The sequence below is a fragment of the Paenibacillus sp. GQ49 genome, assembly GCF_059759055.1.
The window spans coordinates 115,343-173,013 of the sequence record NZ_JCAXEL010000011.1 but is presented as its reverse complement, the minus strand read 5'-3'; the positions used below and the strand labels follow the sequence as shown (position 1 = coordinate 173,013).

The window sequence follows — 57,671 nt, the reverse complement described above, 5'->3', positions numbered from 1 at the left end:
TCTGCACAGAATCAACAAGAAACAAAGCAATACAAGGTATTTCCGATTTTGTTCGCGATGCTGCTGAGCGGCTTTATTGGTCTGTTTGGAGAAACGGCATTAAACGTGGCATTGACGCCACTTATGGCTCTACTGGAAGTAGGTCCTACAACGATTCAATGGTTAACTACAGGTTACTTGCTTGTGTTGGGAATCCTGGTACCGGTATCCGGTATGCTGTTGCAGTGGTTTACCACAAGACAGCTGTTTACAACATCTTTGATTTTCTCGATTGCAGGAACATTTGTTGCTGCACTTGCACCTAGTTTCGAAATTCTATTGGTGGCACGGGTACTACAGGCAATAGGTACAGCGCTATTGTTGCCACTGATGTTTAACACCATATTGGTTATTTTCCCGATTGAAAAACGTGGAGCGGCCATGGGATTGATCGGTTTGGTTATCATGTTTGCGCCAGCAAGTGGTCCGAGTATCTCCGGTCTGATCCTGGCTAATCTGAGCTGGCATTGGATCTTCTGGATCTCCTTGCCGTTCTTCCTGATCTCACTGGTATGCGGCTTGTTGTTCTTGCCGAATATTTCGAAATTGACCAAGCCCAAAATTGACATACTGTCCATTATCCTTTCTACCCTTGGTTTTGGTGGTATCGTATACGGCTTCAGTAGTGCAGGGGGACACGGGGAAACTGGCGGAGGCTGGACGAGTCCGGTCGTTGTTGCCACTCTCGTTATTGGTGTGTTGTCCTTACTGTTATTCAGTATCCGTCAGTTGAGAATGAAACAGCCAATGATGGATCTGCGAGCGTTCAAATATCCGATGTTTACGATTGGCTTGATCCTGATATTCATCTGTATGATGATGATGCTGTCATCCATGCTGATCCTGCCAATGTATCTGCAACAAGGTATGGCCGTTACAGCGTTAACTGCCGGACTGGTTCTATTGCCGGGCAGTTTGCTGAATGGTTTACTGTCTCCGGTCATGGGCCGACTGTTTGACAAGTTCGGTCCGAAGTGGCTTGTGATTATTGGTCTGGCTATCGTAACGGTTGTACTCTTCATGTACACTGGAATTACACCAACAACGACACTGGCCAAAATTATTACGCTGCATGTGTTCATGATGGTTGGAATCTCGATGATTATGATGCCTGCACAGACGAATGGTCTGAACCAATTGCCACGTGAGTATTATCCTCACGGTACTGCCATCATGAATACGTTGCAACAGGTATCCGGAGCGATCGGTACGGCTGTTGCGGTAAGTATACTGAGCGCAGGACAATCCCGCTTTTTGAGCGGAGTGGCGAACCCGGAAAGTCCTGAGAATCAACTGGCAGGTTTCACGTCAGGTGTACAGAATGCGTTTGTATTCGCATTAGTGCTGTCGATTATCGGTCTGATTGCTTCACTCTTTGTGAAACGGGTCAAAGTTGGAGCTCAAGCTGGAAAACAAGGTCCTATGCATTAATCCATTAACTAACATGAATAATTGATATTGTATAAGAGCGATGTGACCCTTAACTCTAAGGACGCATCGCTTTTTTGCGTAAAATTTATTCTATCTTTTTTGGTGTTGACGTGAAACGGGTTACAGCCATTAGAGTAACAATGTAGACGGAATACGGCGATTTAAAGAATGAATTTCAGAGCAAATACTTCATGTTCCGGCAAAATTGTATATGTTCATACTAATATAAAAGGGTAATATAGAATGTATTAGTACAATTTTTAATCAATTCGAAAACGGTTTATATTTTATTTTTAATCAAGGAGACATCATTATGATCATCATTAATCCCATTGGCGATAACATTGAAAAGATGCTGTTGCACTACGAAAAAAACGGCCATCTCACTCTACAGGCTTCGCTTATCAGTAATCGCTCGGTTGTATATAGATTGCAAGACTATTGTCTCAAGGTATATGCTTCACGTGCAAGATTGGATGGGGAGATGGAAAGTGAGGCACTTAGGGCATTGCAGAGTAATCCTTATGCACCCAAATTGTATGCGTATTCACCAGGTGAGTACACCCTGACAGAGTGGATTGAAGCATTCAAACTGAAAGAGTACCGTGTGACATATGGACACATTCCTCCCAACTTGATATACGATATGTTTACGACGGAACTTCAGCAGATTCATGCTGGATATTGGGACTGGGATGTCATCCGATATGAGAATTTGCTCTGGACCAAGACAGGTGAAGTGAAGAGAACGAACTTTTGGTTGTGTGAGCCTGTGAACTCCAGACGTGAGAGCTTATATAACCAGATCATTCGAAGAATTGATAACATCTACAATGGCGATCGAACCGAAATGGAGGCGATGGAACAGTACTTTTATCGTCACCAGTTGACTTCATTAGAGATCAAACAAGCTTTCAGCGATTTCAGGTCCCAACGGCCAAGACTGGCGATAGCGCAATAAATCTCATGCTTAAAACCCCAAAGATATTAGAGAATCTTTGGGGTTTCTTTCATGATATAACATAGCCTTACTTTAGCAGGGTGTACGTTACTTCTTCACCAGGGCCAATATCTCATCCGCAACGAGGTCAGGGCGATATTGATGGATGTAGTGATCGGTATCTTTAATGGTTACCTGTTTAGATTCATCTGACCAAGATTTGAATTCTAATTGGGATTTATCCCATTCGGGTTCACTTGCACCAAGGTAATCAGCCGTCAGTATGGTGAGTGGAAATGGTAAGGTTTGCTTGTGATCTACAACCACTTTGGCATTGGCAGCTATTTCACGTAATTCATCCAACGTGTTCACATTACCATAGTTGTGCAACAGCGCTGTTGTATCCAATTTTTTCAGATCATCGGGTACAAGTTTCAGTTCATTACGATTGGCATTGGAGGTTTCGACAACCAAGTCAGATTGCATCGAGAGGCGGAATAGTCCGGTTTGGATACGTAATTTATTCGCAAAACCACCAATTGTGTCTGCCAAAGTGTCATCGTCATTCGAATAATATTCGGGGCTTCCGCCATCAATCATGACGATACCCTTGACGAGATCCGGGTATTTTTGTGCGAAACGGATGGTTTCCAGCGAGCCGAGTGAATGTCCAACTAATACATAAGGTGGCTTCTGTCCAGATACCTGCAACAACTCGTGTAATTCTTCAGCTACGGTCTCGACATCACGTTTCTTATCGGTCTGATCGCTGTATCCATACCCAAATCGGTCATACACAGCGAATTTTGTGTTGGGAGCAAGCTTTTCATATAATGGATAATAATCTACATAGGGATTAGCGGTCCCCCAGCCGGAGGCGAGCACTACCGTTACATCGCCTTCTCCTCCAGTATATAGATGCATATTGTCACCATGTACGTTGTACAGTTTTCCAGGGGGTACGAGTATTTTGGCATCCTGCCTTAAACCCACTTGTTGGTAAATCACACCAGTACCTAGAAGCAACAGAATTACCGCCAGGTCGAATATCAAAAATTTAACTAATCTTTTGCGCCATTTCTTCATGTTCTCTCACATACTCTCCATGTATTTTCTCTATCATATATGCCCAATCTTATACGAGAGAAAACAGAGACTTAATTCTATCTTAATTAACCGAAAATTGTATATCAACGGCCAATGAATTAAGATATAGCTACGATATGAATAGTTCTTATCCAAATATTGAACCTAGATTGATTATATAGAACAGAAGGTATGTATAATGACAAAATACGAAAATCAGCTCCCGACATCGGCAGGCATGAACTTCAAGTCCCTGATCAGTATATTGAGAGATTCCATGCGTGGCAATGTCGAGCGGAGGCCATCTGGCACGATGCCTATGGAGAAATGTGAACCTGCTGAAGCCTTCAGTGCATCCGATAATCCACAGGTTACATGGTTCGGACATTCGGCTTTTTTACTCGAAATTGAAGGGCATAGGTTACTCTTTGATCCGATGCTGGGCAATCGTCCATCTCCCGTATCCTGGGTGGGTACCAAACGTTATAGCACGAATCTACCGATTCAACCGGAAGATTTCCCAACGCTGGATGCAATCATTATATCGCATGACCATTATGATCATCTGGATTATGATTCCATTCGCAGATTGAAGGATAAAACAAAGCGATTTATCGTACCGCTTGGCGTCCGTCGTCGACTGATTCAACTGGGTGTGCCATCAGAACAGATTACCGAGCACAACTGGTGGGATGAGTTATCGTTCAAAGGTCTAACATTGGCTTGCACGCCAGCTCGCCATTTCTCGGGCAGAGGATTATTCGACCGTAATTCTACCTTATGGTGTTCGTGGGTCATCGCTGGACAACATACAAAGGTGTTCTTTAGTGGGGACAGCGGATATGGTCCTCATTTCAAGGAAATTGGCAGTAAATACGGTCCATTTGACCTCACCTTGATGGAATGTGGGCAATATGACGAGCGGTGGTCCAACATTCACATGATGCCGGAAGAAACGGTGCAAGCGCATTTGGATGTAGGGGGTAAGTTGCTCATCCCGATTCATTGGGCCGCATTCACGCTCGCCTATCATGCTTGGAATGAACCGGTTGAACGGATTACGAAGGCTGCACATGCTTTGAACGTAAAGATTGCAACTCCCAAAATCGGCGAGAAGGTTGTTCTTCATACGGAGGATTATCCTACACATCCATGGTGGAGACCGGAACTAGGATAAAAATAAAAGCGTTCAGCTCATCGAATGAGTGGACGCTTTTTCTATTGCATTTTACATCAGGATTGATAGTGCACTGTAAATTAACAACATACCCATGACGATATTAACAGGACGCTCGTATCTTAATAGAAAGCTCTGGAATAACATGCCACCAAACGCCCAGGTCATATTGGCACTAATACCGATGAAGGTGAGCAGCAAGGAAAATACAATTAAATGAACATGGGACTGCCCAAGAGGCAGAACAAACACGGATATGGCAGTAAGCCCATACAGAATGACTTTGGGATTGATGAATTGCAGGGTGAACCCAAATAGAAATGAATAATGATTGACCTTGTTTTCTTGCCCATCTGCAGGTTTACTTCGCATGATTTTGAGCGCCAGATAGAGCATATACACACATCCTAACACGTTTAAGACGGGTGTGATCCTGGGAATATATTGATGAAGAATAAGGTTGAAATAACTGGACAGAAACATAATTAGCAGGCAGCCGGCTGCAACTCCACTAATAAACGGAAGGGTCTTGCGGAAACCCTGATTTCTGGCATGCGTCATGGAAATGATGTTGTTGGGTCCAGGTGTAAATGAAGCGATGATTGCATAGGTCACTAAAGGTATAATGTTCATGGTTCCTCCACGTTTTCTTAGTTGTATGATATAATGACCTGAAATGTACGTTATAGCGTACGGTCTCTATTATTGTACAACATGTGCGTTATGTAGCACAACATAATTATAAAATGAGGAGGATGGACTTTGAAAAACATTAATAGTATTCTTGCTCAGAACCTGAAACAGCTTAGGGAACAAAGAAAACTCAGTCTGGACAAGGTCGCCGAAATGTCTGGTATTAGCAAGACCATGCTTGGTCAGATTGAACGTGGTGAATCCAATCCATCCATTGCAACCGTATGGAAGATTGCTAATGGCCTGAAAACTTCCTTCACTGCTTTGATTCACGAGCCGAAGTCAGATACGACCGTTGTAACGGGGGATGAAATCCAAGTATTGATGGAGGATGAGGGAAAGGTTCGGATTTATCCGCATTTTCCTTTTGAAGAAGGACGCCGCTTTGAAATGTACATGATGGAGATGGATGTGGATTCTTCTTTAAGTGCTGAACCGCATATCGAAGGTACGGAAGAATTTATTACAGTCTTTGAAGGGGAAGTTACGATTCGGGTAGGGACGGAAGAATATATGGTGAACCAAGGGGAGTCGATACGTTTCCGAGCAGACAGGCCCCATGCCTATATTAATCCCGGTGCTAAGACGAACAGATTAAACATGGTTATTCATTATTCGAAGTGAAATGCAAAGATCCAACTGTGAATGTAACGAACGATGAACGAATGGATGCATTCATTATTCGAAGTGACAATAAAGCAGCCTGATGTAATGAACTGCAACTCCCTTGTTAGTCATGTCTCACAAAGGGTTCAGTTCAATACATTGGCTGCTTTATTGATGTGTGCACTATGGAGTCCAACGCCTATGATAGGACTCTAACTTATGGCTTTTCTTTGGCCTGACGCTGGATTTCCTTGGCTGTTAAAGCTTTATCATATACTTTTACATTATCCAAGCTGCCTTTGTAGAACGGATCAGACGTATAACGACTCTTGCCCACATAAGCTTCCGTTACCTGCAGATCTTTCGGGTTAAAGGTGATCTCAGAGCTGCTTGCAACAGATGCGCCATTCACATATAGAGTGCCCACATCACCCTGAAGGGTTACAGCCACATGAACCCACTCTTTGGAAGGAAGTGGATTTGCAGCAATCAGGCTCTGATCCCGTCCCTCATTATGAATAGTGAATTGTAGCGCTCCATTATGCTGGGAGGGAGTAAGGAACATATGCCTCGTCAAACCATTTCCAAAGTCGAAAATACGCTGCCAGGACCCGCCACCGTCCCAATTGACCCAGGCGCTATACGTGAAATCCGTTGTATCTGTAATGAGTCCAGGTAACTGAATGTAACTGTCGGTTCCGTTAAATGTGGAAGCCTGATTTTTGCCACCAGTAGTAGAGCTGACCACGTTAAAGGCTTGACCATGATATCCGTTTTTACTGGAATCCTGTGCGACTTTGCCAAGTTTCTTGTGATCAAAACTATACTCCCCAAGCAATGGGCTTACCGCTTGCTGTGGAATGATAACGTTAAACGTTTTGGAGCTTACCGCAGTCCCTTTACGAATCGTTGCGGTTAATTTCACTTTGGCATCGCCCTTACCAGCGCGTGGTCGCTGCACTACACCTGTAGCGGATAGAGCCGACGTGTTGGAGCTTTTCCACGTAATCTCTGCATCACTTGTTCCCTTTGTAGGCAGAGATAGGTTAAAGAACACGTGATCCGTATTACCAATGCTCAGATCCTTTTTCACCGCATCCACAATGTCCTGATCACTCCGCTCAACACCTTGACTTCCCCAGATGGCAATCCCGGAGGATGAGAGCGCGCTAAAGGTCAGAACCGTACTTTGAGATTCCGAGTTCCATTCATGTGTGAAAACGCCTTTGTACACAACGTTATTCGAAGTGATCTGAACCTTGTTGTCTGCACCAAGACTCCATGTTCCTGTCACGGCACCATGAATCTGCCCATCTGCCGTGAACTGAACGGTCTGGGAGGACTTGATGTCCGCCGTGATGTCCTTACCATGATTCACCCATTGGTACTGACCAGCGATATCCTGAGTTGTCAGTGGCGTGGTATCTTCTCCCAAAGCCGCATAGCGATACGGAGAAACAACGGGCCAACCATCTGCATTCATATGCATCTCATGTACGCGAACTTCATGTTCTTCGCCACGCCCCGGAAAGCGAGTATGGAAGATGAGAAATTGTTTGCCAGTCTCCGGATCAACATAAGCAGAGTTATGTCCTGGCGATACATAGCCGCTACCTAGGCCTGTGCCCGGATCACCGATCTGTCTCTCGAACAGGAAGTTCCCCATCAATTTGACTCCAAAAGGCTCAATAGAACGATCATCAAACAACGGCTTATCCTTGTCCGCTTTAACGTTGATCATATCGTTTCCTTCCGCATCGAGGAAAGGCCCATCCGGTGATTGGGAGCGAGCAACACGAATGTTGTATCCACCATCAGCACCTAGTCCACCGTAAGACAGGTACAGATAATAATAATCGGTTTCTGGACTGTAGAGCATATAAGGGGCTTCAATACGACTATGATTGCCTCCGGTCAGCTTTTTGCCATAACCTTGATTTGGCAGTGGTTTGCCTGTCGTTGCGTCCATCTCCAGAATGAAAATACCTCCGGAATACGAGCCATACACCATCCATAACTTGCCGTTTTTATCATAGAAGACATCAGGATCAACCACATTGGGATGAATCGTTGCATCGTAAATGGTACCATCCTCACTGATCTGATCCCACATGCCGGATTTCAACAGAATGCCTTGATCCTTATAAGGGCCTTCGATATTGTCTGCGACAGCAATGCCGAGCGCTGATCGCGGGGAGTCCCCTTTACAAGCATTGTAGTACATATAAAATTTGCCGTCCGCGAGCTGAATGACATCTGCCGCCCATAACGTATCCGTCTGCGCCCACTCCAACGCTTCAGCGAATTCCTGGGTTACATTGGGGACAACAGGGTTGTTATCCGTAACGCCGGAGGCGACCAGATCCCAGTTCAAAAAGTCTTTGGACTTAGCTACTTGCAGGTGTGAACCAAAAATATAAAACGTATCATCCACCTTAATGACGGAAGGGTCATGCACAGAAACATTTTTGAATGATGGAGCAGGAGTTGCGATAGGTGTGGTGGAAGTCTGCGAGTTACCCACGGTTGCCCCTGAACCATTTGCGAACACGGAGACCGGCGCCAAAGTTGTTGCAGTAAGTAAAGTGGTGCTTAATACAGAAATGTTAAGTACGCGAACCCAATAACGTTTCATACGTTTCCCCTTTCCTATTCCCCGGAATGAAAAATCAACTGATACTTGGCAGCACACGATAAAAGGTTCGGCAGACCTCCTTTGAGTATTTCATTATATCAAGCGCTTTCATTTGTTATATTATCAATTGATTTATATGTTTGTAAACCATAAATGTAATGTTTAGAAGACTAAAATGAATAAATAAAGAGAGACGGGAAGAGCCGATAAAGCTCATTACACTCAAATAAATCAGTTGTCTTTCTCAAATTAGGATTGAAATGGGGATCGATGATGCGATATTATTACGTTTAAGAAATGTGTTTAACTATCTATCAATCATTTTATATTAATACGAATTAAAAGCGCAAACCGACAATCCCCAACTACATAGGAGGTAAGAACATGGGCACATATCAAAATCAATTAATCGCACAATATACGTTCGAGGATACCGTTCAGATCGGGAAGGACAGCTCCGGTAAGGGACATGATGGTATAGCCAAAGGTGAGATTCTACCTGTGATATCCGAGTTAAAAGGCAGAACGGCGGTGAGTTTCAACGGTGGAGCGAATGGAACTTCTTATCTGCAATTACCCTCGAATCTGCTTCGTGATGTAAGCGATAACACGGGAATTACGATTGCCACTTGGGTGTTTCTGGGCAAGGGGTCTAATGTGTGGGAACGCATTTTTGACTTTGGCAAAGGGGAGAAGGGGCCGTATTTATTTCTGACACGTCAGCTTCTGGGTACGTTATATGCTGGTGATAATCTGGTTGTCCACCCAAGCCGGGGAGTTGTAAGTGGAGAATGGATGCACATTGCACTCTCCGTGGCAGGCAGCCAAGGGGGGACTTTGAGCAGTGCGGGACCAATTGTGTATGTAAATGGGGAGAAGGCCGCAGACGGTTCGATCAGTCAGACGTCGAGCGGCAATTATGCCAAATTGCGCGAATGGTTTGATTCTTTCACCGATCCTGAGAATTATAGCCAGAATTATATTGGACGTTCCCAGTATGCAGCGGATGTGGATTTTGCAGGTTCGTTATCCGACTTCCGAATCTATGGGGCAGCGCTCACCATGGATGAAGTCATTGAAGTGATGTGTGAGTCACTGACCGATGAAGCGATTGTGAAGCTTGCGGCGGACAAGTACTTGTCCTTCCCCAACCGAATCATCACCAAGGATGTATCATTACCTGCAGACTTGCTGGGTGGTAAAGTGTCTGTTGAATGGAGCTCCAGTGCTCCAGAAGTTCTGTCTGAGAACGGAGAGGTTCAGGCAATCACATCGGCACAGGAGGTTACGCTCCGTGCGCTTTTGAACAGAGGTGATCGTAAGATAAGCCAAAGCTTTAACGTGTCTGTTGTGCCAGCGCATCTCCCGCCTTATACGGTGACCATCCATGGAGATCAGAAGGTGGCTGACATCAGTGAAGTCATGTATGGGCTTTTTTACGAGGATATTAACAACGCGGCAGATGGCGGAATCTATGCAGAGCTTGTTCAGAATCGATCATTTGAATCTTTTGCATTTGATACGTACTCGCATGACTCTGGAGAATGTGGTTGTTCGACAGGTCGAAATCGTGAATCTTTGTTTGCCTGGTCAGGTCATACCGAGAAAATGCTCGTACAGCATACGGAGGGATTGAATACACATTTTAACGTGGAAGATCCTGAAGTAAATGCTTATTATGTCACGGTTCAGGATGGGGCAACGATTCGAAATCGTGGATTCTCAGACTCCAACCAGCATTGTGCCATGTCCATCAATCAGGGTGAATCCTATGACTTTACCGTATGGGCAAAAGCAGAATCGGCAGGAACGATCACTGTTCAATTGCAGGATGGAAGTGACACATCCATCAGTGATTCGGTAACGCTGCATGTTGAAGGTGGGAACACATGGAAGAAATACGGTGTGTCTCTGACCGGAACGGAGACTGTACTTGGTCAACTGGCACTTATGTTTGCAGGTGACATCTCTATCGATATGGTGTCCTTGGTCCCTCAGAATGTATGGGGAGCTGACCCGACAGAAGAAGGCATATCGGCTACAGCACATGCCAACTACACAGGTAATCCGAACTATCGATTGAGAAAAGATCTAATCCAGGCACTCGCAGATCTGCATCCGAAGTTCTTGCGTTTTCCGGGAGGATGTATCTCGGAGGGGTCTTTTATCTGGGATAACGTATATGACTGGAAGGATTCTGTGGGTCCGGTTGAGCTCCGCAAAGAGAATTATAATGTCTGGGGTTACATGATGACGATGGGGCTTGGTTATATGGAGTACTTCCAACTGGCGGAAGATCTGAATGCCGCTCCAGTTCCAGTCATGGCTTGCGGTGTGTTGTGTCAGGCACGCTCGGATTATGCTCACCCTGCGGGTGGCGCTTTAAGGGATTATTATATCCGCAACTTTACAGATCTGATTGACTTTGCGCTCAGTACAGACTTTGAACACAACGAATGGGCGGCTGTACGAAGCCAGATGGGACATCCTGAACCGTTTGATCTTCGTTATCTGGGCGTAGGCAATGAGAACTGGGGCACTGAATTTTTTGCCAACTTCGAAGTATTCAAACGTTCAATAGATGAGTACATGAAACAGAACTATCCTGATCATGAGCTGCACATTATCTCGACGGTTGGAGCTCAGGCGGATGATGATGCGTACCAGGAAGGATGGAAATTCCTCAGCGGGAATCTGACCGGGTCAGCTCAGGTTGCTTTTGCAGATGGCACTGAGGTGATTGAGGAGACCGTAACTTGGTATGAGAATCAGGACAATTACATGGACACCATTGCAGATGAGCACTACTACCGCTCCAATGAATATTTGCTGAATAACGTAGATCGGTACAACTACTATGACCGGGCCTATCTTGAAGACGGAAGTATCGATTGGAAAGAAACATCCAAAGTATTTGTGGGAGAATATGCTTCCACGGACAAAAACACGCTGGCAGGAGCGGTCGCAGAAGCTGCGATCATGACTGGATTTGAAAATAACGCGGACGTTGTTCGTTTGGCTGCCTATGCGCCATTGTTCAACAAAGTACTAACGGATGGTACTTACCGCTGGACGCCAGACTGCATCTGGTTTGATGATGAAACAGTATGGTATACACCGAATTATTATGTACAGCAGCTTTTTGCAAAATATGTAGGGGATCAGGTGCTTGAGACTTCATTCTCCACCTATAGCAAAGGCAAACCGTTGAATCTCATTCCTCGTGGAGGCATCGAGATTGCAACAGGTCATGCAGACATCGTGGTGAAACGAGTTACAGTGACGTCCAATGTGGATGGCAGTTTGATGTTTGATGAAGATTTCAGGGAACGTACAGAGCCTAGTGACGCATGGAGACAGATTCCTGGATCGGAAGGATATACGTTAACCGAAGGGAAAGGACTCATTTTGAAGGCACAATCAAGTGGATTAAATGGATTGTATCTGCTAAATGACGAATGGACCAACTACCAAGTTCACGTTGAGGCTGAAAGAATTTCAGGTGAGGATGGTTTTTACATTGGCGTGGGACTGACGGATATCTCACCTGAGAACAAGGATGTCATTGAGTACGCAATCAGTTACGGGGGAAGTGCCACAGCGGTGAAGGTGTATAAACAAGGGATTGAGGGTTACACCTTGGGAGACTATTCATCCAGTTCGGCAGCCGGTAACCTGAGAGCGGCCAACTACGAACCACTCGAGAATGGGACTAATTATACAATTACGGTTAACTATGGTGGGGATACAGGAAAGAATCTGATCTGCTCCTATACAGACGGACGTAATACCAGCAAGGTTCTGGATTACAAGCTGGAAGCTTACAACCGGGAAGTGTTCCACTCTGTTACAAAAGACGCACGGCATGTGTATGTGAAACTGGTCAATGCGGATGGTGTGGATAAATCAACCCGGATTTGCCTTCAGGATCTGAAGGTGGATACTTCAGCCAGGCTGATCACGCTTACTGGAGAAGATCATTTGGTGCATGTGCCGAATGTGAATCAGAAGAATGATGAGAAAGTGGTTCCCCAAGAACAGGAGATCAAGTTGAATGGTGAATCAGTGATCGTTGGTTTGTCAGCTCATTCGGTAAATGTTCTTATTATGGATCTTCTGTAAGCAAAATATATAAATAAAGGCCCCCTTAAGCAGACATCTGTCGTTTGCTTAAGGGGGCCTTTTGCTAGGAAACTTGGTTGGGAAATAAAAAGCAATCACCTGTTCCTCAATAGGATTAACATGTCCTTAGTCCGTATGTTAACCAATGAGGACATGATCCTCTGCGTAACCAATTTTGGATGTACGTTTCTTCTGCGCCAATGCAAAAGCCAGAGTTAGTGGTCCCAATCGTCCTGCAAACATCGTAATAGAGACTATAATTTTACCCGCAACACTCAACTCACTTGTCAGACCCATCGATAGTCCTGTAGTGCTAAAAGCCGAAGTGGCTTCAAACAGAACATCCAGAAAATGATTTTCAAGAATGCCTTCGGATATGGATAACAAAATGGAGATCCCAAGTACAAAGGCAAGGGCACTTAAGACAACAGCGAGTGCGCGCATCACTGTTTCTTCTGCAATTTTACGCTCAAAAGCATGAATTTGTCCGCCGCCTCGAAATGTTTGAATGGTCGCAAGAACAAGAACCACAAAAGTATTGATTTTAATTCCTCCACCTGTTCCGCCGGAAGAAGCCCCAATGAACATTAGAATAATAATGAAAAATTGGGATGTGGCTAACATACTTCCAATGTCAATGGTGTTGAATCCGGAGCTTCGAGGAGCAGTACCCTGAAATAGAGAAGCCCATATACGTTCACCGAAAGATAAATCAGCGAACGTAGCAGGATTCCAACTCTCGATTAAGAAGATGGTGATGAATCCGAACAAGTATAGAGAAAAACTACCGATTAATACTATCTTTGAATGCAAGGAGAGCTTTCTCCATGAACGTTTGCGGAATACATCCACAACCACAATATAACCCAAGCCGCCAATGATAAAGAGCGTAATGACCGTAAGATTAACAATCGGGTCACCAACAAATGGGGTAAGGCTATCACTCCAAAGAGAGAAACCCGCATTATTGAAGGCAGAGATGGAATGGAATATGGCGTAATAGAAAGCTTGTCCCCATCCCAAATCGCTCTGCCAGCGCAATGTAAGAACCACTGTAGCCAGCGCTTCAAAAGCAAAGGCTATAAGTACAATATACATGGATAGCTTAACCAGACCTTGAGCTGAGGAGGTATTGGTGGCTTGTTGAATAAGAAGCCTCTGTTTCAAGCCAATCCGTTTCCCCAGAATAATGGCTACCATTACACCTAGTGTCATGAACCCTAGTCCACCAACCTGAATCAAAATCATGATAATGACCTGTCCGAATGTTGAAAAGACACTCCCTGTATCCAAGACAATCAGCCCATTTACACATATAGCAGAGGTTGCTGTGAACAAGGCATCAAGTAAACCGATGGATGTCCCGGTACTAGAAGATAGCGGCAGTGCAAGCAATAAGGCCCCGATCCAGATGAGAGCGAAGAAGATGATCATGATAAGTTGAGGAGGGCTCATATTGTTTTTCAGCTTGTTTACAATCAATTCAATGTTATGTAGAACTGAAGTTTCCGGTGTTCGTTTATTTCTTTTGTTCATAGTCACTCTCCAGATTCCGAATGTTTTCATTACTTCCAATTAACAAGAGCATATCTCCTGAATGGACTCTGTCTTCTGCCATTGGAGATATATTAAGACTATTTCCAGTTTTGATGGCAATCACGGTACAGCCGTAGTTTGCGCGAACGTTCAGTTCTAACAGCGTCTTCTGATTCATACTTTCGGGAGCTTTGATCTCGACCAGATTGTAATCTGAAGACAATTCAATGGAATCAATGATGTTGTCTGAGCTAAGCTGATTCCCCAGCCTTGTGGCCATGTCACGTTCAGGATAAACGATCTGATCAGCACCAATCTTGCTAAGCACACTGCCATGGTTATCATTTTTGGCTTTGGCTGTTACTTTGGGTACATTAAGTTCTTTCAATAACAGAGTGGTCAGTATACTTGCTTGCAGATCTTCGCCGATTGCAACAATGGCGTGTGAAAAGTTGCTTGCTCCAAGCTCGATAAGGACTGATTTGTCAGTGCAATCTGCCTGCACCGCATGGGTAGCTATTGTTGAGATTTCCTGAACAAGAGTTTCGCTCTTGTCTACAGCGAGCACTTCATGCCCGTTTTTAATGAGTGTGTGTGTCAAGCTTGAACCGAATCGTCCAAGGCCAAGAACCATAAACTGTTTTTTCATAATATCCCTCATTGTCATAAAATAAATAATGGTTTCCTCTACATCTTAGTAGGTAAATATTACATTACGTATACAGGATTGCAAGGTTTCATCCCGTAGTTAGCAAACCTTTGTCCAAAATGTCTATGTCTATGCATATCTCCAAAAGAGTTCATTTTAATGGCTTAAGAATAGAATTGCAACAAATTAATTCCAAAATGAAAAATGGTGCGCTCCCATAAGGAGAGGCACCATTTTTGGGGGTCTGATTATCTGCGTTTTAATAACAGAACTCCACTGATTGCTGACGTTTTCTGGCGGTAGACCACTTTGAATCGAATATCATTGTCCAGCAAACAGTTTAATGCATTAATCAGTAATGCGCCGGGAACCAGTGTGAATGTACACGGAGCTGTGTTGCCAATCACACGTACACTTTGGATTCTGCGCGCAGAACCAGGGACAAGCGGATTTCTTGACCAATAGATTAACACCAGATCCGGTTGTCGAACAGCATTGACAGGAGCCATACTAATCATCTCTTTTCTATTAAAGGTTCTTAATAGTAGATGAAAAGTGGAGGAAAGGGTGTTAGACGGAAGTCATGCTGTTCAATAAATAGACTCTACTTATTCGTAGAGTGTTGTTTCGATGGCAACTTGTCCCCTGGCGTTCCCTTGCCGTTGTTTTTATTGTGACGCGCTTTTTCGGCATTTTCGTTAACTTTCTTCACAAAATCTTGAGTGCTTTCCATTTAAAATTACAGCTCCTTCCACAAGCAAAATGTGTATTCCCGATTGTTAATATAACCACTGGAAAGTGATTTTATTTTGGGGACATCGCTAAATTTAATTTGGATTCCACATTCCTAGGTTAGTTGGGACATACTGGACATGGGAAGTGTAGCCGTCTAAACTAGATAGACCAGACATAATAAGAAGGGATGCGCCTATCCAAACCATGTTGCAGAAATTCGGGTTTACACAATATGAAAGTCAGGTATACGAGGCTATATTTGCCCAGGATGAACCGCTTGATGCCACGTCGATTGTTAATTACTCCAACGTTCCCAAAGCCAAAATCTATGAAGTACTTAATCGCCTGATCGACAAGGGAACGGTGCTGACCACGATGGATGGGAAGAAAAAACTATATATGGCTGTGGATCTTCAGTCTATTATTCATAAGATCAAGGCTGATTTTGAGAAAGATATTGAGGAACTGAAGAGTTACAAAATCAAACGTACATTTACCGATGAACATATCTGGACATTAAAAGATGAGTCATCCATCGCATCGAATATCGAACAGCTTATTGAGGAAGCAGATTCATCGATTCTTTTTCTGGCCTGGAATGAGCGAATGGAGAAATATCGTGAACTGCTGGAGCAGAAGGAAAAGCAGGGCGTGTACGTTGAAGTGTTAGCCGTTGGGGGAATGGAGACATCCTTAAACCGGATATACTCGTTGATTCCATTGCTTGATGCGCCAGAACCTTCACAGCTGCTTATTGTGGATCATGCATACCTGCTGTTTGCCGGTGTGGAGCACGATTCATGGCGAGCGATCAAGACCATGTCCAAACCGATTGTCAAAGCGATGACCGATTATTTCTACCATGATGTTGCCCTTACTCAAATTACCAAAAAATACGGTGACCAACTGTTACAGGATGCTGAAATCGAGAAACTGCTCACCAGATTAATCTATTAAAACTATTCTCTTGGAGGATAGTTTTTTTGTTATATCTTTGTTTGAAAACAATCATGAAAATAACTGTTGAAACTTTCATTCTTATGGGTTACTATCGTAGTTGTAACTTTTTGAGGAGGATTCAACATGAATAAGAAAGTATATGTGCTTGCTATCGCAGCATTTGTGGTCGGAACCGTTGAACTGATTTTGGGCGGAATTCTGGACCTGATTGCTACGGATCTTCATCTTTCCCTGGCGAAAGCCGGGTATTTAATCTCTATTTTCTCACTTGTCTATGCGTTGTCTGCGCCGATTTTATTAAATATGACGGCCAGATTCGAGCGTAAAAAAGTATATATGTGTACGTTATTTGTTTTTCTGATCAGTAACCTGATCTCTGCATTCAGTTCCAGCTTTTATATGCTGATGGCGGGCAGAGCACTCGGAGCCGCCACAGGCTCACTTATTTTTGTGCTCTCCCTGACCCTTGCAGCTCGCATTGTGGAACCACAATATAAAGGACGCGCCGTGGGGATTATTACGATGGGAGGCAGTGCATCACTTATCCTGGGTGTACCACTTGGTATCTTTGTGGGCAACTTGGCTGGCTGGCGTGAGGTGTTTATGTTGATCGCTATTCTCACAGCAGTGGTCATGGTAGCCATTTGGATTGCGATGGATCGTGTGCAGCCTATTCCTGCCGTATCCCTGAAGAAACAGCTTACAGCTCTGTGGAATCCGAAAATGTTGGCAATCCATGCTACGACTTTGCTTGTTCTCGCGGGTCATTTGACGTTATACGCATATTTCACACCGTTTCTGCAAGAAACGCTGGGTGCCAGCGCCACGATGGTTACCTTTATCTATATGATGTTTGGGATCGCCGCTGTTGCAGGTGGAGGTATAGGTGGCATGTTATCTGATCGTCTGCACCCTGCTAAAGCGATAGTCATTGTGCTGATTCCCTTTATCGTGAGTATGGCTGTCATTCCGTTCAGTGTTCAATTGCCTTTGATTGCCTTCTTGATACTATTAAGCATCTGGAGTGCACTGAGCTGGACCGTTACGCCTGTACAGAATAGTCTCATTATCAAAACGTCGCCGGAAACCGCCGAAACACTAATCAGCACCAACTCAGGTATTGCACATGCAGGTATTGCACTGGGTACTTATATCGGCGGCATGGTGATTGATCACTCATCGATTCTGAACACCGGATGGGTTGGTTCTGTGCTGATTTTGCTTGGTTTGGTGTCTGCCATCTATGCCATTAGCGTTAAGGAAAAAACCGTTCAAGCGGTTGCTTAGAATAGAGAAATTAGACAAAAAGCTTAAACCTCTGCTTGCCCATAGTCTAATGGGTGTAGAGGTTTTTTTGCTGTTTCGCTAGAGTACGCGTCAGTAGAATAAACCATTTTCATATCGAGCAAAACTTGCTTTATTCATGGTAATCTATATAATTAAAAGAGTTTTAAAAAGTGTTTTTAGAGAGATTGAGCTTTAACTTATTTATAGATAGAAGATGGGAAGTGCTTACTAAATGATGACTGAAAAAGAGAAATCTCAATTAGGGCTTTTATATAATGCCAATTATGATCAAGAGTTAATTGAAGAGCGTTTACATGCCAAAGGACTTTGTTACGATTATAACCAGCTTCATCCAGCCAAGATCAATGAAAGAGAAGCGTTAATCAAGAAACTGCTGGGGAAAACGACGGATCGTTTCCTGATTGAACAGCCATTTGTATGTGATTACGGCTATAATATTGAAATTGGTGAGAACTTCTATAGCAATCATAATATTATCATGCTGGATGGAGGGAAAATCAGTTTTGGAGATAACGTTTTTGTTGCTCCCAATTGTGGATTTTATACCGCAGGCCACCCTTATGATGTTGAGCAGCGCAATGAAGGTCTGGAGATCGTTGGACCCATCACGGTGGGCAATAATGTGTGGATCGGTGGCGGTGTGACGGTTCTTGCCGGAGTGACGATTGGAGATAATACGATCATCGGCGCAGGGAGTGTAGTGACCAAGAGTATACCGTCTAGGGTCATTGCTGCGGGTAATCCTTGCAGGGTCCTTCGCAAGATAACGGAAGAAGACAAAACAAAGTACAGCAGGGATGTAGTGAAGAACACATAGTAAATAAATAGTGAAGAATAAATAGTGAACAATGTGATAGTAGCTAATGAGAATGCCCGATGCGTAACATCGGGTGTTTCTTTTTGGAAATAAAAATAAAATCCCCCAGACAGAAAACATGCCAAGGTATCGTATAACCGACACTTTTTCTGTCTGGGGGATAGAAGAATGGTTCTGTTACATTTGCTTAAAGAACCTTAACGCTGCAGACTTTTCCCGTTACTGCTGATCACTTCTTTGTACCAATGGAAGGATTTCTTGCGATAACGTTCGAGTGTTCCTGATCCATCGTCATGACGATCCACATAGATATAGCCATAACGTTTTTTCAATTGGGCAGAAGACGCACTGACAACATCAATACAACCCCAGGATGTATAACCCATAATTTCAACGCCATCTTCAATAGCTTCACCAACCTGAACCAGATGATCATTCAGATACTGGATTCGGTAGTCATCTTCAACTGTTTTCTCACCGTCCGCACCTGTGATCAATTCATCAACAGCACCAAGACCATTTTCTACAATAAACAGTGGTTTTTGATAGCGGTCATAGAACATGTTAAGCACATAACGCAATCCTTGCGGGTCAATCTGCCATCCCCATTCACTTGCTGGCAGATAAGGGTTAGGTACACCCCCAAGAAGGTTACCTTCACCTGCGATTTGCTTCTCCGGGTCTGCTGTTTGACAGATACTCATGTAATAACTGAAAGAGATAAAGTCTACCGTATTCAGCAACATTTCCTCGTCGCCAGCTTCCATCTGAATCTCGATTCCATTTTCACGGAAGTAACGTTTCATATAACCAGGGTAGCGACCTCTTACGTGTACATCGCCGAAGAAATAGTTGCTATGTTCGAATTCCATGACTTTAATCATATCGTCCGGATTTGGTGTCAGCGGGTAGGTAGGCATACTGAGCATCATACAACCAATCTGTGCCGTAGGAATGATCTCATGACAGAGCTTCACAGCGGAAGCACTGGCTACAAACTCATGATGGATCGCCTGATAGAGATCTTGCTTGCTAAGCTTTTCCTTAGGCGTGTAGATGCCTCCACTCATGAAGGGTGCTTCAAGAATCGAATTGATTTCGTTAAAGGTAAGCCAGTATTTTACTTTGTTTTTATAACGTTTAAATACGGCAGTTACATAACGCTCATAGAATCCAACCATTTTCCGGTTAACCCAGCCGTCGTATTCTTTGGAAAGGTGAAGAGGTGTCTCATAGTGGGAAAGCGTAACCAGTGGTTCGATCCCGTATTTGTGACACTCGTCAAACAGATCGTCGTAGAACTGCAATCCTTCTTCATTTGGCTCCAGCTCGTCCCCTTTTGGGAAAATCCGGGACCAGGCAATGGAAGTACGGAATACCTTGAAGCCCATCTCGGCAAACAGTTTCACATCTTCCTTGTAGCGATGATACAAATCGATACCGATTAGTTTCATGTTATCTTCGGTTGGCTCTTCCGTGATTGGCCCCATGATGCCTTTGGGAGCTACATCCTGAGTAGATAATCCTTTGCCGCCTTGATTGTATGCACCTTCAGCCTGGTTGGCTGCAATTGCGCCACCCCACAGGAAATTTTCCGGGAATTGATAGGTGTGATTTTGAGAGTTACTCATGTGTATCGCTCCATTCATCAAATTATATTAAGATGATTCATATATGACATAAAAAAAGCTTAAACGTTGTAACGGGTTACACGTCAAGTTTTACTTTTGACCCAGATCTGAGGCATACTATTATTCTATAGTTCGTTAGCAAGAAGGGAGTCTCCGATGTCCAAGTTTGATGAAATTATGAAGCGGTCCGGTTACTCAAAAGCGACAGTGTCACGCGTGATTAATCATTCTCCGCATGTTAGTGATGAAGCAAGACAGATCATAACGGATATTATGAAACAGTTGAATTATATTCCCAACCGGAATGCGGTATCGTTATCTACAGGGCAGACAAAGCAGATTGGAATTGTGACCTCTACCACAGGTGAGATCATTCTTACATTCATGAATCAATTCATTGATACAGCCATGGATTTTGGGTTTCAGACGATTATCTATACATCCCGTGGAGATCCGGAGATTGAATTGCAGGCGTTCGAAGATCTGCGCAGTAAACGAGTCGATGGGCTAGTTATTATTGCTTGTGTCAATGATCCTCGGAAATTAAAGGCTTATATGGAATACGGTCCGATTGTCTCCTGGCAGCGAATGGGGAATGACGAGATTCCGTCTGTTGCGATGGATCAGGCAGAAGGGTATAAGTTAGCTCTGGAGCATCTGGTATCAAGAGGATACACCCGAATTGCGAATGCATTTGGCAGGGCTGAAAGTTTGAATACCCAGAGCCGCCGAGAAGCCTATGAATCTTTCATGAAGAGCAGAGGGTTGCATGTGTGGACTGAAGCATATCAATATTCCGTATTTAGCTCCTCCGATGGCGAAGAAGCGATGGGAAGAATGGCTGAGGGGCCAGAACTTCCACAGGCCGTATTATGTTCGAATGATTATGCAGCCATCGGCATTCTTAGTGAAGCACGCAGACGGAATATTCAGGTACCGGAACAACTCGCCATTGTAGGGTTTGATGATATCGAGCTTTCCCGTGTTCTTGGAATCACGACCATACACAATCCGATTGCGGAGCAAGCTACCCAGGCTTTCCATCAATTGTGGGCCGTATTGGGTAAAATGGAGTTGCAGACCGAACAGCTGACATACCAGCTGATTGAGCGTGAGACGACTTGAATCCATAAGACCTGATGTTGGAATCTGTTTTTATGGATTCAATAATTATTCAAATTTGAAGCATCTTCGAGTCGAACTCATACGTTATACTGAAGATGAGCTTCAGAACGACATATCTGTACGGAGATGTGGCGTGAGGTTTTTTTGTATCATGTTACAAGTTACATATTTCACAAACGATTAGCTGAAAGGTGAGAATGGACTTTATGAAAACAGTGACAGGCCGATTCAGAATTGCGGGCATATGGGAGGGGGTATCCTTACTTCTATTGATTTTTATTGCTATGCCTCTGAAATATTTTGCAGATATCTCTTCCGCTGTAGCCGTAATGGGCATGATTCATGGTATTTTATTTCCTTTGTACCTTATTGCCCTAGTGCACTTGGCTCTGGTCAAAAAGTGGAAGATAACGCGCTGGTTAATGGGTGGACTCGCCGGTTTTTTGCCGTTTGGAACTTTTGTATTTGAATCTTATCTTCGGAAGAGAAATTGGAAATAAAGATCAATAAGAATAAATGAAAGCAGGCGACTAATTCAGATGTTATCCGAATTGTCGCCTGTTACTTTCTGTACAAGTACTACTTTACTGTACCTTGCTGACGATCGGACAGCAGGCTTACTCCAATATCGCCAGAGGCATTTGACACAGGTGCATACGCCGAGAAGGAAGTAACAACTACCAGGGCAGTGAACAGAAATACAAATGATTTTTTCATACCATAACCTCTTTCATATGGGGATATATTCCATTTGATTCTAACGCACATAGGTTATACTTGAAAAGAAAAAGTTTAAATGAGCAATCTATTGAATGACTGAAAGGATTGAGCTTCTATGAAAGATTATCATGAGTTAACATCCATAGAAATGGTTGAAGAAGCTATTCAACAACATGAATTGGTTTTTTTGTATGTATCTCGTCCAGAGTGCAGTGTATGTCACGCTTTACTCCCCAAGATCAGGACATTGCTTGAACCCTATCCAACGGTATACTTGGGTCACATTAATGCTAATGAAGTGGAAGAGGTTGCATCCAAGTTTCTTGTTTTCACCGTTCCAACAATGATCATGATTGTGGAGCAGAAGGAATATATTCGAGCAGATCGTTTTGTTCGCTTGGAACGTCTGGAGGAGCAGTTGCAACAGATTCACTCCATGTATGTCCAAGATGAGGAATAGAAAGCTAAATCTTCATGAACGGCGGCTCATACATGAGCCGTTTTTTTGCGCCCGCAGTGGCCTATAGCTATGAATAAAGTACATGATGCCTGAACTCGCAAATTAAAGTGTTGCCATGAAAACGGTTTTATGATAATTTAAACATTATAAAAACGTTTTTATAGTAAAGGAACAAAACTTATGGCAAAGATAACGATTAAAGATGTAGCAAGGGAAGCGGGCGTATCCATATCTACGGTCTCCAACGCCTTAAATGGTGTGGATGTCTTGAACCCGGAGACAAAATCACATGTTCTTAAGGTGGCAGAACGTTTAAATTATGTGCCCAATCTGAATGGCAAGCTGTTGAAGTCCGGTCAAACCAAAATGCTCGGTTTTTTCACTACAAGTGTATCGGGTCCGTATTTCTATAAGCTGGTTGAGTCAATGTCTCGCGAATGTGATCGTCTTGGGTATGGTTTGAATGTATTTGTGACCAAGGATAAACACGTTATTATGAGTAATATTTTGGGTCGGCGGGTGGATGGTGTCATTATCTACGAAGAGCTTCGGATCGATGAGCAAGATATTATCGCCATGGAGAAAGACAAGATCAAGGCGGTTTTTCTGGATCGGGTCTATCAGAGTGATACGATGGGAAGTGTCATTTTTGACTCGTATGTGGCGGCTTATGAAGCTACCAAGTATTTAATTGGGCTGGGGCACAAGAAAATTGCTTATATTTCGGGCGTGGACACAATGTTTGACAGTGTGCAGCGTAGAGACGGCTATCTGGCTGCTTTGCGTGAATACCAGCTTCCAATCGATGAAGATTACATTATACAAGGGTATTTTGAGGAGGAGAGCACGTATAGTGCGATAAAATCTTTTCTTCATTTACACCCCGGCAAGCGGCCTGATGCATTTCTTGCAGGGAATGACTTGAGTGCAATTGGCTGTATGCATGCGTTGAAGTCTGAGGGTTTTGAAGTACCTCAAGATGTTAGTGTCGTGGGTTTTGACGATATTGATATCGCACAGTATTTTTCTCCACCGCTCACAACGGTAAGAAATCAAATTGCAAGACAGGGCATCCTGGCCATCAATCAACTGGTGGGTATGATCAAGGAGAAAGAACAAGGGGCTGCACAGAAATTGGCGGGTGAGCTGGTGGTGAGAGGTTCAAGCCATGTGAAGATCGACCGGAAAGACTACCGTATATAAGTTGATTCAGCTCCTTCTCCGGTCTTTTTTTACATAAATATAAACAAAGGGGTTTTTTATGTCGAAAAATAAAAACGTTTTTATGAACATGCATGCTTGATGGAGGGGAGTAAAAAAAAGTGGATAAATTAGCCGTAGAGACATCAACCGGTAAAAATGCGATCAGTCCCAATGGGAAGAAACCCATCGGACAACGGATTAAAGAATTCATAGTCGATTATCGGAGACAATGGGAGATTCAATCGATGATTATCCCGGGCATTATCTTTATGATTATTTTCTGTTACATCCCGATTTACGGTTTGACAATTGCCTTCAAAAATTACACGGTCATTGATACGCTGGCTACCGCTCCTTGGGTAGGGCTGGATAATTTCAGAATTATTTTATCAGACAAATACTTCTGGGATGCAGTCGTGAATACGTTGGGGATCAGTTTTTTGAAATTAGGTATCGGGTTTGTCATTCCCATCATTCTCGCGATCATGATCTACGAGTTAAACAGCGGACGCTTCAAGAAGTTTGTGCAAACGGTTTCATATTTGCCCCACTTTTTGTCCTGGATTGTACTTGGGGGAATGCTGATCACCTGGTTTTCAACAACGGGCTTATTTAATCAGTTGTTACTTAGCCTGGGAGTGATCTCGCAACCGCAGAACATCTTGCTGGATGCAGGCAAGTATTGGTGGATTGCTACGTTATCGGATATTTGGAAAGAAGCAGGTTGGGGAACGATTCTGTACCTGGCGATCATGGCAAAGATTGACCCAACATACTATGAAGCTGCCAAAATTGATGGTGCAAGTCGTCTCAGACAGATCTGGAATATCACATTGCCTAATATGAGATCCATTATAAGCCTAAATCTGATTTTAACTGTAAGCGGTTTATTAGGATCGAATCTGGATCAGACCTTGGTGCTCATGAACTCCCAGAACCGCGACAAAGCGGAAGTCATCAATTCGTACGTGTACCGTATGGGTATGTCTCAGGGTGACTTTTCATATGCAACGGCCGTTGGCTTGGGTGTCTCCATCATCTCTGTCATTTTACTCGTCACGGCAAACAAAATCACAAGCAAATTAAACGATAATCAATCTGTGTTGTAGAAGGAGGTAGCCCGCGTGAATGGAAAGGTGGCAAAAGAAGATCTCGATAGTCGGATCTTTGATACCTTAAATATGATTTTGCTAATCATCTGTACGGTCGTTATTCTCGTTCCGCTCTGGAATGTCATCATCTCTTCCTTTAGTTCAGGCAAAGCGCTGGCGGAAGGTGGATTCATCTTCTGGTCACCGGAATTCTCGCTGGAGAATTACAGAGCTGTATTCAATGATCAGGGCATCTGGCAGGCCTTCTTCATATCGGTCTCCAAAACAACGATTGGCGTTGTTACACATGTGTTCTTCTGTGCCATGGTTGGTTACGGTCTGAGCAAAAAGTACATAAGAGGCCGTAAATTATACGTTGCCATGGGTGTTATTACAATGTTCTTCTCGGGCGGTATGATCCCGACGTATCTGTTAATCAAATCACTTGGCTTGTTAAACAGCTTCTGGGTGTACATTATCCCGGCGTTATTCAGCTTTTATGATGTCGTGATTCTGATGAATTTCTTCCGGAATGTCCCGGATTCTCTGGAAGAATCGGCCAAGATTGACGGCGCAGGGGATTGGCATATTTTCCTGAAAATATTCATCCCACTCTCCATGCCGGCTATGGCTACAATTGCGCTATTTAATGGGGTGGGGCAATGGAACGACTTCATGACAACCAAGTTATACATTACCGATCAGTCACTGTATCCACTTCAGATGATGTTGTACGAGATTATCGTTCAGTCACAGACACAATCCATGCAAAATGTCGGAGGTTCAGCTGTCATTGAAACAACGACCAAAGGCGTGCAGTTGGCCACCATTGTCATTACAACACTCCCTATCGTGCTGATCTATCCCATCGTTCAGAGATACTTTATCTCGGGAATGATGCTCGGAGCGGTCAAGGAATAGGAGCAACAAATACCCCATTTTGAGGAGGAACAAAAATATGTTGAAGTTGAACAAGGCATCAGGCAAAAAACGGATTAAATTGCTCGCAACACTGCTCACAGCAGTACTTATGATTACAGGTTGCAGCGGTGGGTCGGGGGGCTCCAGTGAAGGGAATTGGGTATCCATTGAAGATCGTTATACGGTTGACCCGGAAAAGCCGGCTTGGCAGTTGGATAAAAAGGAAGAGGCTACTGACCTGACGTGGTACGTCAATGCAGACTGGTGGAACACTGATTTTGGCAAGGATATTGTTACCAAGAAAATCAAAGAGGATCTGAACATCAATATTAAATTTATCACGGGTGACGATACCAAGTTAAACACCTTTTTCGCCGGTGGAGATATGCCTGACTTGCTGACTGTATTTGACTCCAATTCTCCTGTGGTACAAAAAGCTGCAACCTGGGCTATGCCGCTGAACGATCTGGCGGAAAAATATGATCCTTACTTCAATAGAGTTGCGGCTGCCGATACATTGAACTGGTTCCAATTGGCGGATGGTAAAACCTATGGTTACCCGAACTATTCCAATACGCAAGAGGATTATGATAGCGGTAACATTCCTGCTAAAACGGCATTTATCATTCGTAAAGATGTGTACGAAGCTTTGGGTAGTCCGGTCATTGGAACGCCAGAAGAATTCCAGAATGTGATGAAACGAATTAAGCAAGAGTTCCCTGCGCTGATTCCATTCGGCTTTAATGCCGTAGGAGAAGGAACGGGTTCACTCGGAGATACGTTGCAAGACTTCATTGGTGTTCCGCTTGAGAACGAGAATGGAGAATTCTATGATCGCAATCTGGATGAAGATTACCTCACGTGGTTGAAAACATTGAACACCGTTTACAGAGACGGCAATATCAGTGATGACAGTTTTGCCGATGATGGAACCGCTTTTGAAGAAAAAGTGAAGTCCGGTAAATATGCAACCATGCTGCTTGACGGTACACCTCAACAAGGAGGAAACTTGCAAATCTACATGAGTGCGAATCCAGGCAAAGAATATGTTGCTATCGATGGACCGCAGAGTACCGAAGGCAATGCACCAACATTGAATCAATCCGGAATAACCGGGTGGATGATCAATTTCATTTCCAAGGACTGTAAAGATCCGGCCAAGGCCATTCAGATATTCACATACTTGCTGAGTGAAGAAGGACAGACGCTTATGAATTACGGGATCGAGGGGGAAACCTACCAAACCAAAGCCGACGGTAGTGTAGAATTACTGCCAGCAGTGAAAGACCTGCAACTCAATAACGCGGATCAATTCAAAAAAGATTATCGGATGGGTGAATTTATGTTCTTTGGTCATGACCGCCACAAAGCACTCAGTGCAGATGCTTTTCCCGAAGCGATTAAACAGATGCAGGAGTGGGGCAAAGGCAAGTTGAAACCACACTTTATTCTGGAGAATATTAGCCCGGATCAAGGTACACCTGAAGCCCGTGCGTTGTCAGCAATCAATACGAAGTGGAATTCAACACTGGTCAGTATGGTACGTTCCAAGGACGATGCCTCGTATGACAATGCACTGGCTGCTTACAAGTCATTTTTAGGTGAGAACCGTTGGGAAGAGATTGTGAAGGTACGCAGTGAAAAGATGAAATTGAACAAAGAGAAACTAGGCATTCAATAATAAATACAAAGGAGAATCCTATGACTACATTCAAAATGTACAAATCCACGGGTGAAGAAGATTTATTCGTATCTCTATCCCAAGAGCAATTAAAGCCTCTGGATGCTGATAAGGAGACAACGACCATCCTTCTGGATGATCAGCTAACGTATCAGGAGATGGACGGATTTGGTGCTTCTTTTACCGATTCATCGGCCTATTTGATCAACCAAATCTTGAATAATGAGCAACGGGATGAGGTCATGACGCGATTATTCCATCCGGAGAAAGGGATTGGGCTGTCAGTCATCCGTAATCCAATGGGGGCTTCGGACTATGCGAGAACGGTATACAGTTATAACGATATGCCAGAACAGCAGACAGACCCGGAATTAACCCAATTCAGCATTGCACATGATGAAGGGGACGTTATTCCTTTAACGCAAAAGGCGTTGGCATTGAACCCTGAAATGAAACTGTTTGCTTCACCATGGAGTGCACCGGGATGGATGAAAACGAGCGGATCGATGATTACCGGACAGTTGAAGGCGGAATGGTATCCGGTTTATGCACAATATTTTGTGAAATACATTCAAGCCTATGCCAAGCATGGATTACCGATCCATGCCATCACACCACAGAATGAGGCGCTGTATGAACCAGGGCACTATCCTGGTATGCTGATGCCAGCCGAGGCCCAAGCGGATTTTATCAAAAACCATCTTAAACCAGCCTTTGTGCAAAACGATATTCAAACCAAGATTCTCTGTTACGATCACAACTGGGATCAACCGGACTATCCGCTGACCGTGTTGGAACAAGCGGGAGAAGAAGTGGACGGCGTAGCCTGGCATTGGTACGGGGGCGATGCTTCTGCTCAAACGAAGGTTTATGAAGCTTTTGCAGGTAAAGAAGTGCATTTCACTGAAGGTTCAGGTGGAGAGTGGATTCCGCCATTTGAGGAGGCCTTCTCGAATGTGATGCGAACGGGAATTCAGATTCTTCGCAATTATAGCAAGTCCTTTGTACTTTGGAATATGGCACTAGATGAGAATAATGGGCCTACGGTTCCTGGTTTTGGTCGGAGTACGTGTCGTGGTATCGTGCAAGTGAATCAGCAAACAAAGGAACTTACGTATACACTTGATTATTATGCTCTGGCTCATTTCAGTGCTGTGATCCGCCCGAAGGCTGTTCGGATCGAATCAACATCCAGTGATGATGGAATTTGTTCTGTGGCTTTTAAAAATGCCGATGGTTCCGTAGCTTTAGTCCTCTTCAATGATGGGGAGGAGACGGGCAACATACAGGTTAAGCTGCGCGACGATGTATTGATGGAGTTCCAGCTGGAAAGTAAAAGTGTCTTGTCCGTATTAATCACGGATTGATAAATGGATGAGTTATAACCAGGCTTCATCAGAAAAGAAACCAAAAGAAGCGATATCCGGAGTGTACACGGATTCGCTTCTTTTTGGTGACATTTATCTATTCAGAGTTATACTATACGGGCTGAATAGCGAGATGGGGTGTCCCGCTACTCTCATCAACGAACAGTATATATTGGTTGCCAGCTGTCCCTGTTAAGACCAGACCGGGTTGACCTGCAACACCAGGATTGTAATATCTGAATTGTTGCAAAACGGGGAGGGAGACTGGAAGAGTAGGTTGATTGAGTGCCATTAATTGTGTAGCGGCCTTAACGCTATCTCCAGCTTCAATCACTCCGCCTACACCCAAATGATTAACAATTGAGGAGCTGGCGTTGATTTGAAGGCTGCCTGTTATGGTCTGGCTGCCATTGACGTTTAGATCGACACCAACGGTTTGATTACCATTAACCTGCAGATCTTGGTTAATGGTCTGATTACCGGTGACAAGGATGCTATCAAATGTTGGCAAAGATATCATCTCCTATATAGTATTCATATATTCTATGAGGACAAGATCTGGAATGACCCGGGTGGCCACACATTATATGTCTGGGATAAAGCCCTTTTTGCAAAAGAGAGTTGGAGAAAAGCTCAATAGCAGAAACAACGCCACTATTTCGAGCATATTGTAGGCAGAGAATGTTTTCGCATGGGACAGGAGGGTTTGTTATCCGAAAGAAGTCAAGAGCGCAGGTTAAGTCCACGAAAAAGAAACGTTCAGTTCATGATGCGAACCGGTTATTCCTGAGACAGATGAATGTGGTTCTGAACAGGAAACTCAAATCCATGCGTAAACATATGGAAGTACAGCAATTGGAACTGAATCAGCAATGGCTGAAAATGATGCAGGTGGGAAGCATACCTACCCGCGAAGTGCCAAAAGTGATCTATAAGGAGTTAAATGTGCTTCTGATTACTCCTTGTAATGACCGAGAAATGTCATCACATTGCGTCCTGATTGAACAGAGTCTGAAACATCTCGTGAGAAATGTGAATGAGATTAAATATATCGAATCCGTGTCAGCCTGCTTGTCTTCTAATGATGTTGACCTGATTATGGTCATCGGAAGCGAAGAAAACTTGCCGGATGAGAATATTGCAGCATTAAGGACATCCACCGTGAAGAAGGCAATCTGGTTGTCTGCCGATCAACATGGGAATCAAAGCGAAGCCATTCTATCGATTTTTGATCACGTGTTTACACAACATTCAGCCCAAATAAGCGATGATCAGCATCATATGGGAAGCACTATTAGTCATGAACTGTTCATGCCGCCTGATCCACATATATTCTGTCCGCAAGCTGTTCCCCTGGAGTACGAATCGGATGTTTATATCATCGGGGATGCAGAACCGGATGGCATGGTCACCGCTATTGCCAAATCGGGTCTTTTGGATAACAAAAAGGTTCGGGTAGATGGAAAGGGTTGGGCACAGATCGGGGATTTCAATCCTGTTGATACGAATGAAGCTCGTCAGATTTTATATAACGGAAGCAAACTGGTTATTCATAGTGCCGAATCAATCAAAAACGTAATGGAAATTGCCGCATGTGGGACGTTTCAACTCATAGGGCCATCTGTGAATCAGAGCAACGGGATTGACCTTAGTAACTTTCAACAATACAACTCTTGTGAAGAACTCACTCAGAAGTTTGAACATTACTGGCAGAGTGTTGATGCAAGGAGACTGGCCGCTAGCCATGCTCTGGCATACATGAAATATAATCAATCCCATCTACAAAAAACATTGCGACTGCTGGATATCATTTTCATATAAATCATCCCAAAAATCACAGGAGCGTAGGCTGCATCATGTTGCTGCATTGGAGGAGTTCTGATTGAAGGTAATTGCTCTGCATCTGCCCCAATTTCACCGGATTGAGGAGAACGACCGATGGTGGGGGGACGGTTTTACCGAATGGACGAATGTAAAAAAAGCCGCGCCTTTATATTCGGGTCATCATCAGCCTAAACAGCCATTTCAGGGGAGATATTATGACCTTTCCGATCCAGATGTACGAAAGTGGCAAGCGGAAACGGCTAAACAGCATGGCATTTATGGATTTTGTTATTATCATTATTGGTTCAAAGGCAAGCGTTTGCTGGAAAAACCAGTGAATGAAATTTTGGATAGTGAGGAGCCTGATTTTCCTTTTTGCTTGTCCTGGGCCAATGAGACATGGACAAGAAAATGGGATGGGCAAGAATCCGATATTCTCATGGCCCAGAACTATGGGGATCGAGAGGATTGGGAAGAACATTTTAATTATCTGGTAAAAGTATTTAAGGACAAACGATATATTCGAGTGCAAGGTAAGCCATTATTTCTGATCTATCGACCAGCCAGTATTCCGCAATGTGAGGAAATGATTCAGTTTTGGCGTGAATTGGCTTTGAAACATGGCCTGAAAGGGATTCATTTTGTGCAGACCATTGGTGGATTCCCTACATTTAATGGTCAGATCTTTGATGCGAGTATGGAATTTGAACCGCATTATACGTTTGCACATGGACATATGAATGGAATCTGGATCGAAATGAACATCAAGGGACAGCAACATATTGCTGTGAATTACGACAAGGTATGGTCCTCCATTCTCGAACGAACACCACACCGTAACGGAGAAATTGTCTATCCAGGTGCTTTTGTCAATTGGGATAATACACCTCGGAGAGGTGTTGACGGACAGAGTACGCTCGGGGCCACCCCAGAGAAGTTTGGGCTATATCTATCCAGACAGATGGAACGAGCGAGGACGCTGTACAAAAGTGAATATCTTTTTGTTAATGCCTGGAACGAGTGGGCGGAAGGTGCATATCTTGAGCCGGATCAAAACTATGGTTATGCTTATTTGAGAGAACTCAAGAAAGTAACTCAGCATGAATCGAATAGAAACAAGTCTATAGGAGGGAGTTCCGAATGAGGGAACTCTCTCTCTGCTATGATCTTATTTATAAACCATGTTTCGTTGTAAGTACCGTTTGTTGTTTGCGGTACTCCGTTGGAGTTAACCCTGTATGCTTTTTGAACTGTCTGGAGAAATAATACAAATCACTGAAACCGAGATGCTCGGCGATGGTGGTTATTGTGTTCGGGGTGCAGGCCAGCAACTCCTTGGCCTTATCGATTTTTTTGCCAGTAATATAGAGGATCGGAGGAACACCGATCTGCTGCTTGAAGAATCGAATGAAATAATTTGGATGCATATAGGCGATCTGGGCCAGATCCTGAACCGAAATATTCTCTTCGATGTTGGAATCAATATAAGCCAGAATGGTGGACAGTTTCTCCATGACAGGAACGTTAATAAAAGAGATCTGATCCAGATCCAGATTCATTATATAGTGGGACAGTAGCTCGGTTAGTTTGCTCTTGGCCATCATATGGGCATAGACTTCATCGGATTTTGCATATGTAAGGATACTGCTGAAGATTGCTTGAATCAACTCAGGTTGATCTATCGTACAGATGTGTGGGAATTTCAGAATTTGGAACAAATTGATTCCCCCAACCTTCGCGCTAAAGTGACACCAATATTTGAGAAAAGGACGGTCATTAATGGCAGAATAAGACTGTTTGATCCCTTCTGGCATTAAAATAAGCTGATTAGGCGCAGGATAATACTCCTCATCCCCGATTTTGAGCCAACCTTCACCTTCGCATATGAAATAAAACTTGCTGTAATCGGGCGTGTAATCCAGATCCCGCCAATCCGTATCGCACCGATTGTAATTGACCATGAATAATTCGACTTGGAGATTGGACAGGTAGTTCGTAAGCAAAGTTTGGTAATTCATACTTTTCATCTCCATACAAGGTTATTATTGTCCATCTAAAAGTTAGTGTTCTGCATGTCTATCCTTCGGCCGTAGCAATACAATACAACTACAGACAATAACAGAAGGGATGAGAACATCTCATGGACAAAAACGAATATTTGCAACATATTGAAGCAACGATTGAGAGCGGTAAATTCAAGGACAACTGGAGCTCGCTTAGCGCCTTCCAAGTTCCAGAATGGTACCCTAAAGCGAAATTTGGCATATTCATTCACTGGGGGCTATATTCTGTACCGGCCTATGATAGCGAATGGTATTCGCGAAATATGTACATACAAGGCACCAAAGCTTATGAACATCACCTTGCGGTGTATGGACCCCATAAGGAATTTGGATATAAAGACTTCATTCCGATGTTTCGTGCAGAGAAGTTTGATGCAGACGAATGGGCAACGTTATTCAAACAGGCTGGAGCCAGATATGTTATGCCCGTGGCTGAGCACCATGATGGTTTTCAGATGTACAAAAGCTCTATCTCTCACTATAACACATATGAAATGGGCCCCAAACGGGATCTTCTGGGTGAGATGAAGGTTGCATACGAGAAGCAGGGGCTGACCTTATGCGTGTCGTCTCACCGCGCCGAGCACTGGTTCTTCATGTCTCACGGGAAGGAGTTTGATTCAGATATTAAGGAACCACTGGAGCGTGGGGATTTCTATTGGCCTGCCATGCCTGAACCCAAGGATCACTTCGACTTGTATGACTCACCTCCAACTGAGGAGTATCTGGAGGACTGGTTGATTCGCTGCTGTGAACTGGTTGATCAATACCAGCCAAAGGTCTTTTATTTTGATTGGTGGATTCAAACGGTTGCGTTCAAACCCTATCTTAAAAAATTTGCTGCCTATTATTATAACAAAGGCGAAGAATGGGGCGTGCCTGTAGCTATCAATTATAAACATGAGGCCTACATGTTTGGTAGTGCCGTTCCGGATGTGGAGCGGGGACAGTTCGCTGAGCTTAAGCCCTATTTTTGGCAAACGGATACAGCTGTCGCTAAAAACTCATGGTGTTATACGGAAAATAATAACTATAAAACGGCTGAGGAGATCATTCGGGATCTCGTCGATATTGTAAGCAAAAACGGAAATTTACTGCTGAACATTGGGCCCAAAGCAGACGGCAGCATACCGGAAGAAGATCGTGAGATTTTACTGAGCATTGGCAAGTGGCTGGAAGTGAATGGGGAAGCGATCTATGACACGTCATTCTGGCGTACGTTTGGCGAGGGTCCGACAGAGGTGAAGGAAGGGCAATTCACGGATGGGGATACCAAGATATTTACGAGTGAAGATATACGGTTTACGTTAAAAGAAAGCAGTCTGTATGCCACGGTTCTTGCCTATCCAGATAACGGGGTGGTGCAGATTAAATCCCTGAAGGAAAATTCTCATCATTTTCAAGGGGTCATTCAAGATATTCAGGTACTTGGCTATGAAGAACAACCGCAATGGGAGAGAACAGCGGACGCACTGATGATCACAACGACAACCGTGAAAAGTAATGCACCTATTGTTTTCAAAATTAAATTAGACTAATCAACAAAGATAAATTAAATACTGTAAATATAAAAAGGGCGCATCCAGGAGTATTGTACTCATCGGATAGCGCTCTTTTGGTTGGGCTACTACTCATATAATAATCACGAAATTCTTACTTGCTAATATACTGATATCATCAAACCAGTGATGTTCGCCTGTAATGGAACGATTGAGACTCACTAAGGAGGATCTGCAAAAAAGATGAAACCAAAGAAACGCATCAGATATGGTTGGAGCGGATTTAAGAAAAAAAAAGCTGAGGACTGTGACCTTCCCCAAGAGCAGCACAAAGAACACCACCACGAGCACCATCATAACCACCACAATCATCACCACAATAACCACCATCATAAGTGTTTTGACAAAGAAGCCGAATTCCTTCTCAAATTAATTGGTGAGTTGAAAGGAGCAATTGTACAGGTTTTTGCGAATCCCTCGCCTCACAATGTTTCACTGCTGATTGAGGTACTGCGTAAATTACTGGCTCTGGTTCATCATTCGGATTTGAAAAAGGGAACCAAGGCAGACCTCGAAGCGGTCTTGGAGCTTACCATTGTATCTGCAGAGGCCGTTCCATTTTCTCCGATCAGTGTGGGAACCAATTTGCAGCAATTGCTGGATGTGCTTCTATCTGTCATTTTACAGGGGAATATCGATTCGGCTGAGAAAGATCAACTGGTCATTTTGATCCGGGCGACCGAATTGGCTATCACAACAGGGCTTAGAAACGTAGGGAGTCAAGGTCCGGCAGGACCAGCAGGTCCTCAGGGCGTACCTGGTCCACAAGGCCCGGCAGGCGCTGCTGGTTCTCAGGGTGGTGTAGGTCCAGCGGGTACACCGGGAGCTGCTGGTGCTCAGGGACCAGCAGGTACGACAGGTGCTACTGGCGCTACGGGTGCGGCAGGCCCAGCAGGTGGCGCAACAGGAGCCACAGGTGCAACGGGGAGTACAGGAGCTGTTGGGGCAGCGGGCGTTACAGGAGCAACAGGTGATCCTGGCGTAGCAGGAGTCACCGGGGCTACCGGGGCAACGGGTGTGACAGGAGATACGGGTGCAGCCGGAATTGCAGGGGTAACCGGGGCTACCGGCGCAACTGGGATTGCGGGAGTAACTGGCAGCACTGGTGTTACAGGAGCTACGGGTTCTGGCGCCATTATACCGTTTGCTTCTGGCGGACCTGCCATATTGACAACCATTGCTGGTGGACTGGTAGGAACCACAAGTCTCATTGGATTTGGAAGCTCGGCAACCGGAGTCAGCATTCTGGGTGGCACCATTGATTTAACGGGGACGATTGTCGGACCACTCATTAACTTTGCGTTCTCTGTTCCACGGGATGGCGTTATAACTTCCATTGCTGCTTATTTTAGTACAACAGCAGCCTTGGCTTTGGTCGGTTCAACGGTGACCATCACTGCGCAATTATTCAGTTCACCTACTCCTGATAATGCTTTTACTGCGGTTCCAGGGGCGGTCGTTACACTGGCACCTCCACTCACCGGTATTATTGCATTGGGTAGTATCTCCAATGGCATAACAACCGGATTGGCTATACCTGTGACTGCACAGACACGTCTTCTGCTTGTATTCTCCGCAACGGCAACTGGACTTTCTCTTGTGAATACCGTTGTTGGTTATGCAAGTGGCGGCGTGAACATTACATGATGAGATATAAATTTTGAGATGAACGACATGAGAGTTCTCATGTCGTTCTTTTTCTTGATTTGAAATTTTGCGTATCAGGTCTTGGTTATATCGAACTACTACAAACTATTATTCATCAAAAAGATGCATGAATACGAAAAATAAGCTGAAATGTGTAAGCGACATGAGACACATAAAAGCATTAAATAGACTTATTTTCTATATTTTTCAATAAAGTGCTTGTATATATCGAATAATGATTTTATACTATACCAATAAAATCCAATTAAATTCCTAATCGACTATTATATGTAATTAAAATGTTGGACTACTCACTCGAATCACGATCGAAATTCATATCCACCACTCCTTAGCAAGCGTTCTGCTAACGCTCCAGATTACCCTTCCACATGAATGCTTATAGACATTCACTCACATTGCATTATTCAAACACCCAAACTATTCACTCACATGGTCCGATTCATTCAATCTCCTAAACTTCCAAGTAAAAAAACATAGGCTGATCTGTTATCTCTTCTGACTCATATTGTTCCCTAACCAGACCTGTAAAGGAGGTGAGGCTTTATGTGAAATCCAGGGTATCTATTTCGTACGCAATAAAGGTTATTTTACCGTTTCATTCTGCAGAGAAGGGCATATGTACCAGACTAAATTAAAAAACCGGGTAAAAGGAGTGGAAAAGTTTGATAAAGATTAATCGGTTACGCAAGCCCATCTCCATGGGGCTCTCGCTTCTCCTTGCATTTTCGATCATTCATCCGGTTTCAGCTGAAAACTCCACATCATCCAAATTGGATATGAAATCTGGACTTGCCAAAATTACGGAATCCAAAGTAAACGCCAAGTTGACCAAAGAATTTGATGGTAGTGAATATGTGACCTATCTGGTGAAAATGAAGGAACAGGTGGATACAGCAGCAGTCTCCAAACAGGCCCTTGAAAAGGCGACGATCGCCAAACAAACGGCTTCAGCCACAAAGCTGTCCGTTCGTAATTCGGTCGTCAGCTCTCTGCGGGAAACGGCCTCGCGTACACAATATCCATTGGAAACTTATCTGGAAAAGGAAGTTGACCTGGGTAAGGTCAAAGAATATAAAAGCTATTTTATCGTCAATTCACTGGCAGTAACGAGTACCAAAGAAGTCATGGAACAGATTGCGCTGCTGCCTGAGGTGGAGAAGATTCTACCGAATGAGACGAGATACTTACAGAAAGCCGAAGTGAGTAAAGAACCGGCGAATGCGGCACCAGGCAAAGATGCTGTCCAAACGCCAGCTAAAGACTCTTCAGTCGGTGTCAAAGACAAAGACAAAGAGCCTGCTGCAAAGGACAAGCTTGCGACAGAGAACGTGGAATGGAACTTGGATTACATCAATGCGCCAGCCGTGTGGGATCGGGGCATCGATGGAACAGGGATTGTTGTTGCCAATCTGGACAGCGGTGTGGATTATACTCACCCTGCGCTTCGCAGCAAATGGCGGGGATTGGATGCCTCGGGCAATATCGTTGATCCCGAACTGAGCTGGTATGATCCGCACAGTAATGCTTCCCTCCCTGCGGACGAAGACGGACATGGTACGCACACGATGGGTACGATGGTTGGCTCCGAAGCAGATGGTACCAACCAGATCGGGGTTGCTCCCGGTGCAAAATGGATTGGTGTGCGGATATTCAATCCGGAAACAACAGATGCCATTATTCTTGATGGCGGACAATGGTTGATCGCTCCGGTGGATGCGGAAGGTAATCTGCATCCTGAACTTGCACCGGATGTCGTTAACAACTCGTGGGGCGGAGGCGCAGGATTGGATGAATGGTTCCGTCCTATGGTCCAAGCTTGGCGTGATGCGCAGATCTTTCCCGAGTTCTCCGCAGGTAATGTAAGACTGACGAATCCGGGTGGTCCCGGCTCTGTTGCGAACCCTGCGAATTACCCTGAAAGTTTTGCCACGGGAGCCACAGATATCAACGGAAATCTGGCTTCGTTCTCCCTGCTGGGCCCATCCCCGTATGGGGAGATCAAACCGGAAGTATCTGCCCCTGGTGTGAATATCCGTTCATCAGTTCCGGGCGGTGTATATGAGGGAGGCTGGAACGGAACGTCCATGGCAGGCCCGCATACAACTGCGCTTGCTGCTCTGCTGCTTCAGGCCAATCATTCCCTTACGGTGGATCAGCTGGAGCAGATCATTACAGATACAGCCACGCCGAGAACAGATGGTCAGTATCCGACCTCTCCTAATAACGGCTACGGTCACGGCATTATTAATGCCCTTGATGCTGTGGGTTCTGTACTCGAAGGAATTGGCACTGTATCCGGCAGAGTGGTTACAGCCGGAGATGATCTGGAAGAGCCAGTACTGGCACATACCCCTGTCAATTCAGCCTTTACAGGCATTGATATACCATTAACTGCTCATGTGACAGATAACGTCGCAGTAGTCTCCGTCGAGGCTTTTGCCAAAACGACAGGTACCAACCAGTACGTCTATCTGCCGATGAACCGGATTGCTGGAGATAACAAAGATGGAACGTATACAGCGACAATCCCTGCTTTTCTTATTGAACCGCAAGGTGTGGAGTATTATATCCGCGTGAATGATTACGGCAACAACGGATTCGAAAGTCAGGTATATAAAGTGGCTGTGTCCAATGGTGTTCAGCCAGGATACCTTCAGGATTTTGAAGAAGATCAGCTGGGCTTCACGACTGGCGGAACCGGAAGTACCTGGGTATGGGGAGCGCCTAGCAGTGGTCCTGGAAGTGCATACTCCGGTGACAAGGTGATTGCAACCAATCTGCAAGGAACTTATGTGGCGAATAGCAATGCATATCTGCTTGCGCCGCCTATTGATCTAACCGAGAGTCCAGAAGGTGCGTTATTATCCTTCAAGCACTGGTATGACCTGGAGAATAACATCGACTTCGGCAAGGTATACATCGCTTCCGAGGATAGCGATTATGTGTTCGAAGAGCTGTTAACCTTCACGGGTACAGGTGGCAATTGGAAGACACAATATGTGGATCTTCGCGAATACGCGGGACAGCAGGTGTTCATCAAGTTCAATCTGACGAGTGATAATTCATTGCAAAAGGCTGGCTGGTACATTGATGATTTCGCTGTAGAAGAACTGGATGAGATTGCTCCGGGTGCTCCTGCCGGATTGTCTGCGACAGCCGATATTCTTGGTAATGTAGCCTTGAGCTGGACGGGTCCGAGCGATGAGGATCTCGAATCCTATATCGTATATCGCTCCACAACCGCAGGTGCAGGTTATGAATCCATTGGAACTGCAACAGGAACAACGTTTACAGATACGGCTACGGTGACAGATTCGACGTATTACTATACCGTTGCCGCACTTGATTATAGTGGCAATGAAAGCGACAAATCGAACGAGGTCTCCATTACAGTAGAGGTACCTCAGGATATCTACATCGATCATTTCGATGGCAGTGATGATAATGGCTGGACTCATTCAGGAACCAAAGATGAGTGGGAACGCGGTATTCCGGTAACGGGACCTGCCAGCGCGGTTTCTCCACCGAATGTCTGGGCGACTGATCTCGACAATACGTACGAGAGTGGCTCCAACTACTCACTCGTATCTCCGGTCATTGATTTGACGGATGTGTCCGAAGGAACACTCACGTTTAATCATTGGTACGAGATTGAGAGTGGATATGACTACGGCTATGTGGAAGTCACCAAGGATGGTGGAACCACATGGTCGGAACTGGGCAAATTCTCACATAGTACAAACGGTAAACAATGGACACCCGTATTTTATGATCTGGATGCACTTACCGGTAATGAAGTTCATTTCCGATTCCGCCTGACCTCAGATAACAGTGTTGTGAAGACAGGCTGGTTCATTGATGATTTCCGTGTACTGGGAGTTGCTGCGGAGACGGTAACGGAGGATAGTGCGGTTGTGCTTAACAATGACAAACCAAAACCGTCCTATGATAATCCATGGTACAAAATTTCGCGGACAGACAAAGCTGAGTTTAACAAAACGAAACAGCAACAACCGGAAGTTGAAAAACCAGAAACAGGTTCGGTTAATCCACAAAGCCTGCCTGCAAGTGCAACGGTTACCGTATTGGAAACCGGGCGTTCGGTGAAGACAGATCCAGCTACAGGCAAGTATAACTTCACACACGTAGCAGGTGATTACACGTTAAAAGCTGAAGCATATGGATATTATCCTCGAACTCAGCAGGTGACGATTACAGATGGCAATGGAGCCAAAGCCAACTTTAATCTGGAAGCAATTCCGCATGGGCAGATTGAAGGTGTAATAACGGATGAGCGGACAGGACAACCACTGGCTGATGCTTCCGTTCTCGTGGTGGAAGATGCGAATGTAGGTGAAGTTCGCACAGGTTCAGATGGCAGCTTCGATATTCAGGTATTGGAAGGAAGTTATACCCTATCCATCCGGGCTGCAGATTATTACAGTAAAACCGTTACTGTGACAGTCCCTGGTAATGGTACGGCTGAGGCAAATGTTGCCTTAAAACCATTCATCGGTTTCCCTGGGGAAATTGCTTATGATGATGGAACAGCAGAGAACGCACGAGCTTTTAATGCTGCGGATAACGCTTGGGCAGTTCGAATGACACCAGAGCTGGAGACCGCTCAACTGACAGGTGCATCGTTCCGATTCTGGAACACCGAATGGCCTGTACCTGGAGGCACAGCGTTCCAATATGCCGTATATGATGCATCGGGTGCGGGCGGAGCTCCGGGACGACAACTGGCTGGACCATTTGACGGTACTGCACTTCGTAACGATCAATGGACAACTGTTGAATTCCCGGAACCGGTCATTGTAACGGGTGATTTCTATATCGTGTATGTACAGAGTTTAGCTGGAACTAGCGCTCCGGGACTCGCTACCGATGAGGATGGTCCAAATGCAGGTCGAAGCTGGCAGCGAGTAGGTGGAGCGTGGAGCACTTCACCTGATGAAGAAGGTAACTACATGATTCGTGCAGTTGTGAGATATCCGGTAAATGCACCTGTGCTCACAGCACCTGCGAACACGTATACGAATCAATCAACCTTCACCGTGTCGGGAACGTCTCCGGCATCGGGCGCTCAGATCAAGTTTTACAACGGCAAAGATCTCGCTGGCACTACAACGGTGGCAAATGGGAAGTTCTCATACGGTGTGAAACTCCGTTCTGGCATTAATGCGATTACTGCGGAGGCAGTGGTAGACGGTAAAACAACGGACCGTTCACTCCCCGTAGTCATTATTCTGGATCAGACCAAACCACAATTGACGATTCTCACGCCAGCTCAAGGGGATCGCATCAATGCAGAAGTGGTTCACGTAACGGGTAATGTCGTGGAACAATTCCTCGATAAGGTAACCGTTAACGGACAAACCGTACAAGTGGGTAAAGACAGAAGCTTCAGTCACCGTGTATTGGTCAATGAAGGCGAGAACACAATTACCATTACAGCAACCGATATCGCTGGTAACAAAACAACCGTAACCCGCACCGTCTATGTGGAAACGGCGTTGCCAGAACTTACGAATATTACTCCGGCTGAGGATGTTCGAATCACATCAGGGGAGAGTGTTACCGTTTCATTTGACAGTAAACCTGGTCTGCAAGCATCTTTCCGTATTCAGTTACCTTTGAATCTGAATGCCCAGGGAGCAGGAGAGGTTCCATTGGTGGAGACTGAACCTGGTCGTTACACAGGTACGTACACAACACCTTCATCCCTTGTTCTTGAGGGTGGAGTCATTGTGATTCGTGCTCAGGATGCAGCAGGCAACAAAGTAGAGTCGGAAGCAGCTGGACGATTGTTCGTCAGCGCAGCACAAGAACAATCCGTTCCAGAACCAGATTCGAGCCCTGAAGAGAATGGAACGGAAGTGAGTCCACCGTCCGCTGAGGGTCTGCAACCTTAATTATGCAAAGTATGACTTGGACGATAACTGCATTTTGACCATCTAAGCAAGAAGCCGATAAGCCGAGGTATCCGGGCTTGTCGGCTTTTTGTTGTATCTCGATTCACATCTGACACCTAAGCTTAATGAAGCATCCATTGGGGTGCTTTTTCTTTTGCTCTCATATGACAGCAGATGAGTTGTCTCCTTTCTTCACATTAATGATATAACATGATATATTAGGGTGTAGAACATGAGAAGTATGGGTTTTTATGGAGGTGCTTGTATTGGGGAAAGACTCGGCATCCAAGCCGATGTATGAACAGATCTTTGAATCCTTGCGCGAACGGATACAGCTTCATCAATATCAAGTGGGTGAGCGTGTTCCTTCGGAGAAGGAATTATGTGATGAATTCGGAGTTAGCCGGATTACAACTAAAAAAGCGCTTGAGATGCTGGCGAGTGAACAATTAATTGTTCGTCAGCCGGGACGGGGTTCTTTTGTAGCCGACACAGCAGAAATGTTACAAGAAAGATCTAACAGACCTGCTCCGCGTGCTGCGATCAAAGATCCAGAAAAGAAGCTGCTCATTGGTCTGGTCATCACTAACTTCAGTGATATGTATGGTACAGAACTGTTATATGGGATGGAAGAAGCTTCGCGAGAACATGATTGTTTTCTCGTACTTAGACGCTCCTTCGGGATTCCCGAACAGGAGGAACAGAGCATTCAGGAACTGCTGGAACTGGGTGTGGATGGATTGATTATTTTCCCGGCACAGGGTGAATATTTCAGCGATGAGATTCTTAAACTGGTCGTTAACAAATTCCCGTTTGTCCTGATTGACCGGTACTTGAAAGGCATCCCGGCTTCATCTGTCAGTACGGATAATGTAGGCGCGGCGCGAGAAGGGATGAATTATTTGTTCGATCTCGGTCACCGACACATCGCTTTTCTGACGCAGCCTCCGGCGAACACTACACCGATTGAAGAACGAATTGAAGGCATCATTGAGGCTCATCATGATCAAGGGGTGCTGGTGAACAGGGAACTGTGGTTAGAATCTTTTCTTTCGACACTGCCAAGTGTGTTTGATCCTCAAGTCGAGGTCCGTGATGTGGAGACACTGGTGGAACATTTACAGAAATACCCCCAGATTACTGCACTCTTTGCTGCGGAGTATCATATTGCCTTACTTGCAGAACAGGCAGCGGATCAGCTTGGTCTGAGAATCCCGGAAGATATGTCCATCATTTGCTTTGACAGTCCAAACGCTGCCGAAGGAAGCCGTGTAACCCATATGAGACAAAGCCAGTTTGATATGGGGAAACAAGCATTTGAGATGGTGCTTCAAAGTATGCAGAACAACGAAATTGCAGTGAACAGAGTCATTCTGCCTGCCCGCTTGGTGAAGGGGAAATCGACGAGTACGGTGAAACAAAAGGGTTAATTTTAGCTGCTAATATTTAATTGTGTTCAAGAAGGGACTTCGTGTAAACGAGGTCTCTTTTTTGTGCGGATAAAAAGGGGACAATCATTTTAAATGGTATACTATTTGGTGTTTTTAAATCAAAACAACATGCTAATATACAAATAAATATATTGACATAACATTATATTCGTTTTAGGATGATGAAAGCGGTTAACAAATTGGACTACATAAGGAGGACAACATGCTTAAACCCAGAAATGATCAAGAAATTTCCCCCTCGATATATGACATGATTGATCAGGTTAACAAACGTATACCGGATTATCCGGAACTTAACCAAATGTTCAAAAATTGTTTTACCAATACGATGGCAACCACAATTCAGCGCAAAGAAGATGGAACAACTTTTGTGATCACAGGAGATATCCCTGCCATGTGGTTACGTGATTCTGCCGCTCAGGTCAGACCTTATCTGGTTCTCGCTTCAGAGGATGAAGATATTGCCGACATGATCGCTGGACTGGTTGAACGTCAACTGAATTATATTCTCCTGGACCCTTATGCAAACGCTTTTAATGAGACGGAGAGTGGAAAAGGACATCAGGAAGACCTGACGCAAATGAATGATTGGATCTGGGAACGGAAGTATGAGATCGACTCATTGGCTTATCCGATTCAGCTCAGTTATCTCTTGTGGAAGAACACGGGAAGAACAACTCAATTCAATGATACGTTCCACAAAGCAGCCAAGGTCATCATGCAGTTATGGCAAGTGGAGCAGCATCATGAGACGAAATCACCCTACACGTTCCAACGTCTGGATGCTCCCGAGACCGATACGCTCACCCGAGAGGGACGAGGTACTGAAACAGTCTATACAGGCATGACCTGGTCAGGATTCCGTCCTAGCGACGATCGCTGTGAATATGGATATCTGATTCCATCCAATATGTTCGCCGTGGTGGCGCTTCGATATCTACAGGAAATTGCTGAAGCGGTGTTCGAGGATGAAACGCTGGCAGCGAATGCTAAGCAGTTGGAGCAAGAGATCAACAAAGGTATTCAGGATTATGGCACCGTTGAACATCCGGAATATGGAACCATATATGCGTACGAAACGAATGGGAAAGGCAATCACAATCTGATGGATGATGCCAATGTGCCAAGTCTGCTGTCTTTACCTTATCTCGGATATGTGGAGGAGAACGACGAGGTGTATCAGAATACACGCCGTTTCATTTTATCCACGAACAACCCGTATTTTTATGAGGGAACAGCAGCAGCGGGAATCGGTAGTCCACATACACCGGAAGGGTACATCTGGCATATCGCTTTATCGATGCAGGGGCTGACTACAGAGGATCGCAATGAAAAACTACGATTGCTTCAGCTCATCCATAAGACGGACGCGGATACCGGACTGACCCATGAAGGTTTTTCAGCCAACGATCCACATGAATATACCCGCCCATGGTTTTCATGGTCCAACATGCTCTTTAGTGAACTGATTATGGATTATTGCGGATTCCGCGTACAGAAATAGGATAGGAAAGCAAGAGATAACCTGCGAGTACATCATAACGTTCGGAGTTCGTTGAATTCCGACAAGAGGAGAGCGAATTATGAGAAAAATATCATTGAAAATGCCGGTAGCAGCAGTTATGACATCCTTGCTCATTCTTACTACAGCCTGTTCGGGCGGAAGCTCAAGCACAGGCACAACCAGTGACGGCAAGAAGGAAGTAACCGTATCATTCCGTTCTTCAGGATCTGAAGATACACTTACGAAGTTTTTCCAATCAGGCTTGGTAGATCAATTCGAGAAAGAAAACCCGGATATCAAAATCAACATTGCGCCTGTATTGGCTAGTGAGGGTGATTATACGTCCAAAATGGTTTTGCAGATGAAATCGCCGGATACGGCGCCTGATGTTATTGCGGAAGATACATCCATCATTAAATCCGATGCTGCTGCGGGATATCTGGAGCCACTGGATACACAGGTTCAGGGATGGTCCGATTGGAAAGAACACATCATCGACAACCTGAAGGCAGGGGTTACTGGCGAAGACGGCAAGGTGTACGGCGTTCCAGCTACCTCGGATACACGCGGAATCTGGTACAACAAGGAACTGTTTCAACAGGCGGGCCTGGAAGTCCCATTCAAACCTGCAAGCTGGGCAGAAGTACTCGAAGCAGCACGTACCATCAAGCAAAAACTTCCGGGTGTGACGCCGCTTAATATGATCGTGGGCAAAGCAAACGGTGAAGGTGTTACCATGCAAACACTGGAAATGCTGCTCTATGGTACGGCAGATACGCTGTATAACGACACCAGCAAGAAATGGGTCGTTAACAGCCCGGGGCTGCTGGATTCCTTCAAATTCATAGATCAAGTGTTTAACACGGATAAAACAGGTCCAACCATGCAGGTTGCCTTGAATGGACAAGCTGGCAGTATTGCCTTCCAACAACAGTTCCCACAAGACAAACTGGCGATGGCTGTAGATGGTAGCTGGGCAGGTTCGACATGGGCCGAGAACGGCGCTGCTCCAATCGCCAACGTTGAAGAGAAAATAGGTTTTGCACCATTCCCAACACAAAATGGGGAAGAACCTGGGGCAACTACGATGTCTGGAGGATGGGCTTGGTCTGTTCCTGCACAAGCGAAGAACAAGGAAGAAGCTTGGAAATTTATCGAGTTTCTGATGAATAAGGAAAATGCGACTGCACGCGTAGTAGCGGAAGGTAGCCTCAGTCCACGTAATGATTCCACAGAAGTTGAAGGTTATACGGATCGTCCATATACCAAAGAAGCACAGGAACTCTTGAATGTGGCCCACTTCCGTCCAGCGAACGATCAATATGCAGCGGTATCCGCACAATTGCAAAGCATTGTTGAGAGTATTGCCTCTGGCAAGCTGACGCCGGAAGAGGGAGTTACACAATTGAAGGACAACGTATCCCGTTCCCTTGGCGCGGACAGCATCGAAGAGAAATAAGGATATCGATATATTCGGAGGGGGAGGCACAATCTCCCCTTTTTCCGGTTCGAATGGAGAGTGACTTATGAAAAGGAAAGCACCAGGTTCATTTCTGTTTCTAATGCCTTCCGTACTGTTATTACTTGTGTTTTTCATTGTTCCCATCATTCTGACGATCTGTTTTGCCTTTACGAACATGGCTCTGACCGGGGCGGCAGCCAAGAGTTTGGAGTTTGTCGGATTCCAGAATTTCATTAATATGTTCCATGATCCGGATTTCCGGATTAGTGTTTGGCGCACGCTGGTTTTTCTCATCTTCTCCGCAGTGATGGGTCAGGTGTTGCTTGGGTTCATTCTGGCCCTTCTAATGAAAGAGAAAAATGTGACGTTCCGTCGAGTCATCGGGATCATTGTCATTGCCGGTTGGGTGACACCCGAGATTGTCGTGGCATTCTGTATGGTCGCCTTTTTCAGTGACAATGGTTCATTGAATCAGATCCTCGGCTGGTTTGGAGCGAATCCGGTCTCCTGGTTGTTCAGTTTCCCTATGGTGAGTGTCATTATCGCGAATATCTGGCACGGCACAGCCTTTTCAATGATGGTCTATCAGTCGGCACTGGATGATATCCCGAAGGAAGTAGAAGAAGCTGCGATTATTGACAGTGCCACCGGGTTCCAGATTGTCAGACACATTACGATTCCAATGGTAAAAGGGTCCATCGTGACCAACATGATGTTGGTTACCCTACAGACACTGGGCGTGTTCACGTTGATCTATACGATGACCGGTGGTGGCCCGGGTACTTCAACACAAACCTTGCCGATCTTCATGTACAATCAGGCCTTTGTGAACTATCAATTTGGATACGGAACAGCCATATCTCTGGTTCTGTTGTTCATCGGTATTGTCGCCAGCCTGTTCTACATGCGATCCATGAAAGTGAAAGTGTAACCATGAAGGAGGTTCGATCCCTATGGTCAAACATGGGCTTCAACGCAAAATCCAGTACGGGATTCTAGTCTTTCTAGGGCTCTGTTTTTTATTGCCGCTGCTCTGGATCATTCTGGCTTCATTTGACCCAAACGCGCAACAGGGGATCAAAATGCCCAGTACCTGGACCATTCAAAATTTCAAGGATGTACTCGGGGATTCGAGCAATCTTCGTTCATTCGGTGTAGGCCTGATTTTGTCGGGAGGGCAAGCGATATTGGTTGTACTGGTATCTGTTCTTGCTGCTTATCCTTTATCCCGTTATGAAATGAGATTCAAAAAAAGCTTCCTGTTATCGATTCTGTTCATGACAGCTCTTCCGATTACTGCCGTGATGGTTCCGGTATTTCAAATGTTTCTGTTCTTCAAAATGCAAAATAGCATCATTGCCACGATGCTGTTCCTGACTGCATCCTCACTTCCTTACGGCATCTGGATGATGAAAAACTTCATGGATTCGGTGCCAATCGATTTGGAAGAATCGGCATGGATTGACGGAGCGTCCGTGTGGAGTAGTTTGAGACGAATCGTGGCGCCATTGATGTTGCCGGGTATTGCAACGATAGCGATATTTACGTTTTCGGGAAGTTGGGGCAACTTCTTCGTGCCATACATCCTGCTCCAGACACCTGAGAAACTTCCGGCATCGGTCACGATTTATCAATTTTTCGGCAGCCACGGTATGGTTGAATACGGCAGGTTGGCTGCATTTTCATTACTTTATACAATGCCTTCGGTTGTGCTATATATCTTCTCCCAGCGTTACATGTCCAAAGGATTCAGCATGGGCGGAGCAACCAAAGGTTAATGACAGGAGGTACGCAACATGACAACCAAAAAGACGGCACATCTCATCTCGCATACCCATTGGGACCGTGAATGGTATATGCCTTATGAACACCATCACGTACTGCTCATTGAGCTGATGGATAAACTGCTGGATACGCTTGATCAGGACCCCGAATATCGCTATTTCCATCTGGATGGGCAGACGATTATTCGTGAAGATTATTTGCAGGTTCGGCCCGAACAACAGGAGAGGCTCGACCGTTATATTCGTGAAGGACGCATCCATTTTGGTCCATGGTATGTGTTACAAGATGAGTTTCTGACCAGCAGTGAGGCCAACTTGCGCAATCTGCTCATCGGTCATCGTGATGCTCGACCTTTGGGTGTGATATCCAAGACGGGATACTTCCCAGACTCATTCGGAAATATGGGACAGGCACCGCAGATTCTGCAACAGGCGGACATTCATAACGCGATCTTCGGGCGCGGGGTAAAGCCTACGGGATTTAATAATGCGGTGGTTGATGCAGACAGTTATGAATCTCCCTATTCGGAGATGATCTGGCGTTCGCCGGATGGTTCGGAAGTGCTCGGCATTTTGTTCGCGAACTGGTACTGCAATGGGATGGAAGTTCCGGTTGATCCGGAGAAAGCCCAAGGATACTGGGATAAAAATCTGGCGGATGCCGAGAAGTTTGCCTCGACTCCCCATCTGTTGTTCATGAATGGTTGTGATCATCAGCCGATCCAGACGGATCTGCCCGAGGCTTTACGTACGGCGGCTTCGTTGTATCCTGATGTAGAATTTATCCACTCCAATTTTGACGATTACATTGAGGCGGTTACGAAGGAAGTGCCTGAACATCTGGCGACCATTGAGGGCGAGCTTCGCAGTCAGCACACGGATGGTTGGGGAACACTGGTGAATACGGCATCTGCCAGGGTTTACCTGAAACAGTTGAATCTGCAGGGGCAGATGTTGCTTGAAAAAGTAGCCGAACCACTGGCCGCCATGGCGCATATAGCCGGGGTAAAAGATTATCCGCATCATCTGTTGACACATGCATGGAAGATGCTGATGCAGAACCACCCACATGATAGCATCTGCGGATGCAGTGTCGATGAGGTTCACCGTGAGATGGTGACCCGCTTCGCCAAGAGCAGACAGCTTGCAGAGAAATTGGTTTCCCAGAGCGCGCAGGCGATTGCTGAGTCCATTCGTGTGCAATCTGATGAGGCTTGGGGAGAGGAAGCGGTGCCGTTTACCGTGTTCAACACGAGTGGTTGGAATCAAAATGGGATCATTGAGATGGACCTGATTGTGGACAAAGCATTTTTCCCGGAAGGTCCTCATCCTCAATCCCTTGCGCAAAAGTTGGAAGAGGATGCGTTACCATCGTATCAGCTGGTCGATTCGGATGGACACGTGTATTCGGCAGAAATTAACGATTTGGGTGCACATTTTGGCTATGAACTTCCGAAAGATCGCTTCCGACAGCCTTATATGGCTCGTAAAGTAAGAGTGACTTTCCAAGCGGTGGATGTACCTTCGCTGGGATATAAGACATATGCTCTCATTCCAGTAGAGAAACAAGCAGAGATTGCTGAGATTGTTGAAATGCCCGATACGTGCGAAGTCATCCAGGTGCAGGGAATGATGATGGAGAACGGTCAATTGCGAGTGACGGTTGAAGAGAATGGTACGGCTACAATTGAAGATAAGGTCTCCGGTGCTGTATACAGGGGATTAAATTCATATGAGAATACCGGTGATATCGGCAATGAATATGTCTACCGTCAACCGGAGGGAGAGACAACGCTGAACACGGAGCATCTGAAGGCAGACCTGCGGATTGTGGAGCAGTCTCCGTACCGGGCAGTTATGGAAAGTGTATTACACTGGGATATTCCTGCTGGAGCAGATGAACTGTTCGAGCTGGAGAAGCGCCAAATGGTTCCTTTTACAGAACGGAAGGCACAGCGAGCCCCGAACACTGTTCCGCTTGTGATTACTACAACGTATACGTTGGAAGCAGGCAGTAATATGGTCAAGGTAAAATCAGATTTTAACAATCAGGCCAAGGATCATCGACTGCGTGCACTCTTTCCATCCGGACTGGTGACAGAGGATCATTATGCAGATTCCATCTTTGAAGTTGCCAAACGTTCCAATACACCGGCCAAAGAATGGGTGAATCCAAGTAATGCTCAGCATCAGCAAGCATTTGTACATGTGACCGATGGTGCTCATGGCTTGATGATTGCGAACAAAGGCTTGAATGAATATGAGATTTTACAGCATGAAGAGGGCAATACGATTGCGGTTACGCTTCTGCGTGCCTCTTCGGAGTTGGGAGATTGGGGTGTGTTTGAAACACCGGAAGCCCAATGTCTGGGACATCAGAGTGTGGAATATACGATTATTCCATTTGCAGATGATGCCGCACAGTCAGGTGCATGTGCAACTGCCTATACGTATCCGATTCCATGGACGACTGTGCAGCTAGGGGCACTAGCACGCACGTTTGAGCGAGAAAGTCATGCCGGAACTGATGGGAAAAAGGTTGAACTGCCTCTGTCGAAGCAATGGCTGGCATGGAATGCACAAGGTTCGTCACTAGCTTTCTCCACACTGAAGATCGCAGAGGAAACAGGAGATTTGATTGCTCGCTGGTATAATCTAAACTCCGAACCAGTTGAGTTGAACGTGCAAACTGGATTCGAAACTGCCTCCGTTTATGAGAGCGATGTGCTGGAACGGGTTAAGGGCACGTTGGAGGGGCACAGTCAGATGGTATCTGGGTACAAGATTGTTACACAAGGGTATGCGTTACGGTGAGTTGATTTTTGAATACCATAACTATAAAAACCTTCTGTTCACGGTAGCGTGGGCAGGAGGTTTTTGGATGTTTTCTTCTAATTGGGGATATCAAATCAAAAAAATAGAATAAAAAAATATTGCAGTTTCATCTTTAAATTTTGATTCCGTTTCCTCTACTATTTTCTAGCACAATTAGTCTGTCTATTGAGGCAAATTTAATTTCCTCGTATCTTTATTTCTTTAGAGTTCAACCGAATTTCTCTCCTTGGGTGGACTAATTATAATATGGTCTATTTTTGTTTGACAATTTTTTTGTCTTTAGATACTATAGCATAAACGACAGTGATCACTGACATTCTTTGAAAAGAGGAATCAACTTGTCTAACAATACAAAATTAAGCAGCAAGGAGAAATTAATGACGGCTGCTATCGATTTAATTTCGAAAAAAGGTTATAGCTCTGTAACAACTCAAGAAATTGCCACTACTGCTGGTTTAAGTGAGAAAACATTATTTCGACAATTTGGGACGAAACAAAACTTATTAGAAACAGCTTTTGACCATTATCACTACTCAGAAGAAATGGCAAAGATATTTAATGAAAGGTTAGTATGGGATCTACAAACGGACTTATTATTGATCTGTAGAACATATCATGAAATTATGAATCGTAATCGAAAAATGATTATGATTAGCTTAAAAGAAGAAGATAATTTGCCTGGTTTCAGAGAACGAACAATAAAACATCCTCGTCAACTAATGGAGGTATTAACTAATTATTTCAAGGCCATGTATGGCAAAGGAAAGTTGATAGAAACGAATCCTGAATTACAAGCTTTTTCTTTCATGGCACTGAATTATGGTACGTTTATAAATCATCTAGATGAACGATCTGATTTTCCAACCCTCTCATTGGAAGATATAATTAAAGAGACTGTGTGGATATTTTCTAGGGCGTTAACTCCCTAGTTTTTTTTCAACCGAATGACAGTAAGTACTGACTGTCATTCGGTTATTCATTCAATGCATACAAAGAATCGAGGAAAATGATATGAACACCAAAGCTGCTACAACAAATGAAACAGGCCCACTTTTACTGCGTGTGTTAGTCTTCACACTTATCATTTCAGTCATGAACGGAACCATGTTTAATGTGGTATTGCCAGTAATCAGCAAAGAATTCCAACTCACTGCATCACAAGTAACTTGGATTGTTTCAGGCTATTTGATTGTGTATGCGATAGGTACAGTTACCTATGGGAAACTGACAGATAAATTTAGTATTAAAAGTTTAATTACGTTTGGTCTGTTACTTCTGACAGTTGGATCTCTTGTGGGAGTAGTTGCTACACAATATTGGATGATCATCGTTGCACGTATCTTGCAAGCCGCTGGTGCGGCTGTGATACCTGCGTTGGCTATGATAATTCCTGTTCATTTTTTTTCACCTGAGAAGCGTGGGCGCGCTTTGGGAACCTCTGCAATAGGTACGGCTCTTGGAGCAGCACTTGGTCCAATTATCGCGGGATTTGTCTCAAGTGCTTTAAATTGGAAATTTCTCTTTGTCATACCTCTGCTTTCTCTTATCACATTACCTTTGTATAGAAAGTATCTGGATGATGAGCCAGTGACAAACGAAAAGATTGATTACATTGGCGGAATTTTATTGGCAGGAACGGTTGCTACATTCTTACTCGCACTTACACAATCCAATATGTGGTTGTTAGTAACTGGATTAGTTATCCTAGTTTTGTTTATCATTCGAATTCGCTATGCTTCTGTCCCCTTTGTGAATCCAGCGATCTTTAAAAATAAACAATATTCTATAGGGATGGCGATTGCATTTGTATTAGTCGCTGTTGGATTCGGCATTCCATTCCTGACACCGCTCATGTTGTCGGATGTTAATGGTCTGTCACCTGCATCAATCGGGCTCATTATGTTACCTTCAGCTCTTATTACCGCCATTCTTGGACGTAAGGGTGGAAAATTAGCGGATGAGAAAGGGAATCCATTTCTACTGTATATCGCATCAACACTTCTTGCTGGAGGTTTCATTATTCTATCGTCAGTCGTGGGGATGTCACCTACGTATATTCAAATATTCCTTACCTTAGGTGTACTGGGTCAATCTTATATACAAATTGCTATGTCAAACACCATCTCACGAACTTTGCCCAAAGATGAGGTCGGAATCGGTATGGGATTGTTATCGATGTTTAACTTTATTGCAGCAGCAGTATCCACGACTGCGATTGGTAAGCTACTTGACGGTGGAGCAACTACTGTTCACTTTAATCCGTTTGTTCATGATAAGGTTACTTTTGTGTACAGTAACATATTGCTGGCGCTGGCTTTAATAGTCGTTTTAATGGCAGTACTTTATGCTCTTCAATTTGGACGTAAATCCAACAATAAATAAACATCTTATTGGAATTGAAAGAATATCTTCTGTGGACTAGGCCCTAATGATCAGGCCAGTATACCATTCTGTGTAATAACGAGATTTATCATGCGATCTGCTTATGTACACGATTCCGATGTATAAACATCTAATAACAATTCATGTCGTGATTTTATACATTTATTGTCGTGAGTTTCTATTAAAAATAGATTAAGTCTGTGATAACTTATAGATAAATGTCAGAATATTATATAGTATGGAGGTAAGACAACAGTGACCATTCGAATTGGAAAAATTAGCTTGTGGCATGTTCACGCATGGGATTACATCAAGCAGGCACAGGAACATGAGGATACAGTCATCGCCGCTGTGTGGGATGAAAATGCCAAGCGGGGGCAGGAAGCGGCTGAACGCTTAAACGTACCATTCTATGCTTCACTCGAAGATATGCTCGCCAAGGATGACATCGATGCCGTTATTGTAGATGCGCCAACCCGCATCCATGAAGAGGTGATCACCGCTGCTGCAAAAGCAGGTAAACACATCTTCACGGAGAAGGTTATTGCATCAACACAGGCGGAATCAAATAGAATCCTTAATGAGGTAAAGGCAAACAAGGTCAAGATGACAGTCTCCTTGCCACGTCTGAATGCAGGATATACGTTAACGATTCAGGATGTGCTCAATCAGGGATTACTTGGTAAAGTGACTTATGTTAGAGCGCGTTTATCGCATGATGGAGCAATTTCCAACTGGTTGCCTGAACACTTTTATGACCTGAAGGACTGTCAGGGCGGTGCGCTGATTGATCTGGGTTGCCATCCGATGTATCTGGCCAAACTGTTTTTGGGTCAGGAAGTAACAGCGATTAATGCGAACTTCGGATATATTACAGGCAAAGAAGTGGAAGATAATGCAGTCGCAACCTTGTTTACAGATTCTGGAGCAGTCGGCGTTGTCGAAGCCGGTTTTGTGAACAGCCATTCTCCATTTACGATTGAGGTTCATGGTACGGAAGGTACGCTTCTGTACGGGACACCCGAAGAAAAGCTATTGATTCGTACGAAAGCAGCACAGGGACAGTACCCAGAGTGGACTGAGCTTCCTTTGACAGACCAAAGAGAAAGCGCATTCAATCAATGGGTTGCACATATACAAAATGATACGGATGCAACTGAAAACGTGCAGATCGCTATGGAGCTAAGCCGGTTGATGGAAGCTGCAAATCTCTCGGCCAAGGAAGGGCGCAGAATTACACTAAGTGAGTTAAAGGGATAGGTTCAATGTTGAAGGACTATATAAATTGAACTAAACATTACACATGAACGGAGAGGACAGAAATAACCTGAAAAAGCGGAGCGGTCGCCTTTATCCCCGGATTTCCCCCTTTAAAAAAGGAATCAAAAAATCTGGGGATAACAGCGATTGGAAGGTTATTCTGTCATCGTAGTGGCAAGTGTAAATATTCTGTAGTTCAGTTTATATAGGTTAAACAAGGAGGTGTGCATCTTGAGCCTGTATCCTTATGAGAAAATGCTTGAACGGCAGGATCTCCTGGAGAGACTGGATATTCTAATGGTATGGGGACATTATGAGATTCGCGTGATGCGATTTCATCTGACTTCTTTTCCAGCGGGCCGAGTTGTGGATTTCCATAATCATGCGGAGTTTGAGTTTCATTTTATCCCGAGAGGTAAAGGTAAAGTTATTCTGGATGATCAGACACATGCACTCTCGGAAGGTATGCTGTATTTGACTGGACCGGGTGTCGTTCATTATCAGGAGGCTGATGCCAAAGAGGACATGGATGAACTATGTCTTCATGTGGATATCGTTCACAAGCCAAGGGAACATGTCGATCCCTGGGAAGCAGCAGAATCCGAGGAAACGATGGAAAAGCTGAGAACGCTTCCGCTTACTCCGGTGAATGATTATCATCGTGCAATGCATTGTTTTTTGGAATCCTACGAGGCATGTGATCTAAAATTGTTAGGTTATTATACGTCGATCAAGCAACTGGTTATCAGCATATTACTCAAAACCGTGCGAGCATACGACACCGGGGGGAATCGACCGGAAGCCCCTGTGCGGGATATGTCGGTGTATCGCTATGAGTATGCACTACAGTATATGGAGGCTAATCACCCTTCAGTGGTCACGCTGGAGCATGTAGCTGAGAAACTTCATATTAGCAGCAGACAATTGCAGCGAATCTTCTACCAAGTACAGCCGGAGATGCCGTTCAGCCGTGTACTGGAGGATATTCGTCTGCGCGCCGTGTGCCGCAATCTGGAGGAAAGTAACGTATCCATTGAACAGATCGCACTTGCTTCAGGATTCAATAATGCCAACTATTTGCATGCTGTATTTCGCAAACGTCTGGGGATGACCCCGTCGGCTTTTCGTAAAATGAAACAACCAATACTTAAGTGAGGGTGAATATATATATGAGTAAAGTATATCGTATCGGAATTATTGGCTGTGGTGGAATCGCGAATGGTAAACATCTGCCGAGTCTGAGTAAACTGGATAATGTTGAACTGGTGGCTTTCTGTGATATCGTTCAGGAACGTGCGGATGAAGCCAAACAGAAATATGGCAATACTGAAGCCGAAGTCTACACGGATTATCAGGAATTGCTCAAGGATGAGTCTTTGGATATTGTGCATGTGCTTACGCCGAATATTTCTCATGCCGAGATTTCAATTGCTGCTCTGGAGGCAGGCAAACACGTGATGTGTGAAAAGCCAATGGCGAAGACATCTGCTGAAGCACAGCTCATGCTGGAAGCGGCAGAACGTACCGGCAAAAAACTGACCATCGGATACAACAACCGTTTCAGAGAAGACAGTCAGTATTTGAAGAAGGTGTGCGAAGCAGGTGACCTGGGTAATATTTATTTTGCCAAAGCACATGCGATTAGACGTAGAGCAGTACCGACTTGGGGTGTTTTCCTGGATGAGGAGAAACAAGGTGGCGGTCCATTGATCGATATTGGTACGCACGCACTCGATCTGACGCTCTGGATGATGGATAACTATCAACCAAAAGTTGTGCTGGGTACGACCTATCATGAGCTTTCGCAACGTGAAAATGCGGCCAATGCCTGGGGCCCATGGGACCCAAAACAATTCTCCGTAGAAGACTCGGCCTTTGGCATGATTGTGATGGAGAATGGAGCAACGATTATGCTGGAATCCAGTTGGGCACTGAACTCACTGGATGTGGATGAGGCGAAATGTAGCTTGAGCGGTAGCGAAGCGGGTGCGGACATGAAGAACGGACTGCGCATCAATGGTGAGAAATTCAGCCGTTTATATACCAACGAGATTGAACTGAGTGCAGGCGGGGTAGCTTTTTACGATGGTAAGAGTGAGAGCGCACCGGATGTTGAGATGAGAAAGTGGATTGAAGCGATTGAGAACGATCAGGAGCCAGTCGTTACACCAAAACAAGCGCTGGTTGTATCTCAAATCCTGGAAGCACTCTATGAATCTGCTCGCACAGGCAAGGCTGTGTACTTGAATAACGGTAGTGAAGCATAGAAAAGATATACAACAATAGATTACAGAACCCTTTGTCCTGTTATTTGGGGACAGAGGGTTTTTTTTGTTCATGCAATCTTACATTTTTGAAAGATTCGTGAAAGATAGATAAATAGGAGATAAAACCAACAGTGATTATACTTTAAACAAACAAGATGCTGAAAATGAACAAATGGAGGGGTAACAAATGGATTTAATACAAGTTATAGGCAGATTACTACCTATCTTAGCTATTGCATTGGCCGCGGGAGTTGTTGTAATCGGTATTACTTATTCAGTATACATTGTATACAGGAAGAGAGGGGGTAAAAGAAGCATAACCAGTAGGCAATTTATAGCGTCATTTTTGATCTTGGGTTGGTTTGTCATTGTCATGACATTAACCACATTTAGCAGAGGAGCTAATTATGAGGGTTGGATCAATTTAGAGCTATTCAGTGGCTATATAAACGCATGGAATAAATGGTCGGTGAGCGAATTCCAACTCATCATTTTTAACATGTTGATGTTTGCACCACTCGGTTTCATACTTCCGCATATCGGAATGAAAACGCGTCACGTTAAGCCTGTGTTACTCATATCGCTGTTGGTGACGCTGAGTATCGAAATTTTTCAGATGATCACCGGCAGGGGAATATTTGAACTTGATGATATTCTACATAATACACTCGGCAGTATTGCAGGATATTTGTTGATGAGAGCCATCCTCGACAGTATTGAGCAAAGAAAGATCACCGTAAGGTCACTATCGAAGGCACTCTGCA

The 57,671-nt window shown here is 44.6% G+C and carries 44 protein-coding genes (2 of these 44 running past the window's edge); 33 read left to right on the top strand and 11 right to left on the bottom strand.

Annotation, left to right across the window (positions count from 1 at the left end; genetic code table 11):
- Positions 1-1,470, top strand: the 3' portion of a protein-coding gene (locus tag AC6CIF_RS19625) for a DHA2 family efflux MFS transporter permease subunit (protein ID WP_498201263.1). The gene continues 12 nt to the left of window position 1, outside the view; 1,470 of the gene's 1,482 nt are visible here — the last part of the coding sequence; its start codon lies beyond the left edge, outside the window; it ends in the stop codon at positions 1,468-1,470.
- Between the two features lie 313 nt (positions 1,471-1,783).
- Positions 1,784-2,431: a hypothetical protein gene (locus tag AC6CIF_RS19620; protein ID WP_498201237.1), complete on the top strand. Its 648-nt coding sequence runs from the start codon at positions 1,784-1,786 to the stop codon at positions 2,429-2,431.
- A gap of 87 nt (positions 2,432-2,518) precedes the next feature.
- Here AC6CIF_RS19620 and AC6CIF_RS19615 read toward each other — a convergent pair whose 3' ends face one another.
- Entirely contained in the window at positions 2,519-3,496 is a 978-nt protein-coding gene (locus AC6CIF_RS19615) for an alpha/beta fold hydrolase (RefSeq protein ID WP_498201236.1), read from the bottom strand.
- A gap of 199 nt (positions 3,497-3,695) precedes the next feature.
- Here AC6CIF_RS19615 and AC6CIF_RS19610 point away from each other — a divergent pair, with 199 nt between their 5' ends.
- Positions 3,696-4,673, top strand: a complete 978-nt coding sequence (locus AC6CIF_RS19610; RefSeq protein WP_498201235.1) for an MBL fold metallo-hydrolase — start codon at positions 3,696-3,698, stop codon at positions 4,671-4,673.
- A gap of 51 nt (positions 4,674-4,724) precedes the next feature.
- Here AC6CIF_RS19610 and AC6CIF_RS19605 read toward each other — a convergent pair whose 3' ends face one another.
- A complete protein-coding gene (locus AC6CIF_RS19605; RefSeq protein ID WP_076211777.1) occupies positions 4,725-5,306 on the bottom strand; it encodes a LysE family transporter in 582 nt (193 codons plus the stop codon).
- A gap of 129 nt (positions 5,307-5,435) precedes the next feature.
- Here AC6CIF_RS19605 and AC6CIF_RS19600 point away from each other — a divergent pair, with 129 nt between their 5' ends.
- Entirely contained in the window at positions 5,436-5,990 is a 555-nt protein-coding gene (locus AC6CIF_RS19600) for a helix-turn-helix domain-containing protein (protein ID WP_498201234.1), read from the top strand.
- Positions 5,991-6,189: 199 nt separating this feature from the next.
- On the opposite strand, the gene abnB is transcribed toward AC6CIF_RS19600, so the two are convergent.
- Positions 6,190-8,607, bottom strand: a complete 2,418-nt coding sequence (gene abnB, locus AC6CIF_RS19595) for an arabinan endo-1,5-alpha-L-arabinosidase AbnB (RefSeq protein ID WP_498201233.1) — start codon at positions 8,605-8,607, stop codon at positions 6,190-6,192.
- A 384-nt stretch (positions 8,608-8,991) separates the two neighbouring features.
- Between abnB and AC6CIF_RS19590 the strand changes: the two genes are divergently transcribed.
- The gene (locus AC6CIF_RS19590; protein ID WP_498201232.1) at positions 8,992-12,729 is read left to right on the top strand and encodes an alpha-L-arabinofuranosidase family protein; all 3,738 of its coding nucleotides are present in this window, start codon (positions 8,992-8,994) and stop codon (positions 12,727-12,729) included.
- 138 nt (positions 12,730-12,867) lie between these two features.
- On the opposite strand, the gene AC6CIF_RS19585 is transcribed toward AC6CIF_RS19590, so the two are convergent.
- The 4 genes from AC6CIF_RS19585 to AC6CIF_RS19570 all read right to left on the bottom strand — a co-directional run bounded on the left by AC6CIF_RS19585 (position 12,868) and on the right by AC6CIF_RS19570 (position 15,647).
- Positions 12,868-14,265 (bottom strand): TrkH family potassium uptake protein, encoded by a 1,398-nt coding sequence (locus tag AC6CIF_RS19585; RefSeq protein ID WP_498201231.1) that lies wholly within the window; start codon positions 14,263-14,265, stop codon positions 12,868-12,870.
- A complete protein-coding gene (locus AC6CIF_RS19580) occupies positions 14,249-14,914 on the bottom strand; it encodes a potassium channel family protein (protein WP_498201230.1) in 666 nt (221 codons plus the stop codon). Before AC6CIF_RS19580 ends, AC6CIF_RS19585 begins: the two co-directional genes overlap by 17 nt.
- A 248-nt stretch (positions 14,915-15,162) precedes the next feature.
- Positions 15,163-15,423, bottom strand: a complete 261-nt coding sequence (locus AC6CIF_RS19575) for a hypothetical protein (RefSeq protein WP_498201229.1) — start codon at positions 15,421-15,423, stop codon at positions 15,163-15,165.
- A 95-nt stretch (positions 15,424-15,518) separates the two neighbouring features.
- The gene (locus tag AC6CIF_RS19570; RefSeq protein WP_047842809.1) at positions 15,519-15,647 is read right to left on the bottom strand and encodes a DUF4023 family protein; all 129 of its coding nucleotides are present in this window, start codon (positions 15,645-15,647) and stop codon (positions 15,519-15,521) included.
- Between the two features lie 206 nt (positions 15,648-15,853).
- On the opposite strand from AC6CIF_RS19570, the gene AC6CIF_RS19565 reads away from it, so the two are divergent.
- From AC6CIF_RS19565 to AC6CIF_RS19555, 3 genes are all read left to right on the top strand, one after another.
- Positions 15,854-16,606 (top strand): TrmB family transcriptional regulator, encoded by a 753-nt coding sequence (locus tag AC6CIF_RS19565; protein ID WP_036670754.1) that lies wholly within the window; start codon positions 15,854-15,856, stop codon positions 16,604-16,606.
- Positions 16,607-16,732: 126 nt separating this feature from the next.
- Complete coding sequence (locus tag AC6CIF_RS19560) at positions 16,733-17,896, top strand: MFS transporter (protein WP_498201228.1); 1,164 nt, start codon at positions 16,733-16,735, stop codon at positions 17,894-17,896.
- Positions 17,897-18,131: 235 nt separating this feature from the next.
- Positions 18,132-18,734 (top strand): sugar O-acetyltransferase, encoded by a 603-nt coding sequence (locus tag AC6CIF_RS19555; protein ID WP_498201262.1) that lies wholly within the window; start codon positions 18,132-18,134, stop codon positions 18,732-18,734.
- Positions 18,735-18,931: 197 nt separating this feature from the next.
- On the opposite strand, the gene AC6CIF_RS19550 is transcribed toward AC6CIF_RS19555, so the two are convergent.
- On the bottom strand, positions 18,932-20,365 hold the full coding sequence (locus AC6CIF_RS19550) for a glycoside hydrolase family 1 protein (RefSeq protein WP_076211795.1): 1,434 nt from the start codon (positions 20,363-20,365) through the stop codon (positions 18,932-18,934).
- Between the two features lie 156 nt (positions 20,366-20,521).
- Between AC6CIF_RS19550 and AC6CIF_RS19545 the strand changes: the two genes are divergently transcribed.
- Entirely contained in the window at positions 20,522-21,490 is a 969-nt protein-coding gene (locus tag AC6CIF_RS19545) for a LacI family DNA-binding transcriptional regulator (RefSeq protein ID WP_498201227.1), read from the top strand.
- A 206-nt stretch (positions 21,491-21,696) separates the two neighbouring features.
- The gene (locus AC6CIF_RS19540) at positions 21,697-21,990 is read left to right on the top strand and encodes a DUF3817 domain-containing protein (protein ID WP_498201226.1); all 294 of its coding nucleotides are present in this window, start codon (positions 21,697-21,699) and stop codon (positions 21,988-21,990) included.
- Between the two features lie 79 nt (positions 21,991-22,069).
- Here AC6CIF_RS19540 and AC6CIF_RS19535 read toward each other — a convergent pair whose 3' ends face one another.
- Positions 22,070-22,207, bottom strand: coding sequence for a hypothetical protein (locus tag AC6CIF_RS19535; RefSeq protein ID WP_221819496.1), 138 nt, complete (start codon positions 22,205-22,207; stop codon positions 22,070-22,072).
- A gap of 118 nt (positions 22,208-22,325) precedes the next feature.
- Between AC6CIF_RS19535 and AC6CIF_RS19530 the strand changes: the two genes are divergently transcribed.
- From AC6CIF_RS19530 to AC6CIF_RS19505, 6 genes are all read left to right on the top strand, one after another.
- Positions 22,326-22,670 carry a thioredoxin family protein gene (locus tag AC6CIF_RS19530; protein WP_498201225.1) on the top strand — a complete coding sequence of 115 codons (345 nt, stop codon included), beginning with the start codon at positions 22,326-22,328 and terminating at the stop codon, positions 22,668-22,670.
- Between the two features lie 180 nt (positions 22,671-22,850).
- Entirely contained in the window at positions 22,851-23,873 is a 1,023-nt protein-coding gene (locus tag AC6CIF_RS19525; RefSeq protein ID WP_498201224.1) for a LacI family DNA-binding transcriptional regulator, read from the top strand.
- A gap of 119 nt (positions 23,874-23,992) precedes the next feature.
- On the top strand, positions 23,993-24,982 hold the full coding sequence (locus AC6CIF_RS19520; RefSeq protein ID WP_206099103.1) for an ABC transporter permease: 990 nt from the start codon (positions 23,993-23,995) through the stop codon (positions 24,980-24,982).
- Between the two features lie 15 nt (positions 24,983-24,997).
- The gene (locus tag AC6CIF_RS19515) at positions 24,998-25,885 is read left to right on the top strand and encodes a carbohydrate ABC transporter permease (RefSeq protein WP_076211802.1); all 888 of its coding nucleotides are present in this window, start codon (positions 24,998-25,000) and stop codon (positions 25,883-25,885) included.
- A gap of 37 nt (positions 25,886-25,922) precedes the next feature.
- A complete protein-coding gene (locus AC6CIF_RS19510) occupies positions 25,923-27,566 on the top strand; it encodes a type 2 periplasmic-binding domain-containing protein (RefSeq protein WP_498201223.1) in 1,644 nt (547 codons plus the stop codon).
- 20 nt (positions 27,567-27,586) lie between these two features.
- Positions 27,587-28,933: a glycoside hydrolase family 30 protein gene (locus AC6CIF_RS19505; RefSeq protein WP_498201222.1), complete on the top strand. Its 1,347-nt coding sequence runs from the start codon at positions 27,587-27,589 to the stop codon at positions 28,931-28,933.
- 112 nt (positions 28,934-29,045) lie between these two features.
- Here the strand turns inward: AC6CIF_RS19505 and AC6CIF_RS19500 are convergent, their stop codons facing one another.
- Positions 29,046-29,453: a hypothetical protein gene (locus tag AC6CIF_RS19500; RefSeq protein WP_235193806.1), complete on the bottom strand. Its 408-nt coding sequence runs from the start codon at positions 29,451-29,453 to the stop codon at positions 29,046-29,048.
- A gap of 308 nt (positions 29,454-29,761) precedes the next feature.
- On the opposite strand from AC6CIF_RS19500, the gene AC6CIF_RS19495 reads away from it, so the two are divergent.
- Both AC6CIF_RS19495 and AC6CIF_RS19490 read left to right on the top strand, forming a co-directional pair.
- Positions 29,762-30,754 (top strand): CgeB family protein, encoded by a 993-nt coding sequence (locus AC6CIF_RS19495; protein ID WP_498201221.1) that lies wholly within the window; start codon positions 29,762-29,764, stop codon positions 30,752-30,754.
- A gap of 61 nt (positions 30,755-30,815) precedes the next feature.
- Complete coding sequence (locus AC6CIF_RS19490; protein ID WP_498201220.1) at positions 30,816-31,901, top strand: glycosyltransferase WbsX family protein; 1,086 nt, start codon at positions 30,816-30,818, stop codon at positions 31,899-31,901.
- A gap of 28 nt (positions 31,902-31,929) precedes the next feature.
- Here AC6CIF_RS19490 and AC6CIF_RS19485 read toward each other — a convergent pair whose 3' ends face one another.
- Positions 31,930-32,775 carry an AraC family transcriptional regulator gene (locus AC6CIF_RS19485; protein WP_498201219.1) on the bottom strand — a complete coding sequence of 282 codons (846 nt, stop codon included), beginning with the start codon at positions 32,773-32,775 and terminating at the stop codon, positions 31,930-31,932.
- Positions 32,776-32,897: 122 nt separating this feature from the next.
- Here AC6CIF_RS19485 and AC6CIF_RS19480 point away from each other — a divergent pair, with 122 nt between their 5' ends.
- The 15 genes from AC6CIF_RS19480 to AC6CIF_RS19410 form a co-directional block, all read left to right on the top strand.
- The gene (locus tag AC6CIF_RS19480; RefSeq protein WP_498201218.1) at positions 32,898-34,358 is read left to right on the top strand and encodes an alpha-L-fucosidase; all 1,461 of its coding nucleotides are present in this window, start codon (positions 32,898-32,900) and stop codon (positions 34,356-34,358) included.
- Between the two features lie 204 nt (positions 34,359-34,562).
- Positions 34,563-36,026, top strand: a complete 1,464-nt coding sequence (locus tag AC6CIF_RS19475; RefSeq protein ID WP_498201217.1) for an exosporium glycoprotein BclB-related protein — start codon at positions 34,563-34,565, stop codon at positions 36,024-36,026.
- A gap of 683 nt (positions 36,027-36,709) precedes the next feature.
- The gene (locus tag AC6CIF_RS19470) at positions 36,710-41,962 is read left to right on the top strand and encodes a S8 family serine peptidase (protein WP_498201216.1); all 5,253 of its coding nucleotides are present in this window, start codon (positions 36,710-36,712) and stop codon (positions 41,960-41,962) included.
- A gap of 257 nt (positions 41,963-42,219) precedes the next feature.
- On the top strand, positions 42,220-43,392 hold the full coding sequence (locus tag AC6CIF_RS19465) for a GntR family transcriptional regulator (RefSeq protein ID WP_498201261.1): 1,173 nt from the start codon (positions 42,220-42,222) through the stop codon (positions 43,390-43,392).
- A gap of 223 nt (positions 43,393-43,615) precedes the next feature.
- Positions 43,616-44,917 (top strand): glycoside hydrolase family 125 protein, encoded by a 1,302-nt coding sequence (locus AC6CIF_RS19460; RefSeq protein ID WP_498201215.1) that lies wholly within the window; start codon positions 43,616-43,618, stop codon positions 44,915-44,917.
- A gap of 79 nt (positions 44,918-44,996) precedes the next feature.
- Positions 44,997-46,376 (top strand): extracellular solute-binding protein, encoded by a 1,380-nt coding sequence (locus tag AC6CIF_RS19455; RefSeq protein WP_036670776.1) that lies wholly within the window; start codon positions 44,997-44,999, stop codon positions 46,374-46,376.
- 67 nt (positions 46,377-46,443) lie between these two features.
- The gene (locus AC6CIF_RS19450; RefSeq protein WP_498201214.1) at positions 46,444-47,310 is read left to right on the top strand and encodes a carbohydrate ABC transporter permease; all 867 of its coding nucleotides are present in this window, start codon (positions 46,444-46,446) and stop codon (positions 47,308-47,310) included.
- 22 nt (positions 47,311-47,332) lie between these two features.
- Entirely contained in the window at positions 47,333-48,157 is an 825-nt protein-coding gene (locus tag AC6CIF_RS19445) for a carbohydrate ABC transporter permease (protein WP_036608291.1), read from the top strand.
- 18 nt (positions 48,158-48,175) lie between these two features.
- Positions 48,176-50,977, top strand: a complete 2,802-nt coding sequence (locus AC6CIF_RS19440; protein ID WP_498201213.1) for an alpha-mannosidase — start codon at positions 48,176-48,178, stop codon at positions 50,975-50,977.
- 359 nt (positions 50,978-51,336) lie between these two features.
- Complete coding sequence (locus AC6CIF_RS19435) at positions 51,337-51,927, top strand: TetR/AcrR family transcriptional regulator (RefSeq protein WP_498201212.1); 591 nt, start codon at positions 51,337-51,339, stop codon at positions 51,925-51,927.
- Between the two features lie 82 nt (positions 51,928-52,009).
- Positions 52,010-53,380 (top strand): MFS transporter, encoded by a 1,371-nt coding sequence (locus tag AC6CIF_RS19430; RefSeq protein ID WP_498201211.1) that lies wholly within the window; start codon positions 52,010-52,012, stop codon positions 53,378-53,380.
- Between the two features lie 255 nt (positions 53,381-53,635).
- The gene (locus AC6CIF_RS19425; RefSeq protein ID WP_498201210.1) at positions 53,636-54,640 is read left to right on the top strand and encodes a Gfo/Idh/MocA family protein; all 1,005 of its coding nucleotides are present in this window, start codon (positions 53,636-53,638) and stop codon (positions 54,638-54,640) included.
- 231 nt (positions 54,641-54,871) lie between these two features.
- The gene (locus AC6CIF_RS19420) at positions 54,872-55,795 is read left to right on the top strand and encodes a helix-turn-helix domain-containing protein (protein WP_498201209.1); all 924 of its coding nucleotides are present in this window, start codon (positions 54,872-54,874) and stop codon (positions 55,793-55,795) included.
- 14 nt (positions 55,796-55,809) lie between these two features.
- Positions 55,810-56,907, top strand: coding sequence for a Gfo/Idh/MocA family protein (locus AC6CIF_RS19415; RefSeq protein ID WP_074094936.1), 1,098 nt, complete (start codon positions 55,810-55,812; stop codon positions 56,905-56,907).
- Positions 56,908-57,094: 187 nt separating this feature from the next.
- Positions 57,095-57,671 carry the beginning of a VanZ family protein gene (locus tag AC6CIF_RS19410; protein ID WP_498201208.1) on the top strand. Its footprint extends 851 nt past the window's final position, so only the first 577 of its 1,428 coding nucleotides appear in the window; it begins with the start codon at positions 57,095-57,097; its stop codon lies beyond the right edge, outside the window.

What these genes read in the sequence shown, in the direction of transcription:
- AC6CIF_RS19620 (WP_498201237.1), top strand. Translation starts at nt 1,784, where the DNA reads ATGATCATCATTAATCCCATTGGCGATAACATTGAAAAGATGCTGTTG.
- AC6CIF_RS19615 (WP_498201236.1), bottom strand. Translation starts at nt 3,496, where the DNA reads ATGAAGAAATGGCGCAAAAGATTAGTTAAATTTTTGATATTCGACCTG.
- AC6CIF_RS19610 (WP_498201235.1), top strand. Translation starts at nt 3,696, where the DNA reads ATGACAAAATACGAAAATCAGCTCCCGACATCGGCAGGCATGAACTTC.
- AC6CIF_RS19605 (WP_076211777.1), bottom strand. Translation starts at nt 5,306, where the DNA reads ATGAACATTATACCTTTAGTGACCTATGCAATCATCGCTTCATTTACA.
- abnB (WP_498201233.1), bottom strand. Translation starts at nt 8,607, where the DNA reads ATGAAACGTTATTGGGTTCGCGTACTTAACATTTCTGTATTAAGCACC.
- AC6CIF_RS19590 (WP_498201232.1), top strand. Translation starts at nt 8,992, where the DNA reads ATGGGCACATATCAAAATCAATTAATCGCACAATATACGTTCGAGGAT.
- AC6CIF_RS19585 (WP_498201231.1), bottom strand. Translation starts at nt 14,265, where the DNA reads ATGAACAAAAGAAATAAACGAACACCGGAAACTTCAGTTCTACATAAC.
- AC6CIF_RS19580 (WP_498201230.1), bottom strand. Translation starts at nt 14,914, where the DNA reads ATGAAAAAACAGTTTATGGTTCTTGGCCTTGGACGATTCGGTTCAAGC.
- AC6CIF_RS19575 (WP_498201229.1), bottom strand. Translation starts at nt 15,423, where the DNA reads ATGGCTCCTGTCAATGCTGTTCGACAACCGGATCTGGTGTTAATCTAT.
- AC6CIF_RS19570 (WP_047842809.1), bottom strand. Translation starts at nt 15,647, where the DNA reads ATGGAAAGCACTCAAGATTTTGTGAAGAAAGTTAACGAAAATGCCGAA.
- AC6CIF_RS19565 (WP_036670754.1), top strand. Translation starts at nt 15,854, where the DNA reads ATGTTGCAGAAATTCGGGTTTACACAATATGAAAGTCAGGTATACGAG.
- AC6CIF_RS19560 (WP_498201228.1), top strand. Translation starts at nt 16,733, where the DNA reads ATGAATAAGAAAGTATATGTGCTTGCTATCGCAGCATTTGTGGTCGGA.
- AC6CIF_RS19555 (WP_498201262.1), top strand. Translation starts at nt 18,132, where the DNA reads ATGACTGAAAAAGAGAAATCTCAATTAGGGCTTTTATATAATGCCAAT.
- AC6CIF_RS19550 (WP_076211795.1), bottom strand. Translation starts at nt 20,365, where the DNA reads ATGAGTAACTCTCAAAATCACACCTATCAATTCCCGGAAAATTTCCTG.
- AC6CIF_RS19545 (WP_498201227.1), top strand. Translation starts at nt 20,522, where the DNA reads ATGTCCAAGTTTGATGAAATTATGAAGCGGTCCGGTTACTCAAAAGCG.
- AC6CIF_RS19540 (WP_498201226.1), top strand. Translation starts at nt 21,697, where the DNA reads ATGAAAACAGTGACAGGCCGATTCAGAATTGCGGGCATATGGGAGGGG.
- AC6CIF_RS19535 (WP_221819496.1), bottom strand. Translation starts at nt 22,207, where the DNA reads ATGAAAAAATCATTTGTATTTCTGTTCACTGCCCTGGTAGTTGTTACT.
- AC6CIF_RS19530 (WP_498201225.1), top strand. Translation starts at nt 22,326, where the DNA reads ATGAAAGATTATCATGAGTTAACATCCATAGAAATGGTTGAAGAAGCT.
- AC6CIF_RS19525 (WP_498201224.1), top strand. Translation starts at nt 22,851, where the DNA reads ATGGCAAAGATAACGATTAAAGATGTAGCAAGGGAAGCGGGCGTATCC.
- AC6CIF_RS19510 (WP_498201223.1), top strand. Translation starts at nt 25,923, where the DNA reads ATGTTGAAGTTGAACAAGGCATCAGGCAAAAAACGGATTAAATTGCTC.
- AC6CIF_RS19505 (WP_498201222.1), top strand. Translation starts at nt 27,587, where the DNA reads ATGACTACATTCAAAATGTACAAATCCACGGGTGAAGAAGATTTATTC.
- AC6CIF_RS19500 (WP_235193806.1), bottom strand. Translation starts at nt 29,453, where the DNA reads ATGATATCTTTGCCAACATTTGATAGCATCCTTGTCACCGGTAATCAG.
- AC6CIF_RS19495 (WP_498201221.1), top strand. Translation starts at nt 29,762, where the DNA reads ATGCGTAAACATATGGAAGTACAGCAATTGGAACTGAATCAGCAATGG.
- AC6CIF_RS19485 (WP_498201219.1), bottom strand. Translation starts at nt 32,775, where the DNA reads ATGAATTACCAAACTTTGCTTACGAACTACCTGTCCAATCTCCAAGTC.
- AC6CIF_RS19480 (WP_498201218.1), top strand. Translation starts at nt 32,898, where the DNA reads ATGGACAAAAACGAATATTTGCAACATATTGAAGCAACGATTGAGAGC.
- AC6CIF_RS19475 (WP_498201217.1), top strand. Translation starts at nt 34,563, where the DNA reads ATGAAACCAAAGAAACGCATCAGATATGGTTGGAGCGGATTTAAGAAA.
- AC6CIF_RS19460 (WP_498201215.1), top strand. Translation starts at nt 43,616, where the DNA reads ATGCTTAAACCCAGAAATGATCAAGAAATTTCCCCCTCGATATATGAC.
- AC6CIF_RS19455 (WP_036670776.1), top strand. Translation starts at nt 44,997, where the DNA reads ATGAGAAAAATATCATTGAAAATGCCGGTAGCAGCAGTTATGACATCC.
- AC6CIF_RS19450 (WP_498201214.1), top strand. Translation starts at nt 46,444, where the DNA reads ATGAAAAGGAAAGCACCAGGTTCATTTCTGTTTCTAATGCCTTCCGTA.
- AC6CIF_RS19445 (WP_036608291.1), top strand. Translation starts at nt 47,333, where the DNA reads ATGGTCAAACATGGGCTTCAACGCAAAATCCAGTACGGGATTCTAGTC.
- AC6CIF_RS19440 (WP_498201213.1), top strand. Translation starts at nt 48,176, where the DNA reads ATGACAACCAAAAAGACGGCACATCTCATCTCGCATACCCATTGGGAC.
- AC6CIF_RS19430 (WP_498201211.1), top strand. Translation starts at nt 52,010, where the DNA reads ATGAACACCAAAGCTGCTACAACAAATGAAACAGGCCCACTTTTACTG.
- AC6CIF_RS19415 (WP_074094936.1), top strand. Translation starts at nt 55,810, where the DNA reads ATGAGTAAAGTATATCGTATCGGAATTATTGGCTGTGGTGGAATCGCG.